Here is a 56,435-nt window from a genome sequence, read left to right as displayed (position 1 = left end):
CGGTTTGCCGAGGTAGTTCAGCATCACATAGGGGTGCACATTGGTGACGGTCGGGTGGGCAAAAGCACCGGGAGCCTTGCCGGGCTTCACGCCCGCGTCGATCCAGCCTTTGTCAAAGAAGGGCTGCGCCAGCTCGCCCATGCGCGGATCAAAGGCCGCGTAGGCTTCCATCACCGTGGCGCGCGCTTCGTCCCAGTCGACAATGCGGGTTGTTTCCATCGGCAAGGGCGCGTTGCGGTCCCAGACCTGCATGCGGTCCAGACCAAGCCATTTGCGCTTCAGCTCGTAATAGCGGTGGCTGAGCTTGGGGTAGGCGGCCACGACAGCCTCGCGCAGGGCCTCGACCACCTCGGGTTCGACGTCGTTCGACAGGTGGCGCCCCATCTGCGGGCTGGGCATGCCGCGCCAACGGTCGATGATCTCTTTCTCCTTGGCCTGCGTGTTGTGCACGCGGGCAAAGATCTTGATGTTGTCGGCAAAGACGCGGGCGAGCTCGCGCGCGGCGGCCTCGCGCTTGCTGCGGTCCTGTTCGGTCAGGAAGTTGAGCGTCGCCTCGATGCCCAGCTCCTCGCCGTCGATCTCAAACGTGAGGCCGGCGATGGTCTCGTCAAAGAGTTTTTCCCAGGCGTCGCCAACGATGCCCAAGTCATGCATGAACCGTTCCAGTTCGTCCGAAAGCTGATAGGGCTTCATGGCGCGGATGCGGTCGAACACCGGCTTATAGCGGGCGAGATCGGCATTGGCGGCAAACAGCGCGTCCAGGGTCGCATCCTCGATCCGGTTGATCTCCAGCGTGAAGAACACCAGCGGCGTGGTGAAGACGGTAACCTTTTCCTGAACGTCGGACAGGAATTTAGCACGATCGGCGTCGGTGGTCAGTTGGTAGTAGCGCAGGCCTGCATAGGACATGATGCGACCGGCGATATTGTTGATTTTCTCATTGCGGTGCACGCAGGTTAACAAGCCATCGGCGTCGAGATCGGCGAGCTTTCCCTCATAATCCGCGGCAAAACCTGCACACTCTTTTTGTAGCCAATCGAGATCGCGGGACAATTCCGGCGCATCTTCGCCTGTGTAAAGATCGCTCAGGTCCCATTCCGGCAATTTGCCAAGATCTCCGGATCCGGAAGAGGCATTGGCGTCGCGTACGGGGAAGGGGAGTTGGAACATAGGACCTCCGTCTGGTGGCTGAATGGGCGTGGAAGCGGTCTAGGAGAACGCCGCGGTGGCCCGTGTATCGGTTCCTCAAACACTTAGGTCCCAGAACCCGGAGGCACAAGCGCAGAGCGGGTGGGTTGCGTAGAAACCTCTGAGAGGTGTTTCGCTTCGGGCTTCGCCCGAAACGACCAGCGCCGCGCACCCTGTGGGTGCGCGGCGCTGGTCATCTGTTCAGATCTTTTACCCGCCTATAGAGGGTTTACGTCATTGAGTTAATTTATGTTTCTTGAAGTGGGTGGCAATGGCATCGCAGACACGGGTTCGGATGTGGAGTTGCTCCATCAGAATTTCATGCTGTGCCTCAGGGACCAGATCCAATGTCCCCGATGGCCAGCGCGTCATTCGATCATGCACGGCTTCGGTGGAGACGATCTGCTCGTTTTCGCCCAAGAACGTAACACAGGGCACATCTGGAGAGGGTTTTTCACGCAAGGCGGCGCATTCAATCATCGCCTGTGCCAACCACTGGATTGTGGGACCTCCCAAAACGAGATCCGGTTTTTTCGCCATCTGCAGCTGTAAAAACGCGTACATATCCGCGTCTGTGGTCAGCGTGTTGCCTTCAAACGGGGTGACCTGAACGTATTGTTCGATGGTGGTTGTGGGGACCAGCTTTTCACTGAGCCCAAGCGCCGCCCCAAATCGCGCCAGCAAACGGGCCGCAGGACGCAACGCGAAGGGAATGCGAATGCCCCACATGGGCGCAGTAAAGGCGCAGGCTGCGACCGGCAGCCCCTCGTATAGCGCGCGCAGGCCAATGGCGCCGCCCATGGAATGGCCAATCAGATACCATGGCTGTGGCAGATCAAGCGTTCTGGCATGATCCATCAGCGCGGCGACATCCTGCTGAAAATCATCAAAATGATCGACATGGCCGAGCCGTCGATCTGCCAGCGCACGGTCAGCCAGCCCCTGTCCGCGCCAGTCCACTGCCAGCACGGCAAAGCCACGCTCGGTCATGTCTGATGCAAAGGGGCCGTATTTTTCAATATATTCGGTGCGGCCGGGAAACATCAGGATTGTGCCCAGTGCCTCACTTGTTGGTCGCCAATGGCCTGCGCGAATACGCTGGCCATCGCGGGTGGCCAGCCAATGGGCCTCGCCACCATCCGGGCCGCGCGCGATCTCAGTGAAAAACGGCGCGGGGGAGGTCTCTGCCATTGGCTGATCCTTCATCGTCGTCAGGCCAGCGCTTGTGCCAGCTGCATTGCGACGCCCATGTCGCCGTCAATGGTCAACTTGCCGCCCATAAAGGCCGCCGTCGGGTTGAGTTCGCCGGAGAGGATCTCCTGAAAGGTCTCTGCATCTGCAGTCATGGTGACCTCCGCCTCTTCGTCCCCGACGCGCGCGCCATTGGCGTCAAGAATGATGGAACCCATCCCGGTGATTTCGAACTTGGCAGAGCTTTCAAAACCGCCATCCATCTTCTCGTTCAGCGTTGCGGCTGCCTGTTCCAGAGTGTCGCTCATAACTGTCTTTCCTGTGTAGGGGGCCGTGCCTGCGCACAAAACCGTGAATCCTGTGGTCCGGGCACTGGTAATTCGGCCCTGTGCCGTTACCCTTTGCACTATGGGCAGAACTTGCACGAATCTCAAAGCTATCGTGGCGGCAATCTCTTTGGTCGTCATCCCCTGTTTGCCCTCAATTTTGGCGGCGCAGTCAGGGGCGAACCTCTCTGCGCTGAGCGAGGCGGAGCTTTTGGAACGTCTTGAGGACGCCGACCCGACAGACGCAGCAGCGGTGGAGCGGGAATTACAGGCCCTTTGGAGCAAGAGCGGTTCTGCTGCCATGGATCTTTTGTTGCGCCGGGGGCGCGATGCGATGGAACGGCAGGATTGGCAGGCGGCGATAGAGCACCTGACTGCGCTTACGGATCATGCGCCCGATTTTGCAGAGGGCTGGTCTGAGCGGGCGCGTGCTTTTTTCCACGCAGAGCTGTTTGGCCCCGCAGTTGCCGATCTGGAGCGTGCCTTGGCCTTGAACCCAAACGACTACAACGCCATCTTCGGGCTTGGGCAGGTGTTTGAGTTCTTTGGAGATCCAGAGCGCGCTTATGCTGCTTACGAGCGGGCCAAGGCTATACATCCGTATCATGAGGAAGTAACCAAGGCTCTGGATCGTCTGTCCACAGTGGTGGGCGGGCAGGCACTTTAACGAGGTCTGCAAACGGGTGATCCCTGATTTTATTCCCTGATGTCAGGCCGTTGAGTCGCATTCAGGCGCGTGGAGATTGATGCAATGACTTCTGCATCCCGGGTTGTGGCCGTCCTCGGCCCGACCAATACAGGCAAGACCCACTACGCCATTGACCGTATGCTTGGATATCGGACCGGGATCATGGGCTTCCCGCTGCGTCTGCTTGCGCGTGAAGTTTACGATAAAATCGTAAAGCTACGTGGCCCTTCGGTTGTGGCATTGGTGACCGGCGAGGAACGTATCGTGCCGCCACGCGCGCAGTATTGGATCTGCACGGTGGAAGCGATGCCCGAGGGTATGGGCTGTGATTTCCTCGCGATTGACGAAATCCAGCTCTGTGCCGATCCTGAGCGCGGTCATGTCTTTACCGACCGTCTGTTGCGGTCCCGCGGTTTGAACGAGACGCTGTTTCTGGGCGCGGATACCATGCGCGGGCCGATTTCGGCACTGGTGCCGGGTGTCGAGTTCGTGCGCCGCGAACGGATGTCGGAACTGGTCTATGCAGGATCAAAAAAGATCTCCCGCATGCCACCGCGAACGGCCATTGTGGGTTTCAGCGTCGATAGTGTGTATGCCATCGCCGAGTTGATCCGCCGTCAAAAGGGCGGCGCTGCGGTGGTGATGGGCGCACTGTCGCCCCGCACACGAAATGCGCAGGTGGCGCTCTATCAAAACGGCGAGGTGGATTACCTCGTGGCCACGGACGCGATTGGCATGGGGTTGAACCTCGATGTGGATCACGTTGCTTTTTCGTCGACCTCAAAATTTGATGGCCGCAGGATGCGCCCGCTTGCGCCTAACGAGCTGGCACAGATTGCAGGTCGTGCTGGCCGAGGGATGAGTCATGGCAGCTTTGGCGTCACGGGTGATGCACGTCCGCTCGACGAGGGGGTTGCGCAGGCGATCATGGATCATCGCTTTACGCCACTGCAAAAACTGAACTGGCGCTCTGCGGAGCTGCGGTTTGGCACGATTGAGGCACTGATTGCCTCGCTCGAATCAAGTCCCAACCATGAAGTACTGATCAAGGCGCGTGAGGCCGATGATCTGATGGCGCTCAAATCGCTGGCGCAGGATGCGGCAATTCGCGACAGGGCCAGTGATGCGGCAACGGTACGTCTTTTGTGGGATGTCTGCCGCATACCCGATTTCCGCGGCATCAGCCATGCAGAGCATTCCTCGCTGCTCAGCGGGATCTTTGGTTATCTTCAGGACGGTGGAGTGGTGCCGGATGAGTGGTTCTCTCGCCAAATTCGACGACTTGACCGTACGGAAGGTGATATTGACACATTGTCGAAACGCTTGGCGTTTATCCGCACATGGACCTATGTCGCGCAGCGAAACGGTTGGTTGCGTGACGAAAGTCATTGGCGGGAAGAGACCCGCACTGTAGAAGACAGGTTGTCTGACGCCTTGCATGAGCGTCTTACGCAACGATTTGTGGACCGGCGCACATCAGTTTTGCTGCGGCGGCTCAAACAGAAGGAGGCCCTTTTGGCCGAAGTAAATGACCAGGGTGAAGTCACCGTCGAAGGCGAATTCGTCGGTAAGCTTGAAGGCTTCCGGTTCTCGCCGGACAAAACCGCGCAGGGCGCAGAAGCCAAGGCGCTGAAATCGGCGTCCTTGCAAGCGCTCGCTCCGCAGTATCATCTGCGCGCGGACCGGTTCTACAACGCACCCGATACTGAAATTGATTACACCGATCAGGGCGGCCTGATGTGGGGTGAGCACGCGGTCGGCAAACTTGTTGCCGGTGCGGATGCGCTTTCTCCGCAAATCGAGGTTTTTGTCGATGAGACTGCAGGGCCAGATGTGGCCCAAAAGGTCGAACGCCGTCTGCAACATTTCATCTCTCGCAAGATTCAGGCGCTGTTTGAGCCTCTGATCAACCTGCAAAAAGATGAGGCACTGACCGGGCTTGCTCGTGGCTTTGCCTTCCGCATGGTTGAGGGGCTGGGCATTCTGCCCCGTGCCGGCGTTGCGCAGGAAGTGAAAGATCTGGACCAGGATGCCCGTGGTGCGCTGCGCAAACACGGCATTCGATTCGGTCAGTTCACCATCTTCATGCCGCTGCTGCTGAAACCTGCACCGACTCGCCTGCGCTTGCTGTTGTGGTCGCTTGCAAATGGTCTGCAGGAATTCCCAGAGGCACCACCTCCGGGTCTGGTCACCGTGCCCTCCATGCCGGATGCGCCCGAAGGCTATGACACGATGGCAGGCTATCGTTCCGCAGGCCAGCGCATGATCCGTATCGACATGCTGGAGCGTCTGGCTGATCTGCTGCGCAACGAAGACAGCCGCGGGGGCTTTGAGGCCAAACCCGATATGCTGTCGATCACCGGTATGACGCTGGAGCAGTTCTCTGACCTGATGCAGGGCCTTGGCTACCGCGCCGAAAAGGGCGAACGGGTTAAGGTCAAAGCTGTTGATGAGGTCGTGAAGGACGGCGGCACCCCCGCAGCGGACCAACCGGTTATGGATGCAGCTGCTGAGGCTGAAAACACCCCAGCGGCAGCGCCTGTCGAGGGTGCTGCGACAGATGCACCGGCTGATGTTCCCGAAGGCACTGCAGAGATCGCCGATGAAGGTGTTGCACCCGTTGCAGCAGAACCTTCTGACGCTGATGTCGCTGAGCCGATTGCCGAGACCGCTGAGACGGAAACCCCTGTGGGTGAGGCCGCAGACGCTGCTGTGGAGGAACCTGAGATTGAGGTGTTCTACACCTTCACTTGGGGACGCAATAACCGTCAGGGCAATAACGCACGCGGTCAGCGCCGTGGTGAGGGCCGTGGCGCTAAAGCGGATGGCGCCGGGCGGGGCAAGCCGCGCAGCGGGGGCAAACCGCAAGGCAAACCCGGTGGCAAAAAAGGCGGTCGCCCGGATCGCGGTGGCGACAAGGGCGGCAAAACCTATTCTGCGCGCCCGCCCAAGAAGGAAAAGCAGATCGATCCCGATAATCCCTTTGCGGCAGCTCTTATGGGGCTGAAGCAGGGCGATTGATCTCGCGATGAGCGATCACGCGGACAAGATGCGGGTCGACAAGTGGCTGTGGCATGCGCGGTTTTTCAAAACCCGCTCGCTGGCGGCCAAACAAGTCGGCGCCGGTCATGTCCGCGTGAATGGCTCCAAGGTCTCAAAGCCCTCTCAGAACGTCGCTGTTGGTGACGTTCTGACCTTCTCTCAGGGGCATCAGGTGCGCGTCGTACGCATCCTTGCGCTCTCTGAACGGCGCGGACCTGCGCCCGAAGCCCAGACATTGTACTTCGATATGACAGAGAAGCAGGACAAACCGCCTGCCAATCCGAAATACGAAGGAAAAGGTCGCCCGGATAAGAAAGAGCGCAGGGCGCTTGGTCTTACTCGTGTCTGGGAGGGGCATTGACGGCTTGAAGCCGTTGCTCTTGTGGATTAGCTAATCGCCCAGACACTTGAAACGGGATCCAAGCCAAGATGACCTACGTCGTTACGGACAATTGTATTGCTTGCAAGTACACCGATTGCGTCGAGGTATGCCCGGTTGACTGTTTCTACGAGGGTGAGAACACATTGGTGATCCACCCCGATGAATGCATCGACTGTGGCGTATGCGAGCCGGAATGCCCCGCCGACGCGATTCGTCCGGACACCGAGCCGGATATGGATCAGTGGGTGGAGTTTAACCGCAAGTATGCCGAACTCTGGCCGGTCATCGTATCCAAAAAGGATCCGATGCCGGGATATGAGGAGCGTGACGGCGAAGAGGGCAAACTGGAGAAGTATTTCTCCGAAGCTCCGGGTGAGGGCGGCTAAGCTCTGCCATGTCGCGCGATATAATTGCGCGAATTCGACGTGAAACGCCGCGCTAGGCCTCACAATGACGTGCTCTCCGCCTTTCGGAGGGCGCGTTTTTATGCTATATTCTATCGATGAAATGAAACACGTAGAATACCGCCTGCCGTGATGACCCACACTAAGATGGGTCTCTTGGTGGGTTTTCTGCGCCGAACCGACACCCGGCGGGCATAGTTTATGCTCCGCGAGGGTCCTCTTTGGCGTAGCCAAAACGGCATGGTTGCCGTGTCATCGCGAGGAAAGACCTGTATGACCAAATCGAAGAAGCTCGAGTTCCGCCCCAACGATTTCATTGTCTATCCGGCCCATGGGGTTGGACAGATCATCTCGATTGAGGAGCAGGAAGTGGCCGGCTACAAGCTGGAGCTATTCGTGATCACCTTTGAAAAAGACAAGATGACCCTGCGGGTTCCGACTCACAAGGCTGTCGACATTGGCATGCGCTCGCTGTCTTCTCCTGATGTTATCAATCAGGCGATGAAGACGCTGAAGGGCAAGGCCAAGGTCAAGCGTGCCATGTGGTCCCGCCGGGCGCAGGAATACGAACAGAAGATCAACTCTGGCGATCTGATCTCCATCGCAGAAGTGGTGCGTGACCTGCACCGCACCGATGATCAGCGCGAGCAGAGCTACTCTGAGCGTCAGCTTTATGAAGCAGCGCTCGAGCGTTTGACCCGTGAGGTCGCAGCTGTATCCGGTGGTGATGAGATCGCTGCCGCAAAGCAGGTGGACGAGGTTCTGACGTCCCGCGCGGCCTGATCTCTGAGGGCTGAAATTTCGAAAGGCCGCCCGATAAGGGCGGCCTTTTTCATTGCGTCAGATCAATGCGAGCAACATCAGCCCCAGTGCGATTTCGCTCAGTTGTTGTGCGGTGCCCAAGACATCTCCGGTCTGGCCTCCAATCTTGGCCATGGCGAGCTTGCGCAGGCCAATCAGCAGGGGAACCAAAATCAGTGCCGCCCCCAAAATCGCCCAGCCCATGCAAAGCACACCCAACAGCAGAGCAATGAGAATGCCAAAGGTCGTTGCGGTTAGGCTGGGGCGACCGACCGTGTGTGCCAACCCGCTGCCGCGTGCATTGGGCATACGCGCCATCATCACCGGCATTGCAGCACGGCTAAGTGCCGCAAGCGCAACTGGGGTCCAGATTGCTCCAGCGCTAAACAGTGCTGCAAGAATGCTCCAGCGCAGCCCAAGCCCAAGGATCAGGGCCAGCACGCCATAGGTGCCGATCTGGCTATCCTTCATGATCTCCAACCGTCGTGCAGGCTCGAAACCTCCCCAAAACCCATCAGCGGTATCTGCCAGCCCATCCTCGTGCATGGCTCCGGTCAGCGTCACTTGTGCCGCAAGGGTTAAGCCCGCCGCAATCGCCGGGGGCCACCACATCAATGCCAATGCTGCGATGATCACTGCCAACAGACCCACAACCGCACCGGCCAATGGAAAGGCCCAGACCGCGCGCGACTGCCGTGCAAAAGAGGCTTTGGGCAGATGTGGCAAGGGCAGACGGGTCAACAGAACCAAGGCCAGCAGTAAATCGATTGCTTTGAAGTCGTTTTTTCGCATGTCGATGCCTCTGGCAGGGCTTCTCGGCACGGGGCGAGAGCGGTAAACAGGTCTGACACCGCTTTACCCGTGCGGTGCGGTGCGACGCAACGAGGCTTTTGATGCTGCCAGACCTGAATACACTTTCCGATTTTCGTAATGCCCTCGCGCAAGCGCCTGCCGCGGATGCTGCAGCTCGTTCTGCCTGCGAGGCCCGCAACGGTCAACTGACCAAGCCGCCCGGCGCTTTGGGACAATTGGAAGAGATCGCGATTTGGTACGGAAGTTGGCGCAAGACGGATCGCCCAGAAATCAAAACCCCGCAAGTGATTGTATTTGCGGGGAACCATGGCGTAACAGCGCGTGGGGTTTCAGCCTTTCCGTCCGAGGTCACCGTGCAGATGGTTGCCAATTTCAAGGCAGGTGGTGCGGCGATCAACCAGCTGGCGCGGCTTGCTGGCGCACGCATGGATGTGCATGCGTTGGACTTGGAACGTCCGACTGCTGATTTCACACGTGAGCCCGCGATGAGCGAGGAAGAACTTCTTAAAGCGTTGAAAACTGGGTGGTCAGCTGTGCATTCCGATACTGACCTGCTGGTTGTCGGCGAAATGGGCATCGGTAACACCACATCTGCTGCGGCAATTTGCAATGCTCTGTACGGTGGTGTGGCCAGCGACTGGACGGGACGAGGCACCGGCGTAGGGGATGAAGCTCTCTCGTTGAAAACACAGGTGGTCGCCGAGGCTGTGGCGCTTCATGACAGTCGCGACGGTCTGGACGTTTTGCGCTGCCTTGGCGGTCGGGAGGTCGCAGCAATGGCCGGAGCGATTGCCGCCGCGCGCATCCGGCGTATCCCGGTGATCCTTGACGGCTTCATTTGCTGTGCTGCGGCAGCGTGTCTTGCTGAGATCTCGGATCACGCATTGGATCATGCAATTGCAGGCCATCAGAGCGCGGAAGGCGGTCATCAGGCGCTGCTTTCACGGCTGGGAAAATCGCCGCTCTTGTCGCTGGGGCTACGCCTTGGAGAAGGCTCGGGGGCCGCTTTGGCCATTCAGGTCCTGAAGGGGGCGCTGGCGTGCCACAGCGGCATGGCGACCTTTGTCGAGGCTGGCGTTTCAGACGGCTGACCCGCCGGGACGGGGCAGCCAATGCGCAGTAGGTTTAGGCGGAGCGTTTGACGTGCTCTTCGGCCAGAGACAAAAGCGCCGTTTCTAGGTCCTTTTCCAATTCCTTGGCGCGTTTGATATAGGCCGGGTTTTCGCTTGCCGGCGTGCCCGGTATCCAATGCGCCGCCAACTCGCGCACCGTGTGGCGGTCGTGCGCATAAAATGTCTGCTCGGCTTGGGCCGCCTCATACTCGCTGAGGCCAATGTTCTCTAACACGTAGCGGCCAGCCCGCAGGGAGCTGTCGAACATCTCACGCACAATGTCATTGGCGCCAGCCTTATAAAGCGCGAACACATGATTCCGATCGTAGGCGCGCGCGACAATGTGGATGTTGGGGTAGTTGCGGCGTGCATATGCCACCAGTTTCGTTGCGTTTTCCTGATCGTCCAAAGCAACAACCAGCACCTTTGCTTTGCTGATCCCCGCAGCTTTTAGCAGTTCTGGGCGCGTGGGGTCGCCGAGGAAACTCTTGACCCCAAACCGGCGCATCAATTGGACGGCTTTCATATCACTGTCGAGAAGAACGGTCTTGAACCCGCTTGCGTTCACAAGGCGATGCACGATCTGCCCAAAACGCCCGATCCCCGCGATGATGACAGTGCCTTCCTCATCAATCTCGTCGGGTGTGTGTTCGACCTGCGCCTCTTTCATCCGCTTGGACAGAACTTCATATAGGATGAACAGCAACGGAGTGATCAGCATTGTGAGAGCGATCACCAAGAGCAGCTTTTCCGAAAGATCGGGAGTCACAACATTGAGTTGCAACGAGAAAGCCAACAACACAAAGCCAAATTCCCCGGCCTGCGCAAGGCCAAGGGTAAAGAGCCAATGGTTGCGCCGTTTCAGGCCAAAGGCTTTGCCCACAAAGTAGAGTACCGTCCCTTTTGCGAGTATAACCAAAAGGGCAAGACCGATCACATCGCCCGGCTCTGCGAGGAACAGCTTGTAGTTGATGCCAGCACCCACGGTGATGAAAAAGAGCCCCAAGAGCAGCCCTTTAAAGGGTTCAAGGTCACTTTCCAGTTCATGGCGGAACTCGCTGTTGGCCAAAACCACGCCCGCGAGAAAAGCGCCAAGAGCGGGGGACAGGCCAACCAACGTCATCAAGAATGAGATCCCAATAACAATCAGCAACGCCAGTGCAGTGTACATTTCGCGCAGGTTTGACGCGTGAATGAAGCGAAAGACGGGGCGTGTCAGATATACGCCTGCGAGGATTACAAAGGCGACCGCGCCGATTGTCATCAGCGTTACAGCCCAGCCGGGCAGCCCTTCGACGAGAGACAAGGAATGATGCGCTGCGTCTTGCGCGTCATCCGTTCTCACGATTGAGCCATCTTCCGACAAGGACATCGCATGCGGTGCTGCCAAGAGGGGCAGGAGGGCAAGGATCGGAATCACCGCGATGTCTTGTGTGAGCAGAACAGAGAATGTCGCTCTGCCGCCCCCGGTACGGGTCAGCCCCTTCTCAGAAAGAGTTTGCAAGACGATCGCAGTGGAGGACAGCGATAATGCAAGCCCAACCGCCAGGCCCACCTGCCAACTATGGCCGAAGAAAATTGCCGCTGCCGCGAGTAAGGCGGTCGAAGCGGTAATTTGAAGGCCACCTAAGCCAATCAAATGGTGTCGCATCGCCCATAGAGCGCGTGGTTCAAGCTCCAGACCGATGAGAAACAGCATCATCACCACGCCGAATTCGGCAAAATGCTGCAGTTCCTCGGCTTCGGACCCTACGAGGCCCAGGATCGGTCCAATGATTATGCCAGCAGCAAGGTAGCCGAGCACGGACCCCAGCCCGAGACGCGCGGCGATGGGGACGGCGATGACCGCTGCGGCGAGGTAAATCGATGCCTGTGAGAGAAAACTATCCATGAGAGAATATTGCCAGCTTTTGAAGGGTTGGCAACGAGATAGGTCGTCTTGAGGCTCTGTGCTCGGGTGATGAGTTAATTTTCGCCAGCGTGACAGAACTGCCTCAGTGTGCGTGGGCTGTCTGCCTGTTCAGGTTGGCATGTCGTCATAACACGCCAACCTGACTGAGGTTTTTATTCCCCTTCGAGAGAGCGGATTTCTTCACCGAGCTTTGCGATATGCTCCAGCCGCTCGGAAATGCGTTCCTGAAATGCACCAAGTTGATCAATGATGTCAGACAGGGTCTCTCCGGAGGAGGGCAGGCGGGCGCTTTCGATTTTACACAAGACGCGCGTCGAACTGAGACCAAGGAAATGTCGATGCATCACCTGACAGGCGTTAATGATCCGCACCGCCTCAATATCAACCTCAGCCATGCCTTTTTGAGCAAAGCTGGCCTGTTGTTTGACCAGTTCCGCGAGCCGACGGCGCTCGTCTTCCATATCCACATCGCCGAGATCGCGGCGTTCAGTTTGCAATTGTGCGTCGCATTCCATGAGGATGCGGGTCATGCCTGCGATAAAGAGGCTGGAGTTCACCGAGTGCTTAACCGTGGCGAAGTTGGTGTTTTCCCCCATCACATTGCGCTCGAACCAATCTGACATTTCCCGCGACATGGCGCCGTAGTTTTGCGAAAGAACAGTGACGGGGCCGCCCGACGGTTCAATACGCGATGCAATGACACGCAGGTTGTGCGGAATCGTGTGCATGGCTTCAAAATCTTTGACGAGGCCATGGGTTTCATCCAGGAGTTTTTCCGCATTGCGCAGCATGTCTCGCAGTTCGGAAATCTGAGGATCTACCTTGCGACCGAGACCTTCGTCCCGTGCAATGAGTTCTTCGGCCAAGGCATGCGAGGCAAAATGCTGATAGTCGTCAAAGCCCTTCTCGTGGACCCAGTCGATCATGATCTGACAGCTTTCCTCCGGCGAAAGCCCGCCTTCTTTTTCAGCCTTTACAATTTTGGCATAGAGCGCCTGAATTTCCGTGAAGAGCTTGCTGCTTGGTTTGATGCGAGCGGAAAGATAACCACCCTCACAGGGTACAACCGTCGCAAAAACCCAGTAATATAGCCCATCTTTGGATTTGTTTTTGACGTAGGCACCGATCGTCCGACCGGATTTCAGCGTCTCCCAAAACAGGTGGAATAGCCCTTTTGGCGTATCACCGTGGCGCACAAGTTTGTGCGGTGCGCCAAGGATCTCGTCCCATTCATAGTGGGCCACCCTCTGAAACACATAGTTACATGCCAGAATGATCCCACGCTCATCGGTGCGGGAGAAGAAAACCTCGTTCAACTCGAAAGGGGCGGCTCCGCTGCTGGGGCGGGCTTCAATGCGGCGGTCGACAAAAGACACGAGGGCGATTCCATCTGATGGTTTGTTTGCACTCAAGATAGTGTTGCAGTGGTTCACACATCCTTAAACTGGAAGAGGACTATCGCCTTTTAACTGTGCCATCACGATTTGACTGTGGACGCGTCCAACCGCTGGATGGGGTAAAATGATTTCGTGCAATAGCGTATTTAACTCCTGCAAATCATGGCAGTAGACCCGCAAGAGATAATCCGCTTCGCCTGTCATGGTCCAAGCAGAGGTAATTTCTGCACGGCTTGCCACCAGCCGCGCAAAGCTCGCGGCATTGTCGGGACCATGACTGTGCAGATGCACTTGCACAAAACACTGTACCGCGAGGCCCAGTTTTCCGGGGTCAAGGCGGGCGACGTAGCTTTGAATATAGCCTTCTGTCTCGAGCCGTTGTCGCCGCCGACCTGCCTGACTGGGCGAGAGATTCAGTGCCTCGCCCAACTCCTGAGCCGTCGCTTGAGCGTTTTTCTGCAAGAGCGCGAGTAATTTAATATCAGTTCCGTCCAGCATGCGCGGTTCCCCCATACAATCAGCAAACTATGCGTGAAATGCGCGCAATATGAAAGTTAGCGTGGTGATTTTGCGCAAATTATGCGTCCCAGATGCGGTAGGCTTGGAAAAACGCAGCAAGCAACTCAGGAGTTACGCATGGGACCTTTCCCTCACGACGCCCCTAAATCGGTCATCAGCGACGAAAACCCCGCAGGAACCGATGGTTTTGAATTTGTCGAGTTTGCCAGTCCGAACCCGGAAGAGCTGCGCGAACTGTTTGCGAAAATGGGCTACGAACTGGTGGGACGCCACAAGACGAAGCCGGGGATCGAGCTGTGGCAGCAAGGTGATATCACCTACATCCTGAACGCGGAGAAGGGCTCCTTTGCGGAGAAATTCGTCGAGCTTCATGGCCCTTGCGCACCTTCAATGGGCTGGCGCGTTGTGGATGCAAAAAAAGCTTTTGATCACGCGGTTGCCAAAGGCGCAGAACCTTATGAAGGTGACGACAAGACCATGGATGTGCCTGCGATCAAAGGCATCGGTGGCTCGCTTATCTACTTCATCGACCAGTATTACGAGACCTCGCCCTATAACGAAGAATTCGAATGGTTAAAGCAGTCCAAGCCGCGCGGTGTGGGTTTTTATTACCTCGATCACCTGACCCACAACGTATTTAAGGGGAATATGGACAAGTGGTTCCATTTCTATGGTGAGCTGTTCAATTTCAAAGAAATTCGGTTCTTTGACATTCAGGGCAAGTTCACTGGCCTGTTCAGCCGTGCGTTGACCTCACCCTGTGGTCGTATCCGCATTCCGATCAACGAGGATCGCGGCGAAACTGGCCAGATCGTGGCCTATCTGAAGAAATACAATGGCGAGGGTATCCAGCATATCGCGGTGGGTGCGCGCGACATCTATGACGCAACCGATGATGTTTCCGAACGCGGCATTCAATTCATGCCAGCGCCGCCCGAAACCTATTACGACATGAGCTATGAGCGTGTAACAGGTCACGAAGAGCCGCTGGATCGCATGAAGAAACACGGCATCCTTATCGATGGTGAGGGCGTCTTGGACGGTGGTGAAACACGCATTCTGTTGCAGATTTTCTCCAAGACCGTGATCGGGCCAATCTTCTTTGAGTTTATTCAACGCAAAGGTGACGATGGCTTTGGTGAGGGCAACTTCAAAGCGCTGTTTGAATCGATCGAGCAGGAGCAGATCAACAACGGTGAGATCGCTGCGGCTGAATGACTATAACGAGACATCTGCCGTCGGTCCCCGTAGTGACTAACCAACAGATGCAATGAGAAAGCCGGGCGAACTGCCCGGCTTTCTCATATTCTGACTGCGGTTACTGACCAATGCGGTGGTTGCACCCCTTACCCGTTTGGCAGGTTGAGAACCGTGTTTCGGCTCCCCTTTTGGTACTGCAACTGGCCGTCGCCAATGGCGACAATGCGGCCACCGTCGAGGCGGTCACCCACTTTGACTTTGACGTAACGGCCTGAAGGCAGGCGCACCAGAGCGCGTCGGTCAGAAGGTTTGCCATACACCCCAATGAGGTTCAGCCGTCTGAGGTTCAGGGCTCTCTGTGTGGTTGCTTGCCTTGCGACGGACGCAGAGGATGGAATTGCTGGCGTGACAGCAGCCGGGGCGGCGGCAACGGCGGTCGTTTGCGTCTGCTCCTGACGACGCTGGGCACGGTCGACCAGATTGGCAAAATTTGCGGGGCGCGCACGCGGTTGCGGCGCTGCGGCAACCGCAAGAGCGGTCGCCGGTTGGCTTTCCTGCTCTTCAGTCTTCAGGCTTTCAGGGCGCAGCTTTGGGCGTTTGGACAGGAGTTCCGCACGCACCACCCCGCCGAGTTGAGCCCGTTCTGTCTGTTCCACCAGGTCATTTGGGCGTGTGCGTGGACGCACCTGCTGAAGGCGTGCAATCCGTGCAGCCTCATCTGCGGCTTCTAGTTCACGTGCTGTCGGGCGGTCTGGGGTTGCTGGTGGGATTTTCACGGGCCGACCTGCGTACACCATGATCCCATCAGGGTTCAACGTGCCATCCGGCGTCGCCGTTACCAAGCCGCGTTCATCAAGGTCAAACTGTCGACCCGCTTCTGTGGGGCTGGAAACAGCACCAAAGGGAGTGTCTGTGTCGATCGCGGTTTGCGCGGGCAGGGCGATGGCGTCCTGTGACAGATCGGTGTTGTCGATTGAGGCAACATAGACGTTATCGAGGCTGATGACCGACGGCACATCAGAAATTTCAGGCACTTTTTGCCAAATGCCGGTTGCGGCATACTGCGCGGCTTGTTCGAGGTCTGTGCCTGCATCAACGGCAAAATCCGCAGTCTCATCTTCCGGCACCACGCCATCGGCAAGTGCCTCTGGGTCTATCTCCTCGCTGTCCTCAAAGATCGCGTCATCATCAGTGGTTGCGGTTTGCGCCTGTCCGGCAGCACCGGTGGAAATGTCGCGCGGCGAGGGCAGGGAGGCAATGATCAGATCTTGGCCATCTATTGGTGCAACCTCGTCCACGACTGGCGTGCCGAGGGCTTCTAGGACGGCTGCATCGGTGACGGTCAGCTCTTCTGACGAGACTGTTTGTGTTTCATCGGTTGCGGTAGGTGCGGTGCCGTCAGTGCTGATGGTGGTTGTCAGCTCTTTGTTGAGGTTTGTGTTCGACGCAGAGGTGGCAAGAACGGGCGGCGCCACAGGGTCTTCGGTTTCAACAAGGTCTGCGCGTTTGAGGTCGGACCACAAATCGGGCAATTGCTGAACCACGGCCCAAGCGCCAATCGCAGAAACGGCTGCCAGTCCCGCTGCCATAAGGCCAATTCGACCAGATCGAGACCGCAGGGGGCGGGCCTGCGGAGTGGTGAGGTCGCCACTGGGCGAAGCGATAGGCTGCGCTTTGGCTGGCGCTTCAGGTTTTGGCGGTGCGGATGTGGTATGTGCGAGAACCGGCGTCGGCAAAGCGAGGTTCGGCGCTGCAGGTACGGGTGATATTGCGGCAACAGAAGTTGCAGCTTTGGGACCGGTTAGCACGGGTGCTTTGGAGTGCGGCGTATCCAACGCTTTTGTCGTTTCCGGCAGGATCACTGTCGGCGCAGGTTTCTGAGAGACCTCCGCAGGTGTTGCGCTGAGTTCGGGGCCCTGATCGCGGCTGCGGCGCGTTGTAAAGCCAATCGCGGGGCCAGCCTCATGGGTGTCCACATCAAGGGTGTCGGTGTCCTCTGTGATTGAGGTGTCGTCCGACGATGCGTGAGAAGTGATCAGTTCTGCGGTCTCCGCGCCGGTGGTCTTGGGGGGCTCTGCGGGGGGCGGGGCCGCAGGCAAGATGATGGGAATGCCGCTGCGCGGAGTGAGTTCGTCATCCGCCGCGTCTTCAGGATATAAGTTCGGCTCTTCAGTCTCTGCGGTGTTGGTCGCAGATGTCTCTTCAGGGATGGGGGCAGGAACTTCGACAACTGCAATACCATCCGGTTCGACCTTCAGCTTGCGCGCAGCTTTGGCAGTTCCGAAGAATGGTTCGCCCAAAAATGGCATGTCACCGGGCGCAGCGACAAAGCTCACGGGGCCAAATCCATGTTCGGATGCAAAACTCTCAGCTTCTTGAAGTGTTTCAAGCGCCACAGCTGCGACATGAGTGGTTGCGCCATCTGCGCTGATGTCGAAGGCCAGTTCAGAGACCGGATAGGGCGTTGCCCCTTCCAGCGCGTCACGAGCTGCGGAAATCCGCGCATCATGAGGCAGATCACCTGTCTCGATACTGAGATAACGGATCTGAGTATCGGGCAGCACCAATTTGGAATGCAGGGGTTTGTCGGACAGGGCGATGGCTTGACTGCGCAATTTCGCAAGCTGCGCGGCCATATCTTCTGCGTCCGGTGATACCGAACCCAAACGATACCAGCCGCCCGCGCCACGGGTCAGCACTGTAATGCCATCAAACGAAAGAGAGAGCGCGAACTCCGGTTTCATCAGGTCATCAGGATCTTCTGTCTGCGCGCCTCACCCGTAGGAGCCACGTTGCCCCCGGTGTGATACAACCCAAGAGGGCCGCGATCTCGTACCGGGGCACCCCGTGCCGGGACGCCGTTATCATTGCGCAAACCATAGAGCAGGAACCCGCCGAGTGGAAGTAAAAGCGCAATAGCTCCCCTTGCGCGCGGGGTTTTGCCACTCCCATTTAGAGGACAGACCTACACAAGTTGAGGAAACCAGATGTTGAACACAAAAACCGCAGCCCTGATGTTGGCTGGCGCCGTTGCCCTTGCCCCTTTCTCCCTGAGCGCGGAGGAGCTGCGGCAGATCCATGTTACGGGTGAGGCGACCACAGATGTTGCGCCGGATCAGGCTTACATCACACTTGGTGTGCGGGCTCAGGCCAAAGAGGCCGGAGCGGCTATGGAACAGGTTTCGACACGTATGAACGAGGTGATGACCAGCCTTGGAGAAAGCGGCATTGATGCAAAAGACATGCAAACGCAGCAGATCTCCATGCACCCGGTCTGGAGCCAAGTGAAACATGACGGTGTGGATGGCCGCGAGGTGACGGGTTTTGAAGCCTCCAACCTGCTGCGCGTGACCTTGCACGATCTCGACGCGATGGGCGGTGTTCTGGACGATGTGCTGGATGCCGGAGCAAATGAATTCCGTGGGCTGACCTTCTCTTACAGCGAACGGGATGCGGCAGAAGATTTGCTGCGCACTCAGGCGGTTGAAAACGCCTTCAAGAAGGCCCGTCAACTGGCCGAGGCGTCCGGTATGGCGCTTGGATCCGTGCGTGAAATCCGCGATGGCGGGCCTGCGGGCGGTGCACCGATGATGGCGATGGAAATGGCGCGTTCCTCAGATATGCCAATTTCCCCCGGTTCGTTGAGCCTGAGCCACAGCGTGTCTGTGACCTTTGACATCAAGGAACCTTCGGGACCGAATTGATTGACGCTACCTGACTGTTATTAAATAGAAAAAGGCCGGGACTTCCCGGCCTTTTACAGTCTTGAAAAGGGTGTTTCGCCTACTTGTTACCCTAGCTGCAGGCCTTGGCGAGAGCCTGATCCAGATCGCGGATCAGATCATCTGCGTCCTCAATGCCGATCGAGATACGCACGACATTCGGGCCTGCTCCGGCCGCCTGCTGCTGCTCGGGTGTCAGTTGGCGGTGGGTGGTGGAGGCCGAGTGGATCACCAAAGAGCGGGTGTCGCCCAGATTTGCCACATGCGAGAATATCTCAAGGCTGTCGACGAATTTGACGCAGGCGTCATAGCCCCCTTTGAGCGCAACGGTGAACAGGCCACCGGTGCCTTTGGGATAACAACGTTTGGCGCGGTCAGCATAGGGCGAGGACGGCAGACCGGCGTATGTCACATAGTCCACGCGCGGATCGTCCTCGAGCCATGTTGCGACCTTCACCGCGTTTTCAACGTGACGCTGCATGCGCAATGACAGGGTCTCTATCCCCATCAAAGTGTAATGCGCCGCTTGTGGATTCATGGTCATGCCAAGATCACGCAGGCCGATGGCGATACCATGGAAGGTGAAGGCCAGATTGCCGAACGTCTCATGGAATTTCAGCCCGTGATATGCGGGTTCCGGTGCGGACAGGGAGGGAAATTTATCTGAGGCGGACCAGTCGAATTTACCCGAATCCACGATGCAGCCACCGGTCACGGTGCCGTTGCCGGTGAGGTATTTGGTTGTGGAATGCACCACCAAGGTCGCCCCCTGCGAAATCGGTTGGCACAGATAGGGTGTCGCAGACGTATTGTCGACAATCAGCGGCAAACCGGCGGCATCGGCAACATCCGCGACCGCACGCACATCTGTGACGTAGCCGCCAGGGTTGGCGACAGATTCGCAGAATACGGCACGGGTGTCATCGTCGATTGCGTCGCGCAGGGCGTCGAGATCGTCGAAGTCGACGAATTTTGCGGACCAGCCAAAGCGTTTGATGGTTTGGCTGAATTGGGTGACGGTGCCGCCATAAAGGCGCGTTGAAGCGACCACATTCTTGCCCGGCCCCATCAGGGGAAAGAGCGCCATAATCTGTGCCGCGTGGCCAGACGAACAGCAAACCGCGCCAACGCCACCTTCGAGTGTTGCCAGACGTTCCTGCAGGACCGCGACCGTTGGGTTGGTCAGGCGAGAGTAGATGTATCCTACTTCCTGCAGGTTAAAGAGAGCCGCGGCATGATCTGCGTCACGAAACACATAAGCTGTGGATTGGTAGATGGGTGTCTGCCGTGCGCCGGTGGCCGGATCAGGGCGTGCGCCTGCGTGAATTTGCAGCGTATCAAAGCCATAGGTTGGGCCGTCGGACATTTAAACTCTCCCTTGTGTCGCAATCGGTGTTGATATTTCGACAGCACACACCGGGCGCGGCGTCAGTGCAAGCAAAAGCCGGTGGGACAGTTCTCTGAATTTAAGCGTTGCTATGGAACGAGTGTTCGGGAAGGCACGGCAAAGCCCGGCCTCAGCGCATCCACAGGCCTTCGGATTTAATTTTGTTGCGAATGGCTTGCTCCCGTCGGGGGAGGTTGTCGCGATCAAAGAGCGCCCGTACACGCTGACCTTTGCCCTGATAGACCAAGCGCTTGATCGGCTCATAGGATTTGAGGACCTTTTTGATCCAGTTTGGGGCGCAGACCTCTTCTAGCGTGGCCACGACATGGTCGCTCTCACGCGCGTAGAGCAGCGGAAAGGTCCGGTAGTGACAGCTGGTAGAGCCATCGAGATAGCCTTCTGGCAGGCTGTCACGCGCACCACCCATGGAATGGATCACCAAAGGCAGGGCGATCTGATCGAGCCACGGATCAAGCGACTGGCACACCAATGCCTGCGGCAGATCATCCCGGATTGAAACGGCATATTCCAAGAAGCGTGAGCCAAAGGCATGCGGGCAGGGGCCGTAGAAATAACCTGCGTTGAAATAAAGGTAGCGCTTCCAATACTCGTCCGGCTGAGAGCGGTCGAGGCTGCTTTCAAAATCCAGTCCGAACCGATCATAGAGTGTACGCCAGATTTCGCTATATCCGGGGCCATATAAGGTCGGCTTTGGCCACGTGCCCTCGCGGCGCAAACTGGCTGAGGGGCGAGAGAAATCGAAAGGCACAGCGCCAATGTCACCGGTGATCAATGTGTCCGTGTCAAAGAACACGAAGGGTTCATCTTTTGGCAACACGGAGAGTGCTTCAATCTTGTTGCCATAGGCGTAGGCCTGCCCGAAGTGATGGCTTTCAAAGGGGATGACTTCGACATCCAGACGTGAGAGCGTTTCGAGCACCGGTTCGTTTCGGATGGATGGATCTTGTGACCACAGATGGCCCGGCTGCGGCACCGCAACGATCAAGCGACCCTGAAAGTTCGGGCTCATGTGACGCAGTGATGCTGCAAACAGGACGGCTTCATACATCAATCGGCCAGATTGGCCGACGATTAGGATGTTGAAGACCTGCCCGGACATGACACTCTCTTTGTGATCTGGGAAATTCACCAGACCTTCCTATCGCCCTGCACCTTGAGCGTAAACACCTTTGGCACCAGCGAAAGAGGCCGTCACAGATTAGGGTGTCAGCAAGGTGACGCCGGGAATTTTTTGCAGCTGGGCGACATCTGCGTCATAGGCTTGCTCGATCTCTTCGACGAATTCCGGAGTCCAGTCGGCGATGTCCAACTCTTCTTCGAGTTCGTCTTCCAACGCGAATTTATCAAGAAACGCGGCAAAGACCTTGCGTTTGAAGACCTCGGTCATTTCAGGGCGTTCATGCAAATATTGCCGCAGGCGGCGCATACCTTCGCGCGTCATGATCGACGCCAAGAGATCCATGCCACCTCTGATCTTGCTGTCGGGTTTCATGTCGCCCATCTCGCGCAAGATCTGTGCCCAAAGGAATGGAGAATCCTCGTAACACCAGAGCGTGATCGGGACATCCGGCACCGCGGTGCGGATGCGGGCCGCCATTGCGGACCAACGCAGATCCAGCGGATTGGTGTTGTTCAGAACCGTTTGCCTGCGTCCATTGCCTGCTTTTTCCAGGAGTTTGGACAAAAAGCTCACAGGGCTTCGAATGGCCATAAAGAGATGCAGGTCGTCTTCGGGGAACAGCGCTTTCATCGCCATCAGGCGCTGTTCTGCTTCGGGATAAAGCCTTTGACCTTCGAGCGCGTCGCGCTGGGAGCCGAAGAAATGTGGATTGGACAGGATGACGCGCTCGGCGGTTTCCTCTTCGAGGATAGCATCCCAGAGAAAGTCGCGTGAATCAGGGGAGGGCTCCCCCATTTGTGCTGCCGACATACAATCCTTGAGCAGGGAGCGATATTTTGCGGGTCCGGGAACGGATGTGCCGCGCTCAAGGAAATCCTCCTTGTTGCGCAGCAAGGTCTTCATCAGCCGATCTTCTTCTGTGCCATGCGCCCCGGCATGTATAATGATCTGCATCTTCCCGACCTGTCTGCCCTTTTATCGCGAGGATAAAAGTAAAGTGCGTCAAAGTTGCGGTCAAATCGCAACTTAACGGTGACGGTGCAGCAGCGAAATATCGCGATGTATCACGCTGAAAGGTGGCTTCGGGATTTATGGAAGCCCCTCTGTCGCAACGATATTCTTTTGCGTCTTTAGGCGGTATTTTGCAGGATCAGTCGAACTTTCGGGACGGGGCCATAACCATGGCTTCACCGGTCAATACCTTCTTGCCGTCTACAATGCAGCGGCAGTCCAGCTTCACGCGGCGCTTGTCGATCTGGATGTCGGTCACTTCTACTTCTGCCAAAACCATGTCGCCGGGCCGTACAGGAGCGAGGAATTTCAGGTTCTGGCTCATATAGATCGTACCATGCCCGGGGAGTTGCTCGCCAATCACGGCGGAAATCAGGCCAGCTGTCAGCATGCCATGGGCAATGCGGCCGTGAAACATGGTGTCTTGGGCGTAATCTTCGTCCAGATGCACTGGGTTGCGGTCGGTGGACACTTCGGCAAACAGTTCGATGTCGCGATCGGTCACTTGCTTGCGCAGGTAACGGATCATACCCATCTCGATATCCTCGATACAGATGGTTCCGCGAGGGAAATTATCCAACATCTTACCTCTCCGAGATGGCCGTCTAGCAATAATGCGCTTCATTTTTGGCTTGATTGGCAATTTTATTACCTCGCGAGTGCAGAAAGTCAACCCGGTAGATGTCGTCAACCGGACGCCCGTTGGGCGACAGTAAAAGGCCCGCCTTCTCCTGTCGGAGAAGACGGGCCCGTCTGGGTCTGTTTCGCAAGGTTAACGCAGAAAGCCGATGCTATAGGTCGGAGCGATCTGTTCCTGAGTGAGATAAGACTCCAGCGATGCGGCATCAGGTTGTGTGTCGGTCTTGGTGTCTTTTGCGGCCAAGCCGCCAGTGATGAAAAGCGTGTCCACGCCTTCCCCCATGCCGCCGGAGATGTCCGTATGTGGGCCATCGCCGATTGCGAGGATGTCACGGTCTGAAATATCGTGACCGATTTCCGTCAGGCGACGCCGGGCGAGATCATAAATTGGTGGATGCGGTTTGCCGAAATAAAGGCTCTCGCCGCCCATCTCGGTATAGAGTTTCGCAAGCGCGCCCGCGCACCATTCGCGCACCTCCCCTCGGTCAACGATGATATCAGGGTTGGCGCAGAGGAGTTTCATACCCATCTGTTTTGCATAAAGAAAATCAGCGCGATTCACCTCAGGATCGGCCATCGTGTCGAATGGGCCGCAGCACACGATACCTTCGGCTTCTTTCAGGGGAGTGCGGGTGATCTCAATGGGATTATCGATCACTTTCATCGGTTCAAAGAAACCGGCATCGCGCTCCCATTCACCCATGAAATAGACCTTCGAGCCAACTGCGCCGGTGAACATGGCGGCACGCGCAGAATCGCCAGAGGTTGCAATGGTGTCATACGCGTCATCGGGAACGCCAAACTGGCTGAGCTGCTCGGCCACGCCTGCACGCGGCTTTGGCGAGTTGGTAACAAGCACCACGACGCCACCGGCCTTACGGTAAGATTGCAGGGCCGCCACTGCGTCGGGATAGGCCGTGACGCCATTATGGACGCAGCCCCAGAGGTCCACGAACAGCGCCTTGTATCGGTCGGAGACCTCGGAAAGGGTGGAGATGATCTGGCTCATGGTGCGGCCTCATGCGCGGTTAGGATTGCCCATCCTATGGCAGAGGCAGCCGGATTTGGCTAGGGCGGGCGATGGATCGCCACAATGCAATACAGCGCCCCCGAGCGAGGGCGCTGTTTCATATCCGTACGCTGTCGCGGCTTTTACCCTTTTCGACCCGGAGGGGTGAAGCGCTTAGATGTGTTGGACGCATCAGAGCGGCGGGCTTTGTTCTTTTTGCTGCTTGGTTTACCTTTTGGGGGCGGCGGACCTTTGGGTTTTTCGAACTTCGGCTTGTCCCCACGAGGTTTATCTGCACGGGGCTTGTCGAATTTAGGTTTGTCGCCGCGCGGCTTGTCCCCACGTGGTTTGTCAAATTTGCCCTTTTCGGAACGCTCACCACGTGGCTTGTCATAGGCCGGTTTGTCACCAGCGGGACGGGGCTTGGCCGGGCGGGGTTTCACGGGCCGGTCAGCAGCGTCATCGCGACCGCGATAGGGTTTGCGGTCGCTGGAGTAGTCGCCCCCACCTTTGCGTTCGCCCTTATATCCGGGCTTGCTACCGCCAAAGCCGCCGCGCCCACCGCCCTTGCGGAACGGAGGCTTGCTGCGCTCAGGCAGGTTCGGGGCCTCGTTCAGGCGCTCAAGTGCGGAGCCATCATCCAGCGCCATGTCACCACCGAGGGTTGCCATGAAACCTTCGACCTTGTCTTCGGCAATCTCGGCATAGCTTTTGTCGCCGACGATGCGAATGGCACCAATAGCAGTTTTATCAATGCCACCGGCCTTGCACAGCATCGGCAACAGGCGGCGCGGATCTGCGCCGGCGTCCCGACCGCCCTCAATGGCGAACCAGACTGACGGCCCAAAGGGCGCGCGGTCTTCTTTTTTCTTGCGGGCATCCACCGAGGCCACATCGGTCAGCTCTTCCGGCGCGGAGCGGGCGGCGGACCACAGGCGCAGATAGCCAGCGGCCAGCTGCTCGGGCGAGAAGCTCTCGACCAGTTTAGCCAGCGTTTCCGCCTGGCTTTCGGGGGCCTCTTCGGTCCAGACAGCGTCGGACAGCATCCGCTCCATGTCGCGGCCACGCACCTCTTCGGCGGAGGGCGCATCGACCCATTCCGCTGACAGTTTGGCATCGCGCAGCAGGCGCTCTGCTTTGCGTACGGAACGCGGCGTCACCATCAGGGCACTTGTACCCTTGCGGCCCGCGCGGCCAGTGCGGCCAGACCGGTGCAACAGGGTTTCATGGCTCGACGGCAGATCAGCATGCACTACCAGATCGAGGTTCGGCAGGTCGATGCCGCGTGCTGCCACATCGGTTGCGACGCAGATTCGGGCACGCCCGTCACGCATGGCCTGCAAAGCGCCTGCGCGTTCGGATTGCGACAACTCGCCAGACAATGCCACAACTTGAAAACCGCGGTTCGACAGACGGGTCAGCAAGCGGTTCACTGCGGCACGGGTATTGGCAAAAACGATGGCGTTAGGAGCCTCGTGAAACCGCAGGACGTTGATGATCGCATTCTCGATATCATGGGGGGCAACCACATGAGAGAAATAGGAAATATCGCTGTGCTGCTCGGACTTGTTGATTGTTGAAATCCGTTGCGCGTCATTTTGATAGGTCTGCGCCAGCGCGGCGATCGGCTTTGACACGGTGGCCGAAAACAGCAGGGTCTGGCGATCTTCCGGGGTCTCTTCGAGAATGAACTCCAGATCCTCGCGGAACCCGAGATCAAGCATCTCGTCCGCCTCATCCAGAACCACGGCGGCCACGCCACTCAGATCGATGGAGCCACGAGTGATGTGATCGCGCAAACGGCCCGGTGTGGCGACAACGATATGCGCCCCACGTTCAAGCGCACGGCGCTCGTCGCGCATATCCATCCCACCCACGCAAGAGGCCAGAACTGCGCCTGCATCGCCATAAAGCCAGCTCAGCTCGCGCTTTACTTGCAGCGCCAGTTCGCGGGTGGGGGCGATAACCAGAGCCAACGGACTGGCGGCACGTTCGAACTGACCGTCCTCATTCAGAATGGTAGGTGCAATGGCGAGGCCGAAGCCAACTGTTTTACCTGAACCGGTTTGGGCGGACACCAAAAGATCCGCACCTGCCAGTTCCGGGTCCGAGACCGCCTCCTGAACAGGGGTGAGAGACGTGTAACCACGGCGCTCCAGCGCCTGCTGCAAGGTGGGTATCAAGAGGGGGATCCGTTCGTATCACAAAGAGGGCACTGTCCTGCGCCCGTTGGGTCAAGATCGTGCGTATAACGCAAGGCTGAGGCTTTGTATAGCACATCTCATGCGCCATAGCTGCATGGCTGTGTTGCATTTGTGCGAAGTGGCCATCCACCGGGCTGAGGGGATGTGGTTTTATTTGGTGTGTTCTTAGAGCTTGATTATAGTATGGCACCTGATCATAAGGTGCCATATGGAATCGCTGGAACAAAAACATATCTCAATGATCGCAGAGGCACAGAGGCGGGGCCGGGGGGATGCCGGTGGCATTCGTCTCTGTTTTGAAGTGCTGGCTTTGGCAAGCGCAATAGACCGCTCGTGCGCCCTCCGGCTTGCACCGCACCGATTGTCCGAAGGGAAATTTGTGTTGCTCTCCCTGTTGCACGATCGATCCGAAGGGCTCGCCCCGCATGAGCTTGCGACGCGGGCGGGGGTGACGCGCGCCACGGTAACGGGCCTTCTCGATGGGTTGGAGCGCGACGCATATGTGGCCCGGCAGGCCCATCGTGAGGATCGGCGCAAGATCTTGGTGACGCTGACACCCTCCGGGCAAGTCTTGGCAGACGCGCTTTTTGACGAGCACAGCCAGTGGATTGCATCGTTGTTCGATGGGTTCGAACCACGGGATCGCAAGACGCTCTCAGACCTGTTGGCGCGGGTCAGGCACAATCTGGCGGAGGGTGAACACACCGATACGCCGAGCGCTGATGGTGCCTAGATGCGTGTTGCAGACATCCCGTCAGAGCGCCTTAACCTGTTAAACTCGGGTCAGGCCGAGTCCACGGCACTTGCGGAATGTCTTGCCGTGGATTTTGCAGCGCTCATGCGCGCAACCTTTCCCGACATCGGGCAAGAGCGGCTATCGGCAATGCAAGCCGCCTCCGGGGCCGGGATCACGCGCCGCATGGCCTTGGCGGCGAAGTTGATCCACGACGCCTACCCGCAGGGCATGGTCGCAGCGCTTCGTGAGCACAAGTCGGACACTCTGCGCGGCTGGGCTTGCTATCTCATCGCCACACAAGAGGAGATGATGCCCCTGCGCACACGGCTTATGTCCATGCGATGTCTGGCAGATGATGCACATTTCGGGGTTCGCGAATGGGCGTGGCTTGCGGTGCGCCCTTATATTGCAGCAGACCTTGATGATGCGATTTCAGAATTGAGCGTCTGGGCACTTGATCCCTCCGAGCGCATTCGACGTTTCGCATCAGAGGCCATTCGTCCTCGCGGTGTGTGGTGCGCGCACCTTACCCCGTTACGTCAACGCCCCGAGCAGGCTCTGTCGGTTTTAGAGCCCCTGCGAGCGGACCCTGCGGCCTACGTACAGCATTCCGTGGGAAATTGGCTCAACGATGCCAGCAAGGATCAGCCGGGATGGGTGCAATCTCTATGTGATCGCTGGCAACAAGAGAACGGCACTCCGGCCACAGCCCGTATTTGCAAACGTGCTCTGCGCTCTATCGCAAAAAAGAAATAAACGTGATTTCAAAGGACTACATCCATGACGCATTATTTAGCTGAGCTTTACTCCCCTAAACCCGCGTGGCTGAACCTTGATGCCGAGGCGCGGCGTCAGTTTTTTGATGGGATCGGTGCCGGCATGGGGCCTTTGATGGAGCTTGGTATCGAGCCGCTGGCGCTGGGCAAGGTGGATGCAGATATGCTTCATGCGCCAACGCAGCAGTTTTTTGCCATCTGGCGCGCACCCGATGCAGTGGCCATGAGGGTATTGGTGGACGGGATCGCCGCCTCTGGTTGGCACGACTATTTCGACACGGTGAATGCGACCGGCGTCGGACATGATTTGAACGCCCATCTGGCACAGCTCGCCGCCGTTTGAGCAGTTTGCAGGCTGCACATCGCTGCCGGGGGTATGCCTTCGGCAAAGCGGTGGCTTCTTTCTCTTGTGGTGGCAGCGGGGGGTGGTAATCTCTTGGCGATCTAGTCTTGGCGTGCCGCCAGATGCAAAAGTAGAGAGATGATGTTAAACCGTTTTTCGCGCTTTCCCTTACCCGCGTTGATGGTGGCGGGACTTCTTACAGCGGTCTCCTGTGGAACAACCTACGAGTTGCCGGATACGGGAGGTGCATACTCTGACGAAGCCGCGCGGCTTTTTGCCGAGGCGCGCCAAAGCCCGCCCCCGAAAACCTTGTCGCGCAGCGCCGCTGAGGCACGTTTTGCGCGTGTCGAGCCTCGTGTGATGCGTGCGGGACGTGAGACCTGTTTGCGGCTCAAGACCGGTGTGAATTGCAACGTCGATATCGCCATTGATCGCGAGATGGATGAACGCAACGCCTATTTCACCTATAAAAATGGGCAACCTATCATTCGGATCTCCTTGCCGCTTATTCAGGACACCGGAAGCGATGATGAGGTCGCTTTTGTGCTGGCGCATGAATATGGGCACCTGATCGGCAGGCATGTCGAAAAGCAGCAACAACAAGTGCTTGCCGGTGCGCTCATTGGTGGCGCGCTGGCCGGTATTGTTGGCGACAGCAGTGATGCGGTGGGGATCGGGATGGGCGTTGGCGCCAGCGCGGGCGGAGTTGTCTATTCGCAATCGTATGAGTTGGAAAGCGACACGCTTGGAACCCGGATCGCTTATGATGCGGGCTATGATCCGGTCGAGGGCGCAAAGTTTTTCGCGCGGTCAGAAGCAGCTCGCGGGTCGGGGGGCGGCTATTCGATTTGGGGCACCCATCCACCAGATCGCAGGCGCGTAGCGACAGTTCTGGCAACCAAAGCCCAAATCGATGGTCAGGTCGGTCTGCGCAACGCCAACTGAGTTCCCGTCTGGGATCGGCAAAGTTCGAAACAGAAACCAAAAAGGCCCGCTGAAAGCAGCGGGCCTTGCTCTTATCTGCAGGTGGTTGTGCTGTCTATCAGACCTTGAGGTTCGGGATGATCTGCTTTTTGCGTGACATCACGCCCGGCAGCACCACGAGGTCACCCTCAACTGTGGAACCAAAGCTCTTTTCTGCCACGGTTTTCACCAGATCATTTGGCACCAGCAGGGTGGCTTCTTCTTTCAGGATGTCGACAACGAACAGCAGCACCTGATCAACGCCGTCTTCGGCCTGCACGGTTTTGAACGTCTCCATCAGGCTGTCCTTGCGGCCCAATGGGATTTCCGGTGCGGTGGTTTCCAGAACGGAGACGCGGAACTTGGTGCCGTCGACCTCATATTCCTTGGAGTCCATACGGATCAACTCGGCGTCGGAAAACGCAGAGACATCGGATTTGGCGGCGAACATCTCGGCCGCGTAGTCAGCAATGTCGAGGCCGAGGTCTTTGGCCAGCTTTTCCGCCACGGCGCGGTCATGCGGGGTTGTGGTGGGGGAGCGGAACTCCAGCGTGTCCGACAGAATGCAGGTCAGCGCGGCACCTTTGATGTCCTCGGGCATGAGGTCTGCATCGGTGCCCATCAGATCATGCATGATGGTGGCGGTGCAGGCCAGCGGGCGCACGGTGATGTCGATTGGGCCTTTGGTTTCCAGACCACCGACCAGTTTGTGGTGATCGATGATCGCACGGATATCGGCAGAGTTGATGGAGGCAGGCAGCTCTGCCGGGTTGTTGGTGTCAACGATCACAACCGGTGCGTCGGCGTCAACGTCGGCGATGATGGCGGGCTTCTCAAAACCCCAGCGCTTCAGCATGAAGGCGGCTTCGGTGTTGGGTTCGCCCAAGAGGACGGGGGTTGCCGCTTCGCCTTTCACCTCGTTCAGATACCAAGCCCAGACGATGGCGGAGCCGGTGGAATCGGTGTCGGGAGATTTGTGGCCGAAAACTTGAATAGTCATGAATACGATCCTGTCTGACGGGGTCTGTTGCCGCGCCTTATAACAGGGACGCATGGTTTGTCACCCCGCGTCAGTCGCGCCCCCGGTTCCTGCGCAGCGCATGGCTGGGTTCGGTGTTGGCGCGCCCCTGCTTGCTCGGAAATGCCTCATATGCCTATCCTGATATGTGGCACTTGCCGTATCCCTTAGTCGTGGAGATATTTCAAATGACGAGCACATTTCAAAACCGAATTGCCAGCGCGGTTATTCTTCTCTTGGGCGCGACCTCTGTATTGGCCGAGGACAACAACGACGCGGTAAAGAGCGATGCCTCGCCACAGCCATTTTACAGCGGCAGTTGGCGCAGCGTAGATGTCGACAAACAGTGGATCATCAATGGCCTGACTGAGCGCCGCCTGATCAAGATTACATGCGAGGGGGTTTCCAACGATCAGGAGTTTCCCAGCTTTTTGCTGGTGACAGAGGCCGGGGAGTACCGCTGGCCGATCAACGAAAGTGGTGCGGCGTTTGTAGAGGCGCGACAACTCGCGCTCCGTGAAGCGGGTGCAGGTCAGGTCGTGCAATGTGACTGGGTGGCAATACGCGATTCTGGTGCACTTCTAGATACGGTCCATGTTGATGTACGTCCCGGCGATAACATCCTGCTGGGTGGCTTCGCCAAAGAACGTGAGTTTTCCATCGCGTTTTACAGCACTGCAGGGTGCAGCGATCTGTCGGCGCAGCTCTATATCGATAATGCGCCCTTGGTTACCGTTGATAATCAACCACAGCTTCTTACCCCCAATGCCAGTTATGTTGGCGCGGGGCAGGTCGTCGAAGCAAAAATTAACGGGCTCTGCGCGCAAAACGCCATCCCGATCCTTGCATTCTCTCTGGCGGGGCGCTGACCGGGCATGATCACAGGCGTGATCAGTCTTGTGCTGGCGTCAGTTGATACCCGGCGCGGCGCAACATGTTCAAAAGCCCGGTGTCCCCCGCCAAATGTGCAGCCCCCACCGCAACAACAAGACGTGGCTCCTGCCGCGCGGTGAGCCGTTTGACCCAAGCGCGATTGCGCTTTTCCAGCACAACGCGATCGAAACTTGCCAGGAGTCGATGCACTTCTCGGCGGGGCACGTCGAGATCGCGGTAGATCATCCAACTCAGCAGGATGCGACCTTCTGTGAGACGACCGTCGAAGAAGGATTCTGACAGGGTGATGTAAAGGTCTTCGTGGCGGGTTTCGCTGCGCAGATCAAAACGCAACATCTTGACCTGATCAGGCAGCGGCATTGAGGCGAGCGCCGCCAGTCCAGCCTCTGGGGCTTCTAATCCCAATGTCGGGGTGCCGGCGGTTCGGGCGGTGCGCTCGATGCGGTCGTCCAGCCCCCGCCGGCTGCCAAAGCCGCGCTTGCGGCAGTCGGTGCCCGTGAGGAAATCCGAGAGATACCACGGCTGCATTCTCGCAGCTGCCTCGGGTGCGATCCCAAGCACCGCGAGGCGCGCGGTTAGAAGCTTCCAGTCGTCTGCGGGCATCATTCGATCAAGTCGCTGACCGGGGGGCAGCAGAAAATACCGGGCAAAAGCACTTTGGTCACTATCGGCCGCGATCATTTGAGGCTCGGTCACTTCCAGAAAGACCGCGTTCGCCTGACGGATCAAAGGCCGTATGCGCCGCATTATGGATGACATGCGCGCATCGCCGCTGTGTTGGGTGCCGATCACATCGATACGTTGCGCGCCGCGCGTTGCAATCCAGTGATTTCCGAGGGCATAGGGCACTTTGGCCAGATCAGCGTCAAGTCGCGCCCGGGCGCTGTCGGTCAGGTGATCACGCAAATCTATGCCCCCGCATCGGGCGGCGGCGTCCGTTGCGCCAGTTCCAAGGGAGAAGGACGCCAGGAGCAATATCACAGCCGCGCTGCGTAGCCCCTGTGTCAGCCGCTGAAGTAAAGGCTGCTTTCTCAATCGGGCAATCACAGCGGTGCCCTTTCGATCTGGTAGCCTTCGGCCTCCAGCAGGGCCAGCACGCCTTGGTCGCCGGGCAGATGGGCAGCCCCGATGGCAATGACCAATTGCGCACCCTCCGTCTCTTCGATTACGGGAATCCAATCGCGGTTGCGCTGATAAAGGAGCGTTTCCAGCAACTCGTCGAGTTGAGCCTGACGCTCCGCTACAGGTATCTCGCCTTCGGCCGTAAGAAACTGCTTGAGCTGCAACAGGGTGTATTCCTGTACATCGCCGTCAAAATAGCTCTCTACCATCGTGTAGAAATCATCCGGCCCAACCCCCATCATGGCGATGTAGCTACGCAGTTCTTCGACTTGTTTCTCCAATGGCGCCGCATCCAGCATTTGAAACAGCCGAAGCGGATCTTCGAGCGACAATGTTGGCACATCCGCCGCTTCGGCAACCTGCATCAACTGTGCATCAAGGCCGTCGGTCACATCTTTTATGGTGCGGGCGCATTGCGGAACCGACAGCGACAACGACAGAAACCACGGGCGCATCTTTGCGGCCATGAAGGGCGGAATGCCTGCAGCACTGGCTTGAGCCGCGATATGCCGCCAATCCTCTTGTGGCAGCCGGTCAATCAACGTTGGCCCATCAGTGATGAATACCATCGAAGGCGTCTCAGCCAGCGCGCGGTTTAGCCGGGCTTTGTCCTCTCGGTTCACTTCCAAAAGCACAGCATCTGCGTGTTCAATGGCTGGGGTCATATGTGCGACCAGCGCGTCGTGACGAGGGTCATTCAGATGCATGGTACCGATGATATGCAGCCGACGCTCGTCTTTGGTTGCAATCCAGCTCAACCCTTTTGCATAGGGCGTGCGAGCAAGCTCGTCATGAACCTCGCGAAGCAGTTCGTGCGAAGCAGTCTGGCGCAGATCCGTGCCTTTGCAGGCTGCCTGAAGTGGGTTCGCTACGCTTAGGGGCAGCAGACAGATCGACGCGCTGACCAACAGGCGGCGAACCCTTGGGGCAGTGCGCCACGGTTTCAAAGGTCGCGCCAACCAGCCCCCTATGGGACGGAGGCGAGAGAATAATCCAGTCATGACGCACCGCTCGAAATTTTCCTGTTGTGCTACATTGCCATTGCGACCGGGGCGGGGCAAGCATGGCCGTGATGGAACGTGAACAGGATCTATATGCCCCGGTCAAAGCGCTGCTTGAGGCGCAAGGCTACGAGGTGAAGGGCGAGGTCGGGGCTGCCGATGTGGTCGCGATCCGCGGTGGCGAGGCCCCGGTGGTTGTAGAGCTGAAACTGCGCTTTTCGCTCAGCTTGTTCCATCAGGCGATTACGCGACTGGCGCTATCAGATACGGTATACATCGCTGTACCGCGCCCCACCGGCAAAGTCGCGCGCAGAACACTCAAAGACAATCTTGCACTCTGCCGCCGTCTGGGGCTGGGGTTGATCACTATACGTGCGGATGGTCGTACTGAGGTTCATTGCGATCCCGGACCTTATGCGCCGCGCAAATCCAAGGCGAAAACTGCACGCTTGCTGCGCGAATTTGCGCGCATCCAGGGCGACCCTAATGCCGGTGGGGCGACACGCGGCGGGCTGATGACAGGGTATCGTCAGGATGCGCTGACCTGCGCATTGCATCTTTTGGAATACGGCCCCGCTCGAGGCGCAGATATTGTCAAAACCACTGGAATCGCGCGTGCAACGCAAGTGATGTATTCCAATCATTACGGCTGGTTTGAGCGGGTAGAGAAGGGAATTTATGCGCTGACCGATAAGGGGCGAACTGAGCATCAAAACTGGCTCTTAGCCACACCGCAACCCGTCCAGCCAAAGACGAAATGACCTGAAGGCCTTTTGATTTTCTTCTAACCAGAAATATCCAGGGGAGTGTGAGGGGCAGCGCCCCTCGCATACGCCAGCCTGGGCTGTCACAAGGAACCGCAAATTTTCTGGTCGCCTGATGTTGACTCGCGATTTCGCTATGCCTAACTATCCCGCAGTTAGCACTCGACTGAGGTGAGTGCTAACGTCTCCGCGGCCCATTCTGGGCGTGGGGAAAGGAAAACACTTTGAGCCTTTTGAGGAGCTGCAAAGATGGCATTGAAACCGCTTCATGACCGTGTGCTGGTTCGCCGTACCGAAAGCGAAGAAAAAACCGCAGGTGGTCTGATCATTCCCGACAGCGCCAAGGAAAAACCGTCCGAGGGCGTTGTTGTCGCGTGTGGCGAAGGTGCACGTAAGGACAGCGGCGAGCTGATCGCGATGGCCGTGAATGAGGGTGACAAAATCCTCTTCGGCAAATGGTCCGGCACCGAAGTCACCGTCGACGGCGAAGAGCTGCTGATGATGAAAGAAAGCGACATCATGGGTGTGATCGTCTGAGCTCCGCTCCGACACACCCCACATCGCGCAACACTACAGTATTCTCAAGGAGACTGAAAAATGGCTGCTAAGGACGTCAAATTCGACACCGATGCCCGCAACCGTATGCTGAAGGGTGTGAACACCCTCGCAGACGCTGTTAAAGTGACCCTCGGCCCCAAAGGCCGCAACGTGGTTCTGGAAAAATCCTTCGGCGCACCGCGCATCACCAAAGACGGTGTTTCCGTGGCCAAGGAAATCGAACTGGAAGACAAGTTCGAGAACATGGGCGCGCAGATGGTGAAGGAAGTTGCTTCCCGCACCAACGACGAAGCCGGTGACGGCACCACCACCGCGACCGTTCTGGCTCAGTCCATCGTTCGCGAAGGTCTGAAGCAGGTTGCAGCGGGCCTGAACCCGATGGACCTCAAGCGTGGCATCGATCTGGCAACCGACAAAGTTGTCGAAGCGATCAAAGCCATGGCGCGCGAAGTCAAAGACTCCGACGAAGTTGCACAGGTTGGCACCATCTCCGCCAACGGCGAAGCTGAAATCGGCCGCCAGATCGCGGATGCGATGCAGAAAGTCGGCAACGACGGCGTCATCACCGTTGAAGAAAACAAAGGTCTGGAAACCGAGACCGATGTTGTCGAAGGCATGCAGTTCGACCGCGGCTACCTGTCGCCCTACTTCGTGACCAACGCCGACAAGATGACTGCAGAGCTCGAAGACTGCCTCATCCTGCTGCACGAGAAGAAACTCTCCTCCCTGCAGCCGATGGTTCCGCTGCTCGAGCAGGTGATCCAGTCCCAAAAGCCGCTCCTCATCATTGCTGAGGACGTTGAAGGTGAAGCGCTGGCAACTCTGGTTGTGAACAAACTGCGCGGCGGCCTGAAAATCGCAGCAGTTAAGGCACCGGGCTTCGGCGATCGCCGCAAGGCCATGCTGCAGGACATCGCGATCCTGACCGGTGGTCAAGTGATCTCCGAAGACCTCGGCATGAAGCTCGAGTCCGTGACCATGGACATGCTTGGCACCGCCAAGAAAATCCAGATCACCAAAGACGAGACCACCATCGTTGACGGTGCGGGCGAGAAAGCAGAGATCGAAGCACGCGTTGCTCAGATCCGCGCTCAGATCGAAGAAACCACCTCTGACTACGACCGTGAGAAGCTGCAAGAGCGCGTTGCCAAACTGGCAGGCGGTGTTGCTGTGATCCGCGTCGGCGGCATGACCGAAGTGGAAGTCAAAGAGCGCAAAGACCGTGTGGACGATGCTCTGAACGCAACCCGCGCAGCTGTGCAGGAAGGCGTGATCGTCGGCGGTGGTGTTGCTCTGGTTCAGGCCGGTAAGTCCCTCGAAGGTCTGACCGGTGTGAACGCAGATCAAAACGCAGGTATCGCCATCGTGCGCCGCGCGCTCGAAGCACCGCTGCGTCAGATCGCTGAAAACGCAGGCGTCGACGGCGCTGTGGTTGCAGGCAAGATCCGCGAATCCGAAGACAAGAACTTCGGCTTCAACGCGCAGACCGAAGAATATGGTGACATGTTCTCCTTCGGCGTGATCGATCCGGCCAAAGTGACCCGCACCGCACTGGAAGACGCAGCCTCCATCGCGGGTCTGCTGATCACGACTGAGGCCATGGTTGCAGACAAACCGGCCAAAGAAGGCGCGGCACCTGCAGGTGGCATGCCCGACATGGGCGGCATGGGCGGCATGATGTAAGTCACGCCATCCAGTCTTGGATGATGGCTCCTCGGGGCCGAAAGGGTCGCCTTTGGGCGGCCCTTTTTTGTGTTGCGACGGCCTGAAGTCGCTGTCGCGTCAGCGCAGGAGGTGCAGCTAGGCCAGTGTCTGCCGCGTAGCTTATGCAGGGCGGCCCACTCGGGGGCGTGACGTGCAAGTATCGCTGCCACATGGTGGCGACCTGTCCCGGATGCAACTTGCGTTTTTGTCATCTGCGCTTCTTTCGTCGTTCGCCCTCGGCAGAGTTGCCGAGCGGCCACAGTGATTGTGTCGGCACAATTTATCGCTACCTGACTTTTGTACCGCCATGTTACGAGACGCCTGTGTTCAACCCAAGGCAGAAGGAGGCACCTATGACCAATTTTGTGATCAAGATGCGCTCTACCGCTGTTTGGGCCGATCAATTTGGTGCAGGCCTATACGTAGGCGGCGCATATATGGGTCGACCAGCAGGCACCTGCTGAACGATCTCATTCGATCGGCTCTGGATTGAGCTGAACACCACTTCCACTTGTTGATAGATCTTTGAAGTTCACTCGCTCTTGGCGTGTGCTTGTGATGTTTTTTATCACAGGTTTGCTCGCACTTGAGGGGATTTCAACACCTCCGCTCACGCATCGGGCATCAGTGTATCGATCCATCACTTTTCAAACTCAACACGATAGGAGCCCCGGCGTGCCGGGGGAGAGTATTTATGACGCCTAACCCTGTTTTGCCTGATATGGCACCCAACCCTATGCTTGCTCGCCTTGTTGTCGAGGAACACTTCCGCAACCTCAGCCTGATACGTCGGTTGGTGCTGGCGGTGCGAATGATCCTGATCACGCGGCCTCCGCGTGCTGGTGTGATCGATGCAAGCCTCAATGCGCATCTTCGCGCGGATATCGGCTTACCATCGACATATGATCGTGCAGATCCGCCGAAATGGTATCCTCCTCCCATTTTCTAAAGCGGCCGGGGCAGAGATGATCTCTGCCCCGGTGCCGTGGATGATACCAACGGTGAGGCAAAGGGTGGGCTATTGATGCGCAACCAAGCGGGGTGGTCCACAAGTTTGTGTCTGACTGTTCCTTGACAAAGCGGCGCGTGGCGGGCTCGTTGCCCGAGGCCTCTTGAAGGTCTGTGAAACTATTGCGTTGGACATATCCATGCGGCTGATCGCCCTCACAACACTCGTTATGATCGCTTTTGCGGCGAATTCCATTCTGGGACGATGGGCGATCGGACCGGGGCATATGGACGCCACTGGTTTTGGGCTGTTGCGATTGGCGTCCGGGGCGGTGATGCTCTGGGCCTTGTGTCTCGTGCAGGGACAACGCCCGACCGACGGTTGGCGACGATCGTTGGCCGGAGGTGCTTCGCTCACCCTTTATATGGTTGGTTTCTCAGTGGCTTATGTCGCGCTGGATGCGGGGCTTGGCGCTTTGGTGCTGTTTGGCGTTGTGCAGGTTTCGATGTTTGGCTGGAGCCTCGTGCGGCGTGAGCCTGTATCAGCGGTGCAAATTCTTGGTGCCTGTGTCGCACTTGCGGGGCTTGCGTATGTGGTGTGGCCGGGCGGAGAAACCGCCGCACCGCTTTGGGCTGTCCTGTTGATGGGGGCAGGGGGGCTTGGTTGGGGCATTTACAGTCTGGTGGGACGAGGCACGACAACGCCGCTTGCCTCCAGTGCTGTGAATTTCCTGCTTGCGACTGGAATGATCCTGCCCGTGGTCTGGTTCTTGAATGGCGGCGCTGTGGTCACAGCTTTTGGCTGTTTGCTCGCGGTGATCTCTGGTGCGGTGACGTCGGGGCTGGGGTACGCTCTGTGGTACCGGGTCTTGCCCCAGATACCCGCCCCTGTGGCTGCCACGGTCCAATTGAGTGTGCCTGTCATTGCCATTCTTGCAGGCGCGGTGATCCTTGGCGAACCCGTGGGTGCCCGATTGCTGTTAGGCACGGCTGCTGTGCTAGGGGGGATTGCAACGGTGATCCTGTGTCCTGCACGCCCACGCAGGAGGGTTCCAGAAGAGCAGGGGCTTTCCTGATCGTATGACAGTGCCTATGTGCTGTGAATGATCAGACAATGCCTTGCTTTTATGCTTCTCAGTCTTGCCTCGCCGCTTTGCGCACAAGAGGCACCTCTACAATCGCATATACCCGAAATCAGTGATGTGGAGGCGCAGAAGGGATGCGTGATCCTGTTGCATGGCCTGGCGCGCACTGAAACCTCTTTTCTGTTGATGGAAGAAGCCCTTGTGGCCCGAGGCTATGAGGTTGTGCGACCGGGTTATCCTTCGACGGAATACACGGTTGAACGCCTTGCGGATGCGGTGCTGCCGCGCGCCTTTGATGCCTGTACACAGGAACCGGTCAATCTGGTCACCCATTCGATGGGCGGTATTCTGGTGCGTTACTGGCTGTCTCATACCCGGCCGGTGACACTTGGTCGTGTAGTGATGCTTGCGCCTCCCAATCAGGGTAGCGAACTGGTCGACGAGATGGGCGATTGGGCGGTTTTTGATCTGATACACGGGCCCGCAGGGCGAGAGCTGGGAACTGGCCCAAACAGCCTGCCGAAACGCTTGCCGCCAGTGGATTATCCGGTTGGCGTGATCGCGGGCAATCAGTCGTTGAACCCTGTTTTCTCTGCGCTGATCCCCGGATCGGACGATGGCAAAGTGTCGGTTGCAAGCACAGCGGTTGATGGGATGAAAAGCCAGTTGGTCCTGCCGGTGACCCATACTTATCTGATGAACAACCCGCGTGTGATTGCACAGGTGGTGCAGTTTCTCGAAACCGGGAGTTTTGAGCCTTCGCTTGGCTGGCTCGATGGGGTATTGGGTCGCGATTGGGATGGTGGCCTCAACGGGTTGGACTAGGACATGAGTGGACAGGGAACGGTTGCGTTGCGGTTGGTGGGCGCAGATGTGCTGCGCACAGACGGTTTGGAACTGGGCGGGGCAATAGGTCTTGCAGATGGTGTCCTGCAAGATGTCCGTGAGGCCAGAGAAATTGATCTCAGCGGTTATCGCATCCTGCCGGGTATTATTGACCTACATGGTGACGGTTTTGAGCGCCACGTGGCTCCGCGTCGCGGCGCAATGAAGCAGATGGCTGAGGGCATCCGCGCGACTGAGGCCGAGCTTGCCGCCAATGGCATCACCACAGGTGTACTTGCGCAGTTCTACTCCTGGGAAGGGGGCTTGCGCGGACCAGAGTTTGCCACCGAGGTTTTTGCCGGAATTGCCGAAGTGCGCGAGCATTTGGTCACCGATCTCATTCCGCAATTGCGGTTTGAAATCCACCTGCTTGATGCCTATGCGGATCTACCGGAGCAGATTTCAAAATGGGGTGTGCCCTATGTGGTGTTCAATGATCACCTGCCGCATGATCGGCTTGCAGAAGGAAAAAAGCCCCCTCGCCTGACCGGTCAGGCGCTGAAGGCCGGGCGCAACCCGGAAAAGCACTTTCAAATGCTGCTGGACCTGCATGCCCGCAAAGATGACGTACCTGCCGCTCTGGATGCGCTTTGTAAGATACTTAACGACAAGGGCGTCCAGATCGGGAGCCATGATGATCACACCGCAAATGATCGGGCAAACTGGCGAGAACGGGGCGCACGGATTTCAGAGTTTCCCGAGACCGCTGAGGCCGCCGAAGCGGCACGGGCTGCGGGGGATCACATTATTCTCGGCTCACCCAATGTGGTGCGTGGGGGCAGTCACAAAGGCAATGCCTCCGCATTGGATCTGATAACCATGGGGCTGTGTGATGCACTCGCGTCAGACTACCACTACCCAAGCCCGCGCCGTGCTGCGCTGATGTTGGAAAAGTCGGGGCTTTTGCCTCTGGAGCGCGCTTGGGGGCTTGTGTCCTCTGGTCCGGCCCGGGTGCTCAGTCTGAGGGATCGCGGGACACTGGAAGCAAGCAAGCGCGCCGATCTGGTGATCCTTGATACGCAGGATCAGGTTGCGGCAACCCTCTCGGGCGGATGTGTGAGCTACATGAACGGAGCGATTGCAGCACGTTTCCTGGGCTGAGAGCGCATCCCAATAGGCTTTCATCTTTTCATAAATATCTCGCGGGTTTGGGGGCAGCGCCCCCAACTCCGACCTGCACCACATGCGCCTGCAGCGGGCAGGGACGCGCCGCGCGTCAGGCCCTTATGGGCCCTCCGTGCGGCGCAGTCATTCGGCCATATGGCCAAATGACTAGGGCTCTCGTCAGTACCCGTCGCGACCTTCAGTGTGGATTACACGGTTGACATGTCCCATCTTGCGGCCGGGTTTGGCCTCGGCCTTACCATAGAGGTGGATCGCACAATCCGGGTCGCGTGCGAGGTCGGCAATGCGTTCGACGTCTTCACCGATCAGATTCTCCATCACGACATCGGCGTAACGCGCACCATTGCCGATGGTCCAACCGGTAATTGCCCGAATATGCTGTTCAAACTGGTCGATGGTGCAGCCTTCTTGGGTCCAATGACCGGAGTTATGGACCCGGGGGGCGATCTCATTGACCACCAGCCCATGGCCTGTAACGAAAATCTCAACCCCCAGAACGCCGACATAATCCAGCGCGTTCAGGATTTTACCTGCCATGAGAACCGCGTCCATACTCTGACCGGTTGTAAGGTTCGCAGGAACAGTGGTGGTGCTGAGGATCCCTTCGAGGTGAACATTCTCACCGGGATCATAGCAGGCCACTTTACCGTTGAGGCTGCGTGCGGCAATGACCGACACCTCATGGCTGAAGGGCACGAACCCCTCAAGCACAGCCGGAGCACCCTGCATTGCGGCCAGCGCTTCAGGGGCTTCTTCGGGGTGCATAATGCGCATCTGCCCCTTACCGTCATAGCCAAAGCGACGGGTTTTCAGGATCGAAGGCGTGCCAACCTGTTCGAGCGCGGCATCCAAGCTGGCAGCGTCATTGACCTCAGCAAAGGGAGCCGTCGCAAGGCCCAGATCTTGAAGAAACATTTTTTCTGTCAGGCGATCTTGCGACACCCGGAGCGCCTCGCGACCTGGGCGGATCGGTTTCAGATCCTCAAGGATATCGAGAGCCGAGGTGGGGATATTTTCAAACTCATAGGTGATCACATCTACCGTTTCGGCAAAGGCCCGCAGCGCAGCTTCGTCCTCATAGTCCGCAGTGGTCACCTTGTCGGCAACATGGCCTGCAGGCGGATTGGCAGCAGGTTCAAAAATATGGGTGGTAAAGCCGAGCCGTGAGGCTGCAACAGACAGCATACGACCAAGCTGGCCACCGCCAAGGATGCCAATAACGGCACCGGGTTCGAGGATTTGGTCGAGATCAGTCATCGGTTGGCTCCTCGGGGATAGATGCGGCAAGGGCATCGCGCCACGCATCAAGGCGGGCTGCTAGTTCTGGATCGCCTGTGGCGAGAATGCCCGCTGCCATCAGTCCTGCATTGGCGGCACCGGCGGCACCGATCGCCATGGTTGCAACCGGAAAACCCTTTGGCATCTGGACGATGGAGTAAAGGCTATCCACACCGGAGAGCGCGCGGGTTTGCACCGGTACCCCCACCACAGGTACGCGGGTCTTGGATGCCATCATGCCGGGCAAATGCGCCGCACCACCTGCGCCCGCGATAATAACATGCAGGCCGCGATCGGCCGCGGTCTTACCGTAGTCCCACAGCCGATCCGGCGTGCGGTGGGCCGAGACGATGCGCGTCTCATAGGCCACGCCCAACTCGTCAAGGATGTTGGCTGCTTCCTTCATCGTGGGCCAGTCGGACTGGCTCCCCATGATGATCCCTACTTTGATGTCGGCCATATCTCGCCTCTACAGTGGAAGGAGCGCGCACCTTAGCGAAAATGACCAAAATGGCAATGCGTTGCGACGCGAGATTTGCTGCGGTTGCGAAGAACCCTCTGCCAAACGGTGCCGGGGTTTATCAGTTGTGCGTTGGTGCGGCCCGCCCGGCGGGTCGCGCATATCTCTTTGTTTGCTGCGTGCCGTCTCAATTGTATCGGCACAGCGCTACAGCTTGAGCTTTGCGGGCATGGGTGTTTGCCTGTCGAAAATCACTATCTCGGGACACAAAAGATGCCAGAATTTCCATTTGACTGGGTCGATGCCTTTACGGACCGCCCCTTTGGTGGCAACGGCTGTGCGGTGGTGCATGGCGGAGCTCAGCTCCCCGAGGAGGTTGCCTGCGCTTATGTGCGGGAAACCTCGCTGGTTGAATGTACGTTTACCGGCCCCTCGGACATCGCAGATGTCAAAGTGCGGTATTTCCTCGCGAGCCGGGAGATCCCTTTTGCAGGACATCCTACCATTGCTACGGTTGCAGCGATGCGGGATCGCGGGCTGATCTCGGGGCAGCAGATCACGCTGGAGACAGCTGCAGGAATTGTGCCTGTTGAACTGGACGGTGATCAAATCGTGATGCAGCAGGTTGCCCCGCACTTCGGCCCGTGCCCGGACCTTGAACTGGTGGCGGCAGCCATCGATTTACCTGAGGCAGCAATCCTCGGTCAGCCGCAACTGGTGTCAACCGGTCTTCCGTTCTGCATTACGGTACTGAGGGATCAAGATAGCCTGAGGGCGGCGCGTCTGAATGCAGCAGCGATGGCGCCATTGGGCGAGGCTCTGGGCGCGGATGGCCAAGATGTGATGGAGCCGTTTTTGGTGACGCTCGAGGGGTTTACGCGCGTTGGCGATACATTCTCGCGCTTGTTGATGCTGCCGCCAAGCCCACCTGAGGACCCCTTCACGGGCTCAGCCACTGGCGCGATGGCCGCGTATCTTTGGCGTCACGGCTTGATGACAAAGCCAAGCTTCATTGCCGAGCAGGGGCATCTGATGGGGCGGCCCGGTCAGGCGCATGTATCACTTGTAGGGCGTCCCGATGCGCCAGATGGCATCCGCGTAGGAGGAAAAGGCTTTGTCTTGATGCGCGGCTCAGTAGACCTGCCGGAAGCGCTGCTGGATTAGGGATATGGCATAGTCATCTGGTTGATCTGCGCCTATGCGGTTCTGCCTCTCAGTTGGGTTGAGCGCGGCACGCGCCCGCAGGGCGCGTGCCGCGCTGGTCGCTTCGGTCTCAGACCGAAGCGAAATATCTTAAACACGCCATTACGAAACTTGGCAGGCCCTAAATGTTCATGTTATGTTCCTGCCATCTGATCACGTATTGGCCAGCGACAGGGAGATGCCATATGATCGAAGGAAGTTGTTGTTGTGGAGTGGTAAAGTTCACTCTGAATGCGCCGCCATCCATGATGGGGACGTGCCATTGCACGCGTTGTCGAAAGCTGGGTGCAAACGTAATGGTTTTTATTCACCGTGATAGTCTGACATGGCGACAAGGGCGGGATAATATTGCGCTCTATCAACCGGAAGCGCCGTATAAATATGCGCGGTGTTTTTGCAAAACCTGCGGAACGTCGCTTGGAGAGATCCTGTCAAACGAAGACAGCTTTCCCATTTCGGCTCAAACACTCGATACCGATCTCGATATCCGTAACCGGTTCCATGAATTCGTTTCAGAGAAACCTTTGTGGTACGAAATTTGTGACACTGCCGAACAGTTTGAAGGGCACCCGGAGATGTCTTAGTCTGGCTGGCTAGGGTGGTTTATCTGACATCGTGCTGCATCCTCAGATATCCAGACCATCCGATCCAGCATCCAGAGTTTGCCGAGCATCGCCGCTGCAAGCCCTGTGAATGTCAGGCCGGGTGAGAGCAGGACCAGACCCAGAAGATAGATCAGTCCTCCAGCGCCGCTGATAAACGTAAGCATTCGCACAACAGGGCGATGGTGCTGCAATTCGGGCGCATCCTTCTGACGCAGCCAGATCTGTTCACCGAGCACACCATGCGACATCCAATTGTCGGTGCGCTTGGGCGTGGCAAAGATGCGCGGGTTGAGCCATGTCCAGACAAGAACCAACAGGATAGGACCGAGTGCCCCCCAGCCTAGCCAGATGCGACTCCAGACCGCTAAGGCGAAAAGCGGCAGCACGGTCAGACGGCTCCACCCGCTCCATGGGTTGCTATGGCGGGCCCAAACTTGTGGCGTCATGCCCATTGCAGCTTCGGTGCGGTGAAAAACATCCTGTTTGGGCATGTTCACGTGCTCCTTCTCGTCCCTGGAATACTAGCGGGCATTGCGCAAAAACAAAACGACCCGCCGGTTGGGCGGGTCGTTTGAAAATTTCAGCAAGTGTTGGCCGCGCCTAGCCGACCATGCGGTTGATCAGGATGAACAGCACACCAGACAGTGTCGCGGCAGCGGGAACTGTGATCACCCAAGCCGCGATGATGGTCATGAAATGCGAACGGCGCACCAGTTTACGGCGGCGGCGCTCATCCGCGCCGATCCGGGGCGCATCAGGTGTGATGGTTTTGGTTTTCCGCATGCGGCGCTCAGTGTCCCATTCGCGGAAGAAGCCCACACCAAAGACGCCACCAATCGCGATATGCGTGGAGCTTACCGGCAGGCCAAGCCAGCTTGCCACAATCACCGTGATCGCTGCCGAAAGGGCAACGCAATAGGCACGCATGGGGTTCAACTTGGTGATCTGACTGCCAACCATACGGATCAGCTTGGGCCCGAACAGGAACAATCCAAAGGAAATCCCAAAAGCCCCGATGATCATGACCCAGAAGGGAATCGAAACGGCATGAGTGAAGTCACCCGAAGTCGATGCCTGCACGATGGCCGCCAAGGGGCCGACCGCATTGGCCACGTCGTTGGCACCATGCGCAAAGCTCAACAGGGCGGCAGAGACGATCAGCGGGATCGAGAACAGGATCTTCAGAGATTTATTCCGGTTCTCAAGACCTTGAGACTGTTTGCGGATGATAGGGATCATAACCAGCCAAATTAAGATGGCGACTGCCGCGCCAATCATAAGCGCCTGCGACAGGTCGATTTTGATCAGCTTCTTGAGACCTTTCACCGCGAGATAGGACGCAAACGCACCGCCCATGATGCCCACCAGAACGGGAACCCAAGTCCGGGCGGCCGCGATCTTATCCTCACGGTAGATGATGCGCGACTTGATGAACCACAGGAATGCGGCTGCGATCAGACCACCCAACAGTGGAGAGATGACCCAGCTGGCCGCAATTGCACCCATCTTGGCCCAGTTCACAGCAGCAAACCCCGCGGCTGCGATGCCTGCACCCATCACTCCGCCCACAACCGCGTGGGTGGTCGACACTGGCGCGCCGATCCATGTGGCCAAATTCACCCAAAGTGCCGAAGCCAGAAGAGCCGCAAGCATAGCGGCGATGAACATGGAGGAGGTGGCCATGGTCTCGGGCGAGATGATACCTTTGGCGATGGTTGAAACCACATCACCACCTGCGATCAATGCGCCCGCGCTTTCAAAAATGGCGGCGACAACGATGGCAAAGCCCATCGACATCGCATTAGCACCCACCGCAGGCCCCATGTTGTTGGCAACATCATTTGCCCCGATATTGAGCGCCATATAGGCCCCAAAAGCGGCGGCGATCACGACGATCACCGTGTTGTTGGCATCGCCCAGCATCAGCCCGGTCGCGGTGGCGACGATCAGGATAAACACAAAGGCGATCCCGAGCCCGACGTTGGATCGCCCCACATAGGCCGTTGCCTGTTCCAGCGAGGACAGACGAGCAAGGTCGCGGTCCAGGGTTTCAAGGTGACGCGGCTCTAGGTCGTTTTGGGACACCCGTCCTCTCCATTCGTTTTTGCGCGCCGTGTCTGTAACGGTTTTGTAACAGCCGGGCAACGCATATGCCGGGTCGAAGTCTTGTGTGACCGGTGTTTTTCACATTGAGAACCGCCACACCAATGGCTGGGGCTGGTGGCATCTAGCCTCAGTGAATGGCGGAACCCATTGGTGCTGCTCAAAATAAACCCCCGCAACCTCAGGGAGGTGCGGGGGCGTGGCAACGACGAGGCGCTGCGAAATTTATAAACTGGATGTCAGTGAACAGCGACCGGCGCGTAATCGTGTTGGCGGGCCAGTACAAAGGCCATCTTGCGATCCGCAACGAGCGCGAGTTGTTCGCCCGCCTCATCATGTACCGCATATAGCTGCGTACGTCCCGGCACCGAGGCCTGAACATCTTTGGGCAGATCGGCAACTGCGACAGTCTTGACGTAGACGGTGCGCCCGCCAACCTGAGCCATTTCTACAGGTGTCTGCATGATTTACCCCTTTTTGATATTGATGGTTTGCACAACGGTTTCGGGACGCGAGCGGGTCAGATCCACATGGAGTAGACCGTTTTCCATCACGGCTTCGCCAACTTCGACGCCATCAGCCAATACGAACATGCGCTGGAACTGACGCGCGGCGATGCCGCGATGCAAGAAGATGCGCCCGTCCGAGTCGTCGCGCTGACGGCCACGAATCACGAGTTGCCGGTCCTCGACCGTAATCGCCAGATCCTCTTCCGCAAAACCCGCCACTGCGAGCGTGATGCGATACGAATGATCGGAGGTCTGTTCGATATTATAGGGAGGGTAGCCTTCATTGCCGGATTTGGCAGAACGCTCCAGCAGGCGTTCCAGTTGCTCGAAGCCCAGCATATGCGGGTATGAGCCCAAGGTAAGTTTCGACACTGTTTTCTCGTCCTTAATTCGAAAGCGACGGTTTCTTGCGGTCCCAATCTGGCAACCGCCGTGTTATAGGATATGGGATGTATCTGCCGTTTCACAAGTCCCGGGTTCACCTTTCCCTCCACAGTCGCCCCTAGCGCTGCGATCTGAGGGAGCCTAATATGCGTACTGTTTCACTGTCCTTAACAAGAGTCGCAAATGAACAAGCGGTCTGATCTGGCAATGGCCAACGAAGATGTCCTCCGGGTAGAGCTGGAGGTGTTCCGTAGGGAACATCGCGATCTCGACGAGGCCATTCAGGCGCTCGAAGAGAAGGGCACGGCGGATGCGCTGACGATTCGGCGTCTGAAAAAGCAAAAGCTGGTGCTGAAGGACAAAATCGCACTGATCGAAGACCGGCTGTTGCCTGATATTATTGCCTGACTGCGACCTCGCTGTTCCAACATAGTTGCAAACATGCGCGGGCAACAAAAAACGGCCCGCACAAAAAGGCGGGCCGTTGGTCATAACGGGGGAGTGATCAGTTTCCGTTGATCAACCCCATGCTTTCGAGCTTCAAAAGTACCTGATGGGCGCAGTTGTCGACCTCGACATTCTCGGTCTCGACGCTCAACTCGGGGTTCTGCGGCACGTCATAGGGGTCGGAGATCCCGGTGAATTCCTTGATCTTGCCTTCGCGCGCGAGCTTATACAGACCCTTGCGGTCGCGGCGCTCACATTCCTCGATCGAGGTGGCGACATGGACCTCGACGAAGGCACCGAATTGCTCGATTTCTTCCCGCACATGGCGACGGGTGGCCGCATAGGGGGCGATCGGCGCACAGATGGCGATACCGCCGTTTTTGGTGATCTCAGACGCCACATAGCCGATACGCTTGATGTTGAGATCGCGGTGCTCTTTGGAGAAGCCCAGCTCGGAGCTGAGGTTTTTCCGCACGATATCACCATCCAGAAGCGTCACTGGGCGGCCACCCATCTCCATCAGCTTGACCATCAAAGCGTTTGCGATGGTGGACTTGCCGGACCCTGAGAAGCCGGTGAAGAAAACGGTGAAACCTTGCTGCGCGCGTGGTGGCTTGGTCTTGCGCAGCTCTGCCACAACCTCGGGGAAGGAGAACCACTCAGGGATTTCCAGACCTTCGGCCAGGCGGCGACGCAGCTCGGTGCCGGAGATGTTGAGGATCGTGACGTTGTCCTTGTCCTCGATCTCGTCGTTGGGCTCGTACTGGGCGCGTTCCTGCACATAGACCATGTGCTTGAAGTCGACCATTTCGATGCCGATTTCTTCCTGATGGGCACGGAACAGATCCTGTGCGTCATAAGGGCCATAGAAATCTTCACCGGCGGAGTTTTTGCCGGGGCCGGCGTGGTCGCGACCCACGATGAAATGGGTGCAGCCGTGGTTTTTGCGGATGATTCCATGCCACACGGCCTCGCGCGGGCCCGCCATACGCATTGCCAGGTTCAGCAGGCTCATCGAAGTGGTGGCCGCCGGATATTTGTCCAGCACGGCCTCATAGCAGCGCACGCGGGTGAAGTGATCCACATCGCCCGGTTTGGTCATGCCGACCACCGGGTGAATGAGCAGGTTGGCCTGCGCTTCACGTGCGGCGCGGAAGGTCAGCTCTTGGTGGGCGCGGTGCAGCGGGTTGCGGGTCTGGAAGGCCACGACCTTGCGCCAGCCCAGCTTGCGGAAATAGGCGCGCAGCTCGTTCGGCGTGTCGCGGCGGGCGCGGAAATCATAATGCACCGGCTGCTGGATGCCAGTGACTGGGCCACCGAGGTAAATTTTACCTGCGGTGTTGTGCAGGTAATTCACTGCCGGGTGCGCGTCATCATCCGCGCCAAAAACCATCTCGGCCTCGCGGGATTTGTTAGGCTCCCAACGGTCGGTAACGGTCATGGTGCCGAGGATTACGCCTTCCTGATCACGAAGGGCGATATCCTGACCGATCTCGATGGAGGCTGCAAAATCTTCGGATACGTCCAAGGTGATTGGCATGGGCCACAATTGGCCATCCGCAAGGCGCATGTTTTCTACAACACCATTGTAATCCTCTTCGGAGAGGAAACCCTTGAGCGGGTTGAAGCCGCCATTCATCAAAAGTTCTAGGTCGCAAATCTGGCGCGGGGTGAGGTCGTGGCTGGTCAGTTCCGCCGCTTCGACTTTTAGCTTTTGTGCGGAATCATAAGATACATAAAGCTCCGGGATTGGAGCCAGATTACTCGACATGGGCATAAGAAATCTCTCTCGTCTTGCGTCGCTCTCGCAATGGCAGCGCTGGGTTTGGGCAATACTCGTTGAGCGTGACGAATGTCTAGCGGTGCGGGGGAAAAAAGGAAAATATGGGCCTATTCTGTCGTGTTTGGGCCAGTGGTTATGGAAATGGTTCGGGATTTAGAACAGCATTCGCGGGGCACTGCAATACGCCGATCAAAGCTACTCATTCAACTGTGTGAATTTGAACCTAGAATGATTTTCTGAAGGTGAGATGCGCGTTCGAGCGGCAGTGCTTTTACGGCTTTCTCAACCCCTCTCAGTTGAAACTGCTGATACTCTGCTTCTGATTGCGACAAACTGGCGGCCTCAAACACATCCCGCGAGACCAGAAGTTCGACCCCAAGCTCCTTGGTTTTTGCCTCAAGACGGCTGGCGGCATTTACTGTTGCACCGATCAATGTGCGGGGGGCATGCCCTGCTGCGCCGATCTCCCCCAAAACAACGGTTCCCGTGTGCAACCCCATACCGATGCGAATGGGGGCTTCGCCCTCAGAGGCCAACAACCGGTTAAACCGAGCCAAGGACGCGCCGATATTTGCGGTGGCGGTCAAAGCGGCCTGTGCCGAACTCGCGGTGTCATCTGTTTCGAACAAGGCCAATAACCCATCGCCCATATATTTATCGACCGCCCCCCCGGCTTTGGTGACCTCTGGGACGATTGCGTCAAAGAACCGGTTCAAAAGGAAAACAACATCATACGGCAACAAATCCGCAGATCGCGCGGTAAAGCCGCGAATGTCGAGGAACAAGACCGCGATGGTTTTCTCCTCGCCCTGTGTGGCATGTATCTGGCGGCGCCCCTTGGGGGTGTAGAGACGCTTTACCGACATCGCCGCGTTCGGTTTGATCTGGCAGGCAAGGCGCATATTGTCGGGCGCTTTGATCGCAGCCAGGCTGCGCGCCTCTGCCGCATTCGGAGGCGGAAGCTCATCGCCGCCTGCCAGCACCATCACCCGACATGTCGTGCAACGCCCCTTGCCGCCGCAAAGGGAAGGGTGGGGGATGCCCTTCATTTGGGACATTTCCAAGAGCGTCAGCCCTCTGTCCGCGACAATTTCTGGACCGTTCTCATAGGTGATACGCACGGAACGCGTGCGGCGGATGAGGCGTCTCAGGCCAAAGGCTGCCAATGCCACAAACAGCAGGGAGAAAAAGATGCAAACGCCGATATTGGTGACCGTTGCCAGATGTGCAAATCCAGCCGTATCAGGCCAGTTGTAATCTTCCATGATCTGTTGGGCGAAGCCCTGTTCTGCAAAAAATCCCCACATTCGCCGCCCTTCGGTCACCAGTCCGGCAAGCGCAAGGGTGGGCATAACAACCGCAATACCGATCATGTAGGGAACCAGCGCCCCCCACCAACGGGTCAGGCGCAGCCACATATGGATACCAATGCATCCATGTATCCATACCGCCAGCAGCAGCAGATACTGATGTAAGGCTTCGGGGCCGGACCACAGCATCAACACAACAGAGGACATTTCGTCCTCATACCCCTGAACGCGCGCCGCGTAATTGGTGTGTACGATATGCTGGATCAGTTGCAGTGGGATCAGCACGCCGAGGAGCAATTGCAGCCACTGTGTGAAGGTCATTCGCAAGGTGCGCCGCATCGCAACCTGCCAAAGCGCTAGACCCGCATGGACTAAGAGAGACCCGTAAAGGAGCACTTGACCGGGGGGGCTTTTGCTAATGGGTTCGCGAATCTCTTGCACTGCTTCCATCAAATCGGGCGAAACGAGGCCCGCCGCGACATTCAAGAAGTGAAAGAACGCAAAGGTGAACAGCACAAGGCCGGAGATAAGCCGACTGCGGTGAATCCAGTTTCCCTGCCAAAGTGCTTGTGTCACGCTTGATATGCCTCACGTCCGCGGTTCAGTGCCGTTATCTGCCATCTAAAGGCAAAACCCTCCATGTGGCCCTTGCTATTCTTCTAGACGAGGTTCGGTGGCTCTTGGCCAAGGTTGGAAGGTGTTAATGCGACCAGAAAAGATGTCCGCGCTAAAAAATACCGCATGTGTCAAATCGGGACGGGAGCGAGAGGAATATAGAATTCCATCTGCATTATGTGCGCGGGCTTGATCGCTAATAGCCCAAGTTGGCGATGGCTGCCCGCTCTCGTGAACATCTTGCCACACCATCGAGGCGTCATTGTTGTGCGTGACATCCAGTAAGCTGGCATTGCGCACATCTAGCGCGAGGATCACCCGAGCGGGATCACGAGCGGTGACATATCGTTTGATCGCGACGCCACAGCCTTCTGCGGTGAGGGACGTGTATATCGCAAACTGACCAGAGTGGTGGAACCGCCCGGCAGGCGCGCGGGCGGCTTCAAATGGAGCGTTAGACTGGTCCGCGAACAAGATCCTCCAGACGGTGCCGGAGAATCTTACCAGTTCACTCCTGCTCGGCAAGGAAGCGTTCTGCATCAAGCGCGGCCATGCAGCCCATACCGGCAGAGGTGACAGCCTGACGGTATTTGTGGTCAGTCAGATCGCCTGCTGCAAAGATACCGGGGATTGAGGTCTCAGTCGTGCCGGGTTTTACCTTCACATAGCCGCCGTTATGGGTCTCAAGCACATCTTTGACCAACTCGGTCGCAGGGGCGTGGCCGATGGCGACGAACACACCCTTGGCCGGGATCTCGGTGATCTCGCCGGTCTTGGTGTGTTTCACCCGCACAGCCTCAACGCCCAAGGGCGCATCGGTGCCGACAACTTCATCGAGTTCGTGGAACCACAGTGGCTCGATCTTTTCGTTTTTCATCAGCCGGTCGATCAGGATCTTTTCGGCGCGCAACTCGTCGCGGCGGTGGATCAGGGTGACCTTGGAGGCAAAGTTGGTGAGGAACAGCGCTTCCTCGACGGCGGTGTTGCCGCCGCCGATCACCACGATCTCCTGACCGCGATAGAAAAACCCGTCGCAGGTGGCGCAGGCGGAAACGCCAAAGCCCTTGAACTTTTCTTCCGAGGGCAGACCCAACCATTTGGCGCGCGCGCCGGTGGCGAGGATCACTGCATCCGCCGTATAAGTGGTGCCGCTGTCACCCTTGGCCACAAACGGGCGGCTGGACGTGTCGAGTGAGGTGATGATGTCACCGATGATCTCGGTGCCCATGGCGCGGGCGTGGGATTCCATGTTGACCATGAGATCAGGACCCTGGATCTCGGTGTGACCGGGCCAGTTCTCCACCTCTGTGGTGGTGGTCAGCTGGCCGCCCGGCTCGATGCCCTGCACAAGGATCGGTTCCAGCATCGCGCGGCTGGCATATACGGCGGCCGTGTAGCCTGCTGGGCCGGAGCCGACGATAAGAACCTTTGTGTGGCGCGTTTCGCTCATGGTTTTTCCCCAGATGATTTGTGCTTGCGGTCTTGCCGCCGTCGGAGACTGCATATAACTGCGACGCGCGCATGCTTAAAGACCTTCGTTCGTTCTTGCCACAGGTAGCGAGAGCGCTGGGGTGTGAATGGACACGCCCAAGCAGAGCGAAGCGCGCTACAAGAATGTTGCCAGTTTGTGAAATAATGTTGCGTGACAGCCCGTCTCTGCTATAAGAAACGCAATTTTCAGGAGAAAGCCACCCAATGGTCACCACACGTCTGGACCCGATTGACCGGAAGATTCTGTCGGAGCTGCAGGCCGATGGCCGGATGACGAATGTCGAACTGGCCAAGCGCGTCGGGATTTCTGCGCCGCCCTGTTTGCGCCGCGTACGCGCGCTTGAAGAAGCGGGATTGATCCGTGGCTATCATGCGGAAGTGAATGACCGTGAACTGGGCTTTGAGGTGCAGGTCTTTGCGATGGTCGGGCTGGAAAGCCAGGCCGAAGCCGAATTGAGCGCGTTTGAGGAAAAGTGCCGCAGCTGGCCCTTGGTGCGCGAGTGTCACATGCTGAATGGCGAAGTCGATTTCATCCTGAAATGCGTGGCACCAGACCTGTCGACGTTCCAAAGCTTTCTCACCAGCGATTTGCTGACCACGCCAAATGTGGCCAGTGTCAAAACATCGCTTGTCATCCGGGGCGCCAAGGATGAACCGGGTGTGCCATTTGATGTGCTCGAAGAGCGCTTGTCGCGCGAAGCCTGAACAAGCATCGCCGTAACATTAGAACCCGTGATCAGGCCTGCGTCGTGCGGGCCCGATCAAAGGCAAGTGCGCCGAAATCGGAGATCTTGTCCGCGTGAGGGAACATGTTCAAGAACAACGTCTTGATCGGGTAACTCACCAGCTTTAGCGCATCTGGGCCGGGATGGTAGGTTTCAAACTCAAGCCCGCCAACCTTGATGACCGCATGTTGCGCAAGGCAGAGATGGTACATGTCCACCGGCGCGGGCGGCGTGGTCTCGACGATGTTCATGCCATCAATGAATTCCACCACCGGCGTCAGCAGGGGGCTATCGCCTTCGGCGTGCCGCAGGTGAATCGGCGTGCGCAAGAGCCGTGCCGAAGGCCCTGTCACCACACATGACATTGGCTTTTCCATGCCAAGACTGTCGGCCATGAAGCTGGTTAGCGAAAGCTGCGCCCCGGTGGCAGCCTTATGGCCGGGCACCATTGTGGTCATGCCCTTCCAGATCAACGGCTGGTAGCTGCCATCCCGCGTCAGCACGCGGTCACCGGGATAAAGGTCCTCGATTGCGACCGGGCCAAAGTCAGTTTCAATCAGTGAGCCACGCGTGAAAGCTGTAAAGGCTTGCTCAAACAGGGGCAGGGCCGGAGCAATGTGTCGGGTCTCGGCCGGGTTGCCGTTTGGCAAAAGGCTTGCAACCTCATAGCGGCGTAGCTGTGGCTTGGACCCACCGGGCAACGCCTGAGCCTGCGGCATCAGTGGCTTGACTTTGGCTATGTTGGCGGCAGCGCGCTCTAATGACTGAGGTAAGGTCAAATTACCGGTCCTCTTTACTTTTGGCATGCGCTTCGGCCCCCACCGATGCACATACGCGTGACTTTATGCCCAATCTCGCGCCCTATCAGGATCTATTCCGATACGTGCAACCCGCAGAAAGTTGGACACGCGCATTTCAGATGCCTTAGCCAGAGGTTGGCTGGACTGGGTTATGAATCCTGCAGGGGAATCCCACAGGGATGCCGGATTCTCCGGCGGCCGCTCAAGACACGGTCTCAGACCGGTCAGGCGGATTTGGCGACAGAAACAGTCTTAATCGTTGCCTTCTGGCGCCGGGCAATCATCGCCTTGCGCGTTGCGCCGCGTGTCCATGGCATTTTCACATCCTGAGATTTGGAAGTCGAAACGATGGATTTCACGAAGCGTGATTGCGCGGGCATTCTTTGTCTCCTGTCCACCTGAGCCGGTGGTTGAATTCTTTCATGGAGACTGTTTTCGACGAACATTGAGGTCTGAATATGACCGATACATGGAAAGACGCGGAGCGGTCGGTATCAAAAGTATAGGAGCGGCAAGAGAATCTACGGGTTTGATTTTCATGCGTAAAAGGCACTGGATGACGCCGGGGAAGGGGCGCTGGCGTGCAAACACACGTGGATTGTGGCGCAGTCAGGCGTGATTTGCCACAAATTGAATGGAGTTTGCGCGCGTTTCAGACCTACAGGCGAATACAGGAAATCAACCGTCCGTAGTCCGCATCTTTTGCGTGCGTTGCGCGACGGTATGAATAAAAGCGCTCCGGGTCTGAATAGGTGCAGTGTCGTGTCCACTCACAGGCGTCGATCCCGGCACCGCGCAGCTTGGCGAGCCCAAGGCCCGGCAGGTCAAAGAGCATCCGATCACCCTCGCCTTGGGCAAAGAAGCGGGCGTTTGCCTGATCCTGCGATAGGAAGTCCTCAAAAAACTCTGGTCCGACTTCATACGCACGCTGAGAAATGGTCGGACCGATCACGGCGCGAATGCCGTCTCGTGTCGCGCCCAATGTGAGCATTGCGTCGACCGTGGCCTCCAGCACGCCGTCGAGAGTGCCACGCCAGCCTGCATGTGCAGCGCCAATCACGCCAGCTGAAGCGTCGGCAAAAAGTACAGGCTGACAGTCTGCCGTTAATACAGAAAGCACCACATCCGGGTTTGTGGTCACCATTGCATCGACTTTGGGTCTTGGCGCGTCAGGATCTGTGGGCAGGGCATCAATCACAGCCACATCCGCCGAATGAACCTGATGCATACCCAAGAGCGCCCCAGTTGGCGCCCCCATCGCATCCGCAACACGTGCCCGGTTTAGCATGACGGCCTCGCGCTGGTCAGATGACCCAATCCCGCAGTTGAGCCCCTCAAACACCCCCGAAGACGCCCCCCCTTTACGGGTAAAAAAGCCGTGCGCGACGGGAGACAATAGAGCGGATTTGACGGATTCGAGTGTCATTTTTCCAGTCCTGCGGGGGGAGGGGATTGAGTGGGATAGAGGCCGAGCACTTTGAACAGGTTTCCCATTTCCTGCGGGTGCGTCAACCGTCGATGTGCAGAAACAATCTGGTCGAGCGGCGCGCCTTCCAGCCCGCTCGCGAGCGCGCGCGCGCGCTCGGTGATGCCGAGCCGCTCCAGAAACACCCCCTGTGGTGTCAGGCGCGTGTGGGCACATCCCGAGATCCGTGCGGCATTGCATATCGCTTCGAAATCCACATGTGCTGTCAGATCGGCACGACCGGGGTTTTGCAGCGGATCGGTGGGCGCGTGGGCGCGCAACGCCTGTAATGTGTCACCGAGTGAGCGCCAGTCACCGTAATCGACCACTAAGGCTGCGCCACCATGGTCGGCTATGCGCTGGGCGATGGCTTCGGTCACGACGGCGGCAATTTCGCAATGTTCAACCAGATCACCGTGTTTGGTGTCCTCGATCCGATGGGCAAGTGCAGGCTGCGGCGCGGCTGCTCCAAGCCCAAGGGCCAAGGCGCTGGCATCATCAGTCAGCCCCACGCGCCGTTCGCGCCATTGGGTCTCGTCGCGCTGAAACTGTCGGATTGGCAATGCGTCGAAGAACTCATTGGCCACCAGTAAAAGTGGCTGTTGTGGCAGATCCTCAACAGACGGCAGCCAGCGCGGCGCGTAGGGCGCGAGCGCGACCTCTTGGAGGTTGCGCAGACGCGGAGAGGCCTCAATGAGCGTCAGATCCATGGCGTCGTGAAAACCCGGCACCGCGCGTGTTGCACGCAGCATGTCTGCCATCAGTGTTCCGCGACCGGGACCAAGCTCCGCCAGTGTAAACGGGGCAGGGCCGCCTTGATCAAGCCACGCCTGAACCAGCGCGAGACCTAAGAGTTCGCCAAACATCTGACTGATTTCCGGCGCAGTGATGAAGTCACCTTCCGCACCGATTGCGGTGGCCGTCGTGTAATACCCGTGCTCGGGATGGAGCAGGCATTCAGACATATACTCAGCCACGCTCATCGGGCCGTCGAGATGAATGCGGCGGCGCAGTGTGTCCATGAGGCTCATGCGCGGGCCTCTGCCGTGGCCGCGTGGCGTGCACGTAGGATGAACCAAAGCCCCAGAGCAATCATCGGCACGGAGAGAGCCTGACCCTGTGTGAGCCCGTAGCCGCCGATCTGCCATGCCAGACCCAGAGGGTTACCGTCAGAGATGAACTGCGCGTCGGGTTGGCGAAAAAACTCAACAATGAACCGTGCGATACCATACCCTGCAAGGAAGGTG

General features: G+C 57.9%; 56 protein-coding genes (2 of these 56 only partly in view). 24 read left to right on the top strand and 32 right to left on the bottom strand.

Annotated elements, in window-relative coordinates:
* From K529_RS10545 to K529_RS10535, 3 genes are all read right to left on the bottom strand, one after another.
* Positions 1–1,170: the 5' portion of a M3 family oligoendopeptidase gene (locus K529_RS10545; RefSeq protein ID WP_046002623.1), read on the bottom strand. Its footprint begins 651 nt before the window's first position; 1,170 of the gene's 1,821 nt are visible here — the first part of the coding sequence; it begins with the start codon at positions 1,168–1,170; the stop codon falls past the left edge of the window.
* Between the two features lie 252 nt (positions 1,171–1,422).
* A complete protein-coding gene (locus tag K529_RS10540; RefSeq protein WP_046002624.1) occupies positions 1,423–2,379 on the bottom strand; it encodes an alpha/beta hydrolase in 957 nt (318 codons plus the stop codon).
* 20 nt (positions 2,380–2,399) lie between these two features.
* Positions 2,400–2,687, bottom strand: a complete 288-nt coding sequence (locus tag K529_RS10535; protein ID WP_005606065.1) for an SCP2 sterol-binding domain-containing protein — start codon at positions 2,685–2,687, stop codon at positions 2,400–2,402.
* A gap of 133 nt (positions 2,688–2,820) precedes the next feature.
* Here K529_RS10535 and K529_RS10530 point away from each other — a divergent pair, with 133 nt between their 5' ends.
* The 5 genes from K529_RS10530 to K529_RS10510 all read left to right on the top strand — a co-directional run bounded on the left by K529_RS10530 (position 2,821) and on the right by K529_RS10510 (position 8,004).
* Positions 2,821–3,372 (top strand): tetratricopeptide repeat protein, encoded by a 552-nt coding sequence (locus K529_RS10530; RefSeq protein WP_005606061.1) that lies wholly within the window; start codon positions 2,821–2,823, stop codon positions 3,370–3,372.
* 84 nt (positions 3,373–3,456) lie between these two features.
* On the top strand, positions 3,457–6,414 hold the full coding sequence (locus tag K529_RS10525; protein ID WP_005606058.1) for a helicase-related protein: 2,958 nt from the start codon (positions 3,457–3,459) through the stop codon (positions 6,412–6,414).
* Between the two features lie 7 nt (positions 6,415–6,421).
* Positions 6,422–6,796 (top strand): RNA-binding S4 domain-containing protein, encoded by a 375-nt coding sequence (locus K529_RS10520; protein WP_005606055.1) that lies wholly within the window; start codon positions 6,422–6,424, stop codon positions 6,794–6,796.
* Between the two features lie 68 nt (positions 6,797–6,864).
* Positions 6,865–7,203, top strand: a complete 339-nt coding sequence (gene fdxA, locus K529_RS10515) for a ferredoxin FdxA (protein ID WP_005606051.1) — start codon at positions 6,865–6,867, stop codon at positions 7,201–7,203.
* 291 nt (positions 7,204–7,494) lie between these two features.
* Entirely contained in the window at positions 7,495–8,004 is a 510-nt protein-coding gene (locus K529_RS10510; RefSeq protein WP_005606047.1) for a CarD family transcriptional regulator, read from the top strand.
* A 57-nt stretch (positions 8,005–8,061) separates the two neighbouring features.
* On the opposite strand, the gene cobS is transcribed toward K529_RS10510, so the two are convergent.
* On the bottom strand, positions 8,062–8,814 hold the full coding sequence (gene cobS, locus K529_RS10505; protein ID WP_005606044.1) for an adenosylcobinamide-GDP ribazoletransferase: 753 nt from the start codon (positions 8,812–8,814) through the stop codon (positions 8,062–8,064).
* A gap of 101 nt (positions 8,815–8,915) precedes the next feature.
* On the opposite strand from cobS, the gene cobT reads away from it, so the two are divergent.
* Complete coding sequence (cobT, locus tag K529_RS10500; protein ID WP_005606043.1) at positions 8,916–9,926, top strand: nicotinate-nucleotide--dimethylbenzimidazole phosphoribosyltransferase; 1,011 nt, start codon at positions 8,916–8,918, stop codon at positions 9,924–9,926.
* Between the two features lie 34 nt (positions 9,927–9,960).
* Here the strand turns inward: cobT and K529_RS10495 are convergent, their stop codons facing one another.
* The 3 genes from K529_RS10495 to K529_RS10485 all read right to left on the bottom strand — a co-directional run bounded on the left by K529_RS10495 (position 9,961) and on the right by K529_RS10485 (position 13,754).
* Complete coding sequence (locus tag K529_RS10495; RefSeq protein WP_005606041.1) at positions 9,961–11,838, bottom strand: monovalent cation:proton antiporter-2 (CPA2) family protein; 1,878 nt, start codon at positions 11,836–11,838, stop codon at positions 9,961–9,963.
* A gap of 173 nt (positions 11,839–12,011) precedes the next feature.
* A complete protein-coding gene (locus K529_RS10490; RefSeq protein ID WP_005606038.1) occupies positions 12,012–13,235 on the bottom strand; it encodes a PAS domain-containing protein in 1,224 nt (407 codons plus the stop codon).
* A gap of 63 nt (positions 13,236–13,298) precedes the next feature.
* Positions 13,299–13,754 (bottom strand): Lrp/AsnC family transcriptional regulator, encoded by a 456-nt coding sequence (locus tag K529_RS10485; RefSeq protein WP_005606036.1) that lies wholly within the window; start codon positions 13,752–13,754, stop codon positions 13,299–13,301.
* A gap of 138 nt (positions 13,755–13,892) precedes the next feature.
* On the opposite strand from K529_RS10485, the gene hppD reads away from it, so the two are divergent.
* The gene (hppD, locus tag K529_RS10480; RefSeq protein WP_005606035.1) at positions 13,893–14,993 is read left to right on the top strand and encodes a 4-hydroxyphenylpyruvate dioxygenase; all 1,101 of its coding nucleotides are present in this window, start codon (positions 13,893–13,895) and stop codon (positions 14,991–14,993) included.
* 128 nt (positions 14,994–15,121) lie between these two features.
* On the opposite strand, the gene K529_RS10475 is transcribed toward hppD, so the two are convergent.
* Positions 15,122–17,719 carry a hypothetical protein gene (locus tag K529_RS10475; RefSeq protein WP_005606033.1) on the bottom strand — a complete coding sequence of 866 codons (2,598 nt, stop codon included), beginning with the start codon at positions 17,717–17,719 and terminating at the stop codon, positions 15,122–15,124.
* Between the two features lie 243 nt (positions 17,720–17,962).
* Between K529_RS10475 and K529_RS10470 the strand changes: the two genes are divergently transcribed.
* A complete protein-coding gene (locus tag K529_RS10470) occupies positions 17,963–18,679 on the top strand; it encodes an SIMPL domain-containing protein (RefSeq protein ID WP_005606031.1) in 717 nt (238 codons plus the stop codon).
* Positions 18,680–18,770: 91 nt separating this feature from the next.
* Here the strand turns inward: K529_RS10470 and K529_RS10465 are convergent, their stop codons facing one another.
* The 6 genes from K529_RS10465 to K529_RS10440 form a co-directional block, all read right to left on the bottom strand.
* Positions 18,771–20,063, bottom strand: coding sequence for an O-acetylhomoserine aminocarboxypropyltransferase/cysteine synthase family protein (locus K529_RS10465; protein ID WP_005606030.1), 1,293 nt, complete (start codon positions 20,061–20,063; stop codon positions 18,771–18,773).
* Positions 20,064–20,214: 151 nt separating this feature from the next.
* Positions 20,215–21,204 carry a hypothetical protein gene (locus K529_RS10460; RefSeq protein WP_005606028.1) on the bottom strand — a complete coding sequence of 330 codons (990 nt, stop codon included), beginning with the start codon at positions 21,202–21,204 and terminating at the stop codon, positions 20,215–20,217.
* Between the two features lie 99 nt (positions 21,205–21,303).
* Entirely contained in the window at positions 21,304–22,179 is an 876-nt protein-coding gene (locus K529_RS10455) for a hypothetical protein (RefSeq protein WP_005606026.1), read from the bottom strand.
* Between the two features lie 196 nt (positions 22,180–22,375).
* Complete coding sequence (locus K529_RS10450) at positions 22,376–22,819, bottom strand: MaoC family dehydratase (RefSeq protein WP_005606024.1); 444 nt, start codon at positions 22,817–22,819, stop codon at positions 22,376–22,378.
* A gap of 189 nt (positions 22,820–23,008) precedes the next feature.
* Complete coding sequence (locus K529_RS10445) at positions 23,009–23,884, bottom strand: TIGR01459 family HAD-type hydrolase (protein ID WP_005606022.1); 876 nt, start codon at positions 23,882–23,884, stop codon at positions 23,009–23,011.
* A gap of 143 nt (positions 23,885–24,027) precedes the next feature.
* The gene (locus K529_RS10440) at positions 24,028–26,067 is read right to left on the bottom strand and encodes a DEAD/DEAH box helicase (RefSeq protein WP_046002625.1); all 2,040 of its coding nucleotides are present in this window, start codon (positions 26,065–26,067) and stop codon (positions 24,028–24,030) included.
* A gap of 229 nt (positions 26,068–26,296) precedes the next feature.
* Here K529_RS10440 and K529_RS10435 point away from each other — a divergent pair, with 229 nt between their 5' ends.
* The 4 genes from K529_RS10435 to K529_RS10420 all read left to right on the top strand — a co-directional run bounded on the left by K529_RS10435 (position 26,297) and on the right by K529_RS10420 (position 28,888).
* Complete coding sequence (locus tag K529_RS10435; RefSeq protein ID WP_005631901.1) at positions 26,297–26,821, top strand: MarR family winged helix-turn-helix transcriptional regulator; 525 nt, start codon at positions 26,297–26,299, stop codon at positions 26,819–26,821.
* Positions 26,822–27,580 carry a DNA alkylation repair protein gene (locus K529_RS10430; RefSeq protein WP_005631903.1) on the top strand — a complete coding sequence of 253 codons (759 nt, stop codon included), beginning with the start codon at positions 26,822–26,824 and terminating at the stop codon, positions 27,578–27,580.
* A gap of 24 nt (positions 27,581–27,604) precedes the next feature.
* Positions 27,605–27,943, top strand: coding sequence for a DUF6616 family protein (locus K529_RS10425; protein WP_005631905.1), 339 nt, complete (start codon positions 27,605–27,607; stop codon positions 27,941–27,943).
* 138 nt (positions 27,944–28,081) lie between these two features.
* On the top strand, positions 28,082–28,888 hold the full coding sequence (locus K529_RS10420; protein ID WP_005631908.1) for a M48 family metalloprotease: 807 nt from the start codon (positions 28,082–28,084) through the stop codon (positions 28,886–28,888).
* Positions 28,889–28,985: 97 nt separating this feature from the next.
* Here the strand turns inward: K529_RS10420 and K529_RS10415 are convergent, their stop codons facing one another.
* Positions 28,986–29,906, bottom strand: coding sequence for a manganese-dependent inorganic pyrophosphatase (locus K529_RS10415; RefSeq protein ID WP_005631911.1), 921 nt, complete (start codon positions 29,904–29,906; stop codon positions 28,986–28,988).
* A gap of 113 nt (positions 29,907–30,019) precedes the next feature.
* Here K529_RS10415 and K529_RS10410 point away from each other — a divergent pair, with 113 nt between their 5' ends.
* The gene (locus K529_RS10410) at positions 30,020–30,793 is read left to right on the top strand and encodes a hypothetical protein (RefSeq protein WP_227512257.1); all 774 of its coding nucleotides are present in this window, start codon (positions 30,020–30,022) and stop codon (positions 30,791–30,793) included.
* A 22-nt stretch (positions 30,794–30,815) separates the two neighbouring features.
* Here the strand turns inward: K529_RS10410 and K529_RS10405 are convergent, their stop codons facing one another.
* Together K529_RS10405 and K529_RS10400 are read right to left on the bottom strand one after the other, a co-directional pair.
* Positions 30,816–31,724 (bottom strand): TraB/GumN family protein, encoded by a 909-nt coding sequence (locus K529_RS10405; RefSeq protein ID WP_046002626.1) that lies wholly within the window; start codon positions 31,722–31,724, stop codon positions 30,816–30,818.
* 137 nt (positions 31,725–31,861) lie between these two features.
* Positions 31,862–32,899 carry a TraB/GumN family protein gene (locus K529_RS10400; RefSeq protein ID WP_227512258.1) on the bottom strand — a complete coding sequence of 346 codons (1,038 nt, stop codon included), beginning with the start codon at positions 32,897–32,899 and terminating at the stop codon, positions 31,862–31,864.
* Between the two features lie 104 nt (positions 32,900–33,003).
* Between K529_RS10400 and K529_RS10395 the strand changes: the two genes are divergently transcribed.
* The 7 genes from K529_RS10395 (at position 33,004) to K529_RS10365 (ending at position 39,986) form a co-directional block, all read left to right on the top strand.
* Positions 33,004–33,702 carry a DUF2161 domain-containing phosphodiesterase gene (locus K529_RS10395; RefSeq protein ID WP_005616558.1) on the top strand — a complete coding sequence of 233 codons (699 nt, stop codon included), beginning with the start codon at positions 33,004–33,006 and terminating at the stop codon, positions 33,700–33,702.
* 252 nt (positions 33,703–33,954) lie between these two features.
* A complete protein-coding gene (locus tag K529_RS10390) occupies positions 33,955–34,242 on the top strand; it encodes a co-chaperone GroES (protein WP_005616557.1) in 288 nt (95 codons plus the stop codon).
* A gap of 60 nt (positions 34,243–34,302) precedes the next feature.
* Positions 34,303–35,946, top strand: a complete 1,644-nt coding sequence (groL, locus tag K529_RS10385; protein WP_005616555.1) for a chaperonin GroEL — start codon at positions 34,303–34,305, stop codon at positions 35,944–35,946.
* Positions 35,947–36,661: 715 nt separating this feature from the next.
* The gene (locus K529_RS10380) at positions 36,662–36,916 is read left to right on the top strand and encodes a hypothetical protein (protein ID WP_005616551.1); all 255 of its coding nucleotides are present in this window, start codon (positions 36,662–36,664) and stop codon (positions 36,914–36,916) included.
* A 199-nt stretch (positions 36,917–37,115) separates the two neighbouring features.
* A complete protein-coding gene (locus K529_RS10375) occupies positions 37,116–37,991 on the top strand; it encodes a DMT family transporter (RefSeq protein WP_005616548.1) in 876 nt (291 codons plus the stop codon).
* Between the two features lie 51 nt (positions 37,992–38,042).
* Positions 38,043–38,825: an esterase/lipase family protein gene (locus tag K529_RS10370; protein WP_005616546.1), complete on the top strand. Its 783-nt coding sequence runs from the start codon at positions 38,043–38,045 to the stop codon at positions 38,823–38,825.
* Between the two features lie 3 nt (positions 38,826–38,828).
* Positions 38,829–39,986 carry an alpha-D-ribose 1-methylphosphonate 5-triphosphate diphosphatase gene (locus K529_RS10365; RefSeq protein ID WP_005616544.1) on the top strand — a complete coding sequence of 386 codons (1,158 nt, stop codon included), beginning with the start codon at positions 38,829–38,831 and terminating at the stop codon, positions 39,984–39,986.
* A 183-nt stretch (positions 39,987–40,169) separates the two neighbouring features.
* On the opposite strand, the gene K529_RS10360 is transcribed toward K529_RS10365, so the two are convergent.
* Both K529_RS10360 and purE read right to left on the bottom strand, forming a co-directional pair.
* On the bottom strand, positions 40,170–41,267 hold the full coding sequence (locus K529_RS10360) for a 5-(carboxyamino)imidazole ribonucleotide synthase (protein WP_005616542.1): 1,098 nt from the start codon (positions 41,265–41,267) through the stop codon (positions 40,170–40,172).
* Positions 41,260–41,748, bottom strand: a complete 489-nt coding sequence (gene purE / locus K529_RS10355; RefSeq protein ID WP_005616539.1) for a 5-(carboxyamino)imidazole ribonucleotide mutase — start codon at positions 41,746–41,748, stop codon at positions 41,260–41,262. Before purE ends, K529_RS10360 begins: the two co-directional genes overlap by 8 nt.
* 273 nt (positions 41,749–42,021) lie before the next feature.
* Between purE and K529_RS10350 the strand changes: the two genes are divergently transcribed.
* Both K529_RS10350 and K529_RS24125 read left to right on the top strand, forming a co-directional pair.
* Positions 42,022–42,912 carry a PhzF family phenazine biosynthesis protein gene (locus tag K529_RS10350; protein WP_040641902.1) on the top strand — a complete coding sequence of 297 codons (891 nt, stop codon included), beginning with the start codon at positions 42,022–42,024 and terminating at the stop codon, positions 42,910–42,912.
* A gap of 164 nt (positions 42,913–43,076) precedes the next feature.
* Positions 43,077–43,535, top strand: coding sequence for a GFA family protein (locus tag K529_RS24125; RefSeq protein ID WP_080929615.1), 459 nt, complete (start codon positions 43,077–43,079; stop codon positions 43,533–43,535).
* Here the strand turns inward: K529_RS24125 and K529_RS10340 are convergent.
* The 4 genes from K529_RS10340 to K529_RS10325 all read right to left on the bottom strand — a co-directional run bounded on the left by K529_RS10340 (position 43,532) and on the right by K529_RS10325 (position 46,540).
* Positions 43,532–44,047, bottom strand: a complete 516-nt coding sequence (locus K529_RS10340; protein ID WP_005616532.1) for a DUF6653 family protein — start codon at positions 44,045–44,047, stop codon at positions 43,532–43,534. The two genes, K529_RS24125 and K529_RS10340, sit on opposite strands and share 4 nt — an antisense overlap.
* A 109-nt stretch (positions 44,048–44,156) precedes the next feature.
* A complete protein-coding gene (locus K529_RS10335; protein WP_005616530.1) occupies positions 44,157–45,641 on the bottom strand; it encodes an inorganic phosphate transporter in 1,485 nt (494 codons plus the stop codon).
* Between the two features lie 257 nt (positions 45,642–45,898).
* Complete coding sequence (locus K529_RS10330; protein ID WP_005616529.1) at positions 45,899–46,123, bottom strand: DUF1150 family protein; 225 nt, start codon at positions 46,121–46,123, stop codon at positions 45,899–45,901.
* A 3-nt stretch (positions 46,124–46,126) separates the two neighbouring features.
* Positions 46,127–46,540 carry an Hsp20 family protein gene (locus tag K529_RS10325; protein WP_005616528.1) on the bottom strand — a complete coding sequence of 138 codons (414 nt, stop codon included), beginning with the start codon at positions 46,538–46,540 and terminating at the stop codon, positions 46,127–46,129.
* Between the two features lie 195 nt (positions 46,541–46,735).
* Between K529_RS10325 and K529_RS10320 the strand changes: the two genes are divergently transcribed.
* Positions 46,736–46,960, top strand: a complete 225-nt coding sequence (locus tag K529_RS10320) for a YdcH family protein (RefSeq protein ID WP_005616524.1) — start codon at positions 46,736–46,738, stop codon at positions 46,958–46,960.
* 97 nt (positions 46,961–47,057) lie between these two features.
* Here K529_RS10320 and K529_RS10315 read toward each other — a convergent pair whose 3' ends face one another.
* From K529_RS10315 to trxB, 4 genes are all read right to left on the bottom strand, one after another.
* Positions 47,058–48,776 carry a bifunctional sulfate adenylyltransferase/adenylylsulfate kinase gene (locus K529_RS10315; protein WP_005616522.1) on the bottom strand — a complete coding sequence of 573 codons (1,719 nt, stop codon included), beginning with the start codon at positions 48,774–48,776 and terminating at the stop codon, positions 47,058–47,060.
* Positions 48,777–48,985: 209 nt separating this feature from the next.
* The gene (locus K529_RS10310; protein ID WP_005616520.1) at positions 48,986–50,668 is read right to left on the bottom strand and encodes an adenylate/guanylate cyclase domain-containing protein; all 1,683 of its coding nucleotides are present in this window, start codon (positions 50,666–50,668) and stop codon (positions 48,986–48,988) included.
* Positions 50,669–50,743: 75 nt separating this feature from the next.
* Positions 50,744–51,247: an RES family NAD+ phosphorylase gene (locus tag K529_RS23050; protein WP_080929616.1), complete on the bottom strand. Its 504-nt coding sequence runs from the start codon at positions 51,245–51,247 to the stop codon at positions 50,744–50,746.
* Positions 51,216–52,157, bottom strand: coding sequence for a thioredoxin-disulfide reductase (gene trxB, locus K529_RS10305; protein ID WP_005616515.1), 942 nt, complete (start codon positions 52,155–52,157; stop codon positions 51,216–51,218). Before trxB ends, K529_RS23050 begins: the two co-directional genes overlap by 32 nt.
* Before the next feature lie 245 nt (positions 52,158–52,402).
* Between trxB and K529_RS10300 the strand changes: the two genes are divergently transcribed.
* The gene (locus K529_RS10300; RefSeq protein WP_005616514.1) at positions 52,403–52,903 is read left to right on the top strand and encodes an Lrp/AsnC family transcriptional regulator; all 501 of its coding nucleotides are present in this window, start codon (positions 52,403–52,405) and stop codon (positions 52,901–52,903) included.
* A 31-nt stretch (positions 52,904–52,934) separates the two neighbouring features.
* Here K529_RS10300 and K529_RS10295 read toward each other — a convergent pair whose 3' ends face one another.
* The 5 genes from K529_RS10295 to lgt form a co-directional block, all read right to left on the bottom strand.
* A complete protein-coding gene (locus K529_RS10295) occupies positions 52,935–53,702 on the bottom strand; it encodes a Hint domain-containing protein (RefSeq protein WP_225262726.1) in 768 nt (255 codons plus the stop codon).
* Between the two features lie 245 nt (positions 53,703–53,947).
* On the bottom strand, positions 53,948–54,103 hold the full coding sequence (locus K529_RS23675) for a hypothetical protein (RefSeq protein WP_198528117.1): 156 nt from the start codon (positions 54,101–54,103) through the stop codon (positions 53,948–53,950).
* 278 nt (positions 54,104–54,381) lie between these two features.
* Entirely contained in the window at positions 54,382–55,149 is a 768-nt protein-coding gene (gene pgeF, locus K529_RS10290) for a peptidoglycan editing factor PgeF (RefSeq protein WP_005616510.1), read from the bottom strand.
* Positions 55,146–56,219, bottom strand: a complete 1,074-nt coding sequence (locus tag K529_RS10285; RefSeq protein WP_005616507.1) for a class I SAM-dependent methyltransferase — start codon at positions 56,217–56,219, stop codon at positions 55,146–55,148. The genes pgeF and K529_RS10285 overlap by 4 nt, the downstream gene beginning before the upstream one ends.
* On the bottom strand, positions 56,216–56,435 hold the 3' portion of the coding sequence (lgt, locus tag K529_RS10280; protein WP_005616503.1) for a prolipoprotein diacylglyceryl transferase. It continues 689 nt past the right edge of the window; the window shows 220 of its 909 coding nt (coding positions 690–909); its start codon lies off the right edge, out of view; its stop codon occupies positions 56,216–56,218. Before lgt ends, K529_RS10285 begins: the two co-directional genes overlap by 4 nt.

Origin of the sequence: Tritonibacter mobilis F1926 (assembly GCF_000376545.2) — a bacterium.
Classification (GTDB): Bacteria; Pseudomonadota; Alphaproteobacteria; order Rhodobacterales; family Rhodobacteraceae; genus Epibacterium; species Epibacterium mobile.
The sequence above is the reverse complement of the archived record's forward strand: the minus strand, read 5'-3'. Positions and strand labels throughout refer to the sequence as shown.

Excerpts from the sequence above, each read along its gene's own strand:
- K529_RS10395 (WP_005616558.1), top strand. The coding sequence starts at position 33,004 with ATGGCCGTGATGGAACGTGAACAGGATCTATATGCCCCGGTCAAAGCG.
- K529_RS10420 (WP_005631908.1), top strand. The coding sequence starts at position 28,082 with ATGATGTTAAACCGTTTTTCGCGCTTTCCCTTACCCGCGTTGATGGTG.
- K529_RS10510 (WP_005606047.1), top strand. The coding sequence starts at position 7,495 with ATGACCAAATCGAAGAAGCTCGAGTTCCGCCCCAACGATTTCATTGTC.
- K529_RS10430 (WP_005631903.1), top strand. The coding sequence starts at position 26,822 with ATGCGTGTTGCAGACATCCCGTCAGAGCGCCTTAACCTGTTAAACTCG.
- purE (WP_005616539.1), bottom strand. The coding sequence starts at position 41,748 with ATGGCCGACATCAAAGTAGGGATCATCATGGGGAGCCAGTCCGACTGG.
- K529_RS10380 (WP_005616551.1), top strand. The coding sequence starts at position 36,662 with ATGACGCCTAACCCTGTTTTGCCTGATATGGCACCCAACCCTATGCTT.
- K529_RS10425 (WP_005631905.1), top strand. The coding sequence starts at position 27,605 with ATGACGCATTATTTAGCTGAGCTTTACTCCCCTAAACCCGCGTGGCTG.
- K529_RS10435 (WP_005631901.1), top strand. The coding sequence starts at position 26,297 with ATGGAATCGCTGGAACAAAAACATATCTCAATGATCGCAGAGGCACAG.
- hppD (WP_005606035.1), top strand. The coding sequence starts at position 13,893 with ATGGGACCTTTCCCTCACGACGCCCCTAAATCGGTCATCAGCGACGAA.
- K529_RS10365 (WP_005616544.1), top strand. The coding sequence starts at position 38,829 with ATGAGTGGACAGGGAACGGTTGCGTTGCGGTTGGTGGGCGCAGATGTG.
- K529_RS10485 (WP_005606036.1), bottom strand. The coding sequence starts at position 13,754 with ATGCTGGACGGAACTGATATTAAATTACTCGCGCTCTTGCAGAAAAAC.
- cobT (WP_005606043.1), top strand. The coding sequence starts at position 8,916 with ATGCTGCCAGACCTGAATACACTTTCCGATTTTCGTAATGCCCTCGCG.
- K529_RS10390 (WP_005616557.1), top strand. The coding sequence starts at position 33,955 with ATGGCATTGAAACCGCTTCATGACCGTGTGCTGGTTCGCCGTACCGAA.
- K529_RS10535 (WP_005606065.1), bottom strand. The coding sequence starts at position 2,687 with ATGAGCGACACTCTGGAACAGGCAGCCGCAACGCTGAACGAGAAGATG.
- K529_RS10340 (WP_005616532.1), bottom strand. The coding sequence starts at position 44,047 with ATGCCCAAACAGGATGTTTTTCACCGCACCGAAGCTGCAATGGGCATG.
- K529_RS23675 (WP_198528117.1), bottom strand. The coding sequence starts at position 54,103 with ATGCCCGCGCAATCACGCTTCGTGAAATCCATCGTTTCGACTTCCAAA.
- groL (WP_005616555.1), top strand. The coding sequence starts at position 34,303 with ATGGCTGCTAAGGACGTCAAATTCGACACCGATGCCCGCAACCGTATG.
- K529_RS10370 (WP_005616546.1), top strand. The coding sequence starts at position 38,043 with ATGCTTCTCAGTCTTGCCTCGCCGCTTTGCGCACAAGAGGCACCTCTA.
- K529_RS10525 (WP_005606058.1), top strand. The coding sequence starts at position 3,457 with ATGACTTCTGCATCCCGGGTTGTGGCCGTCCTCGGCCCGACCAATACA.
- K529_RS10520 (WP_005606055.1), top strand. The coding sequence starts at position 6,422 with ATGAGCGATCACGCGGACAAGATGCGGGTCGACAAGTGGCTGTGGCAT.
- K529_RS10465 (WP_005606030.1), bottom strand. The coding sequence starts at position 20,063 with ATGTCCGACGGCCCAACCTATGGCTTTGATACGCTGCAAATTCACGCA.
- cobS (WP_005606044.1), bottom strand. The coding sequence starts at position 8,814 with ATGCGAAAAAACGACTTCAAAGCAATCGATTTACTGCTGGCCTTGGTT.
- K529_RS10445 (WP_005606022.1), bottom strand. The coding sequence starts at position 23,884 with ATGAGCCAGATCATCTCCACCCTTTCCGAGGTCTCCGACCGATACAAG.
- K529_RS10375 (WP_005616548.1), top strand. The coding sequence starts at position 37,116 with ATGCGGCTGATCGCCCTCACAACACTCGTTATGATCGCTTTTGCGGCG.
- K529_RS10475 (WP_005606033.1), bottom strand. The coding sequence starts at position 17,719 with ATGAAACCGGAGTTCGCGCTCTCTCTTTCGTTTGATGGCATTACAGTG.
- K529_RS10455 (WP_005606026.1), bottom strand. The coding sequence starts at position 22,179 with ATGCAGATCATTATACATGCCGGGGCGCATGGCACAGAAGAAGATCGG.
- K529_RS10350 (WP_040641902.1), top strand. The coding sequence starts at position 42,022 with ATGCCAGAATTTCCATTTGACTGGGTCGATGCCTTTACGGACCGCCCC.
- pgeF (WP_005616510.1), bottom strand. The coding sequence starts at position 55,149 with ATGACACTCGAATCCGTCAAATCCGCTCTATTGTCTCCCGTCGCGCAC.
- K529_RS24125 (WP_080929615.1), top strand. The coding sequence starts at position 43,077 with ATGTTCATGTTATGTTCCTGCCATCTGATCACGTATTGGCCAGCGACA.
- K529_RS10460 (WP_005606028.1), bottom strand. The coding sequence starts at position 21,204 with ATGTCCGGGCAGGTCTTCAACATCCTAATCGTCGGCCAATCTGGCCGA.
- K529_RS10415 (WP_005631911.1), bottom strand. The coding sequence starts at position 29,906 with ATGACTATTCAAGTTTTCGGCCACAAATCTCCCGACACCGATTCCACC.
- K529_RS10300 (WP_005616514.1), top strand. The coding sequence starts at position 52,403 with ATGGTCACCACACGTCTGGACCCGATTGACCGGAAGATTCTGTCGGAG.
- trxB (WP_005616515.1), bottom strand. The coding sequence starts at position 52,157 with ATGAGCGAAACGCGCCACACAAAGGTTCTTATCGTCGGCTCCGGCCCA.
- K529_RS10540 (WP_046002624.1), bottom strand. The coding sequence starts at position 2,379 with ATGGCAGAGACCTCCCCCGCGCCGTTTTTCACTGAGATCGCGCGCGGC.
- K529_RS10320 (WP_005616524.1), top strand. The coding sequence starts at position 46,736 with ATGAACAAGCGGTCTGATCTGGCAATGGCCAACGAAGATGTCCTCCGG.
- K529_RS10450 (WP_005606024.1), bottom strand. The coding sequence starts at position 22,819 with ATGTTGGATAATTTCCCTCGCGGAACCATCTGTATCGAGGATATCGAG.
- K529_RS10330 (WP_005616529.1), bottom strand. The coding sequence starts at position 46,123 with ATGCAGACACCTGTAGAAATGGCTCAGGTTGGCGGGCGCACCGTCTAC.
- K529_RS23050 (WP_080929616.1), bottom strand. The coding sequence starts at position 51,247 with ATGCAGAACGCTTCCTTGCCGAGCAGGAGTGAACTGGTAAGATTCTCC.
- K529_RS10285 (WP_005616507.1), bottom strand. The coding sequence starts at position 56,219 with ATGAGCCTCATGGACACACTGCGCCGCCGCATTCATCTCGACGGCCCG.
- K529_RS10315 (WP_005616522.1), bottom strand. The coding sequence starts at position 48,776 with ATGCCCATGTCGAGTAATCTGGCTCCAATCCCGGAGCTTTATGTATCT.
- K529_RS10470 (WP_005606031.1), top strand. The coding sequence starts at position 17,963 with ATGTTGAACACAAAAACCGCAGCCCTGATGTTGGCTGGCGCCGTTGCC.
- fdxA (WP_005606051.1), top strand. The coding sequence starts at position 6,865 with ATGACCTACGTCGTTACGGACAATTGTATTGCTTGCAAGTACACCGAT.
- K529_RS10360 (WP_005616542.1), bottom strand. The coding sequence starts at position 41,267 with ATGACTGATCTCGACCAAATCCTCGAACCCGGTGCCGTTATTGGCATC.
- K529_RS10495 (WP_005606041.1), bottom strand. The coding sequence starts at position 11,838 with ATGGATAGTTTTCTCTCACAGGCATCGATTTACCTCGCCGCAGCGGTC.